Source organism: Ruegeria sp. HKCCD7303 (assembly GCF_013111185.1).
GTDB lineage: Bacteria > Pseudomonadota > Alphaproteobacteria > Rhodobacterales > Rhodobacteraceae > Ruegeria.
This window is the reverse complement of the sequence record NZ_WVRE01000003.1, coordinates 56,407-114,077: the sequence shown is the minus strand read 5'-3', so window position 1 is coordinate 114,077 and position 57,671 is coordinate 56,407. Positions and strand designations below refer to the sequence as shown.

The 57,671-nt window shown below is 56.9% G+C and carries 55 protein-coding genes and 1 riboswitch (2 of these 56 only partly in view); of the genes, 20 read left to right on the top strand and 35 right to left on the bottom strand.

The window, feature by feature from the left end; all coding sequences use genetic code 11:
- Both GS630_RS10195 and GS630_RS10190 read right to left on the bottom strand, forming a co-directional pair.
- Positions 1–187 carry the 5' portion of a thioesterase family protein gene (locus tag GS630_RS10195; RefSeq protein ID WP_171619595.1) on the bottom strand. It extends 620 nt beyond the left edge of the window, so 187 of the gene's 807 nt are visible here — the first part of the coding sequence; its start codon is at positions 185–187; the stop codon falls past the left edge of the window.
- An 8-nt stretch (positions 188–195) separates the two neighbouring features.
- Positions 196–1,425 carry an acyl-CoA dehydrogenase family protein gene (locus tag GS630_RS10190; RefSeq protein ID WP_245223127.1) on the bottom strand — a complete coding sequence of 410 codons (1,230 nt, stop codon included), beginning with the start codon at positions 1,423–1,425 and terminating at the stop codon, positions 196–198.
- A 131-nt stretch (positions 1,426–1,556) separates the two neighbouring features.
- Here GS630_RS10190 and GS630_RS10185 point away from each other — a divergent pair, with 131 nt between their 5' ends.
- Positions 1,557–2,492, top strand: coding sequence for a glyoxylate/hydroxypyruvate reductase A (locus tag GS630_RS10185; RefSeq protein WP_171178023.1), 936 nt, complete (start codon positions 1,557–1,559; stop codon positions 2,490–2,492).
- 15 nt (positions 2,493–2,507) lie between these two features.
- On the opposite strand, the gene GS630_RS10180 is transcribed toward GS630_RS10185, so the two are convergent.
- Positions 2,508–2,864, bottom strand: coding sequence for a hypothetical protein (locus GS630_RS10180; protein WP_171178025.1), 357 nt, complete (start codon positions 2,862–2,864; stop codon positions 2,508–2,510).
- A 174-nt stretch (positions 2,865–3,038) separates the two neighbouring features.
- On the opposite strand from GS630_RS10180, the gene GS630_RS10175 reads away from it, so the two are divergent.
- From GS630_RS10175 to GS630_RS10165, 3 genes are all read left to right on the top strand, one after another.
- Positions 3,039–3,866 (top strand): bifunctional allantoicase/(S)-ureidoglycine aminohydrolase, encoded by an 828-nt coding sequence (locus tag GS630_RS10175; protein WP_171178027.1) that lies wholly within the window; start codon positions 3,039–3,041, stop codon positions 3,864–3,866.
- 117 nt (positions 3,867–3,983) lie between these two features.
- Entirely contained in the window at positions 3,984–4,307 is a 324-nt protein-coding gene (locus GS630_RS10170; protein ID WP_171178029.1) for a hypothetical protein, read from the top strand.
- Between the two features lie 54 nt (positions 4,308–4,361).
- Complete coding sequence (locus GS630_RS10165; protein ID WP_171235336.1) at positions 4,362–5,348, top strand: type I glyceraldehyde-3-phosphate dehydrogenase; 987 nt, start codon at positions 4,362–4,364, stop codon at positions 5,346–5,348.
- A 46-nt stretch (positions 5,349–5,394) separates the two neighbouring features.
- Here the strand turns inward: GS630_RS10165 and GS630_RS10160 are convergent, their stop codons facing one another.
- From GS630_RS10160 to puuE, 3 genes are read right to left on the bottom strand one after another with little or no spacing between them, the layout of a single operon-like run.
- Complete coding sequence (locus GS630_RS10160) at positions 5,395–6,825, bottom strand: uracil-xanthine permease family protein (protein WP_171178033.1); 1,431 nt, start codon at positions 6,823–6,825, stop codon at positions 5,395–5,397.
- Positions 6,826–6,867: 42 nt separating this feature from the next.
- Positions 6,868–7,374: an ureidoglycolate lyase gene (locus GS630_RS10155; RefSeq protein ID WP_171619591.1), complete on the bottom strand. Its 507-nt coding sequence runs from the start codon at positions 7,372–7,374 to the stop codon at positions 6,868–6,870.
- Positions 7,371–8,789 (bottom strand): allantoinase PuuE, encoded by a 1,419-nt coding sequence (gene puuE, locus GS630_RS10150; RefSeq protein WP_171620128.1) that lies wholly within the window; start codon positions 8,787–8,789, stop codon positions 7,371–7,373. Before puuE ends, GS630_RS10155 begins: the two co-directional genes overlap by 4 nt.
- A gap of 164 nt (positions 8,790–8,953) precedes the next feature.
- Between puuE and uraH the strand changes: the two genes are divergently transcribed.
- A complete protein-coding gene (gene uraH / locus GS630_RS10145; protein WP_171238108.1) occupies positions 8,954–9,310 on the top strand; it encodes a hydroxyisourate hydrolase in 357 nt (118 codons plus the stop codon).
- A gap of 15 nt (positions 9,311–9,325) precedes the next feature.
- Here the strand turns inward: uraH and GS630_RS10140 are convergent, their stop codons facing one another.
- A complete protein-coding gene (locus GS630_RS10140) occupies positions 9,326–10,246 on the bottom strand; it encodes a LysR family transcriptional regulator (protein WP_171238107.1) in 921 nt (306 codons plus the stop codon).
- A gap of 96 nt (positions 10,247–10,342) precedes the next feature.
- Here GS630_RS10140 and GS630_RS10135 point away from each other — a divergent pair, with 96 nt between their 5' ends.
- The 3 genes from GS630_RS10135 to GS630_RS10125 all read left to right on the top strand — a co-directional run bounded on the left by GS630_RS10135 (position 10,343) and on the right by GS630_RS10125 (position 17,598).
- Complete coding sequence (locus GS630_RS10135; RefSeq protein WP_171619589.1) at positions 10,343–11,566, top strand: urate hydroxylase PuuD; 1,224 nt, start codon at positions 10,343–10,345, stop codon at positions 11,564–11,566.
- A gap of 141 nt (positions 11,567–11,707) precedes the next feature.
- Positions 11,708–13,513 (top strand): autotransporter assembly complex family protein, encoded by a 1,806-nt coding sequence (locus GS630_RS10130; protein ID WP_171619587.1) that lies wholly within the window; start codon positions 11,708–11,710, stop codon positions 13,511–13,513.
- Positions 13,510–17,598 (top strand): translocation/assembly module TamB domain-containing protein, encoded by a 4,089-nt coding sequence (locus GS630_RS10125; RefSeq protein WP_253285867.1) that lies wholly within the window; start codon positions 13,510–13,512, stop codon positions 17,596–17,598. Before GS630_RS10130 ends, GS630_RS10125 begins: the two co-directional genes overlap by 4 nt.
- A gap of 4 nt (positions 17,599–17,602) precedes the next feature.
- On the opposite strand, the gene GS630_RS10120 is transcribed toward GS630_RS10125, so the two are convergent.
- The 5 genes from GS630_RS10120 to GS630_RS10100 all read right to left on the bottom strand — a co-directional run bounded on the left by GS630_RS10120 (position 17,603) and on the right by GS630_RS10100 (position 24,505).
- Positions 17,603–18,124 carry a thioesterase family protein gene (locus GS630_RS10120; RefSeq protein WP_171235341.1) on the bottom strand — a complete coding sequence of 174 codons (522 nt, stop codon included), beginning with the start codon at positions 18,122–18,124 and terminating at the stop codon, positions 17,603–17,605.
- A gap of 13 nt (positions 18,125–18,137) precedes the next feature.
- The gene (locus GS630_RS10115; RefSeq protein WP_171235342.1) at positions 18,138–18,923 is read right to left on the bottom strand and encodes a cyclase family protein; all 786 of its coding nucleotides are present in this window, start codon (positions 18,921–18,923) and stop codon (positions 18,138–18,140) included.
- Between the two features lie 114 nt (positions 18,924–19,037).
- Complete coding sequence (gene fdhF, locus GS630_RS10110) at positions 19,038–21,821, bottom strand: formate dehydrogenase subunit alpha (protein WP_171619585.1); 2,784 nt, start codon at positions 21,819–21,821, stop codon at positions 19,038–19,040.
- A gap of 13 nt (positions 21,822–21,834) precedes the next feature.
- On the bottom strand, positions 21,835–23,538 hold the full coding sequence (locus GS630_RS10105) for an NAD(P)H-dependent oxidoreductase subunit E (protein ID WP_171619583.1): 1,704 nt from the start codon (positions 23,536–23,538) through the stop codon (positions 21,835–21,837).
- A gap of 85 nt (positions 23,539–23,623) precedes the next feature.
- Entirely contained in the window at positions 23,624–24,505 is an 882-nt protein-coding gene (locus tag GS630_RS10100; RefSeq protein WP_171619581.1) for a LysR family transcriptional regulator, read from the bottom strand.
- Between the two features lie 144 nt (positions 24,506–24,649).
- On the opposite strand from GS630_RS10100, the gene GS630_RS10095 reads away from it, so the two are divergent.
- Complete coding sequence (locus GS630_RS10095) at positions 24,650–25,144, top strand: MaoC family dehydratase (RefSeq protein WP_216599762.1); 495 nt, start codon at positions 24,650–24,652, stop codon at positions 25,142–25,144.
- Positions 25,141–25,497, top strand: a complete 357-nt coding sequence (locus GS630_RS10090; protein ID WP_171619579.1) for a hypothetical protein — start codon at positions 25,141–25,143, stop codon at positions 25,495–25,497. The genes GS630_RS10095 and GS630_RS10090 overlap by 4 nt, the downstream gene beginning before the upstream one ends.
- A 22-nt stretch (positions 25,498–25,519) precedes the next feature.
- Here GS630_RS10090 and ychF read toward each other — a convergent pair whose 3' ends face one another.
- Entirely contained in the window at positions 25,520–26,617 is a 1,098-nt protein-coding gene (gene ychF / locus GS630_RS10085) for a redox-regulated ATPase YchF (RefSeq protein ID WP_171619577.1), read from the bottom strand.
- A gap of 200 nt (positions 26,618–26,817) precedes the next feature.
- Between ychF and GS630_RS10080 the strand changes: the two genes are divergently transcribed.
- From GS630_RS10080 to GS630_RS10050, 7 genes are all read left to right on the top strand, one after another.
- A complete protein-coding gene (locus GS630_RS10080) occupies positions 26,818–27,306 on the top strand; it encodes an acyloxyacyl hydrolase (RefSeq protein ID WP_171619575.1) in 489 nt (162 codons plus the stop codon).
- Between the two features lie 78 nt (positions 27,307–27,384).
- A complete protein-coding gene (gene trpA, locus GS630_RS10075) occupies positions 27,385–28,176 on the top strand; it encodes a tryptophan synthase subunit alpha (RefSeq protein ID WP_171619573.1) in 792 nt (263 codons plus the stop codon).
- Positions 28,177–28,322: 146 nt separating this feature from the next.
- Positions 28,323–29,489, top strand: coding sequence for an alpha-hydroxy acid oxidase (locus GS630_RS10070; protein ID WP_171235350.1), 1,167 nt, complete (start codon positions 28,323–28,325; stop codon positions 29,487–29,489).
- A gap of 247 nt (positions 29,490–29,736) precedes the next feature.
- Positions 29,737–30,390, top strand: a complete 654-nt coding sequence (locus GS630_RS10065; RefSeq protein ID WP_171178062.1) for a 50S ribosomal protein L25/general stress protein Ctc — start codon at positions 29,737–29,739, stop codon at positions 30,388–30,390.
- Between the two features lie 126 nt (positions 30,391–30,516).
- Positions 30,517–31,197, top strand: coding sequence for an aminoacyl-tRNA hydrolase (gene pth / locus GS630_RS10060; protein WP_171619571.1), 681 nt, complete (start codon positions 30,517–30,519; stop codon positions 31,195–31,197).
- Between the two features lie 83 nt (positions 31,198–31,280).
- The gene (locus GS630_RS10055; protein WP_171712005.1) at positions 31,281–32,444 is read left to right on the top strand and encodes a serine hydrolase; all 1,164 of its coding nucleotides are present in this window, start codon (positions 31,281–31,283) and stop codon (positions 32,442–32,444) included.
- A gap of 9 nt (positions 32,445–32,453) precedes the next feature.
- Positions 32,454–32,828, top strand: coding sequence for a DUF2237 family protein (locus tag GS630_RS10050; RefSeq protein WP_171712003.1), 375 nt, complete (start codon positions 32,454–32,456; stop codon positions 32,826–32,828).
- A 28-nt stretch (positions 32,829–32,856) separates the two neighbouring features.
- Here GS630_RS10050 and GS630_RS10045 read toward each other — a convergent pair whose 3' ends face one another.
- From GS630_RS10045 to GS630_RS10000, 10 genes are all read right to left on the bottom strand, one after another.
- A complete protein-coding gene (locus tag GS630_RS10045; protein WP_171619565.1) occupies positions 32,857–34,512 on the bottom strand; it encodes an Ig-like domain-containing protein in 1,656 nt (551 codons plus the stop codon).
- Between the two features lie 522 nt (positions 34,513–35,034).
- Positions 35,035–36,282: a tryptophan synthase subunit beta gene (trpB, locus tag GS630_RS10040; RefSeq protein WP_171235355.1), complete on the bottom strand. Its 1,248-nt coding sequence runs from the start codon at positions 36,280–36,282 to the stop codon at positions 35,035–35,037.
- 69 nt (positions 36,283–36,351) lie between these two features.
- Positions 36,352–36,687, bottom strand: a complete 336-nt coding sequence (locus GS630_RS10035) for a hypothetical protein (protein ID WP_171235356.1) — start codon at positions 36,685–36,687, stop codon at positions 36,352–36,354.
- A gap of 47 nt (positions 36,688–36,734) precedes the next feature.
- Positions 36,735–37,376, bottom strand: a complete 642-nt coding sequence (locus GS630_RS10030; RefSeq protein ID WP_171619563.1) for a phosphoribosylanthranilate isomerase — start codon at positions 37,374–37,376, stop codon at positions 36,735–36,737.
- A gap of 11 nt (positions 37,377–37,387) precedes the next feature.
- Entirely contained in the window at positions 37,388–37,738 is a 351-nt protein-coding gene (locus GS630_RS10025) for a lipopolysaccharide assembly protein LapA domain-containing protein (protein WP_171235358.1), read from the bottom strand.
- A gap of 7 nt (positions 37,739–37,745) precedes the next feature.
- Positions 37,746–38,030, bottom strand: coding sequence for an integration host factor subunit beta (gene ihfB, locus GS630_RS10020; protein WP_050603110.1), 285 nt, complete (start codon positions 38,028–38,030; stop codon positions 37,746–37,748).
- Positions 38,031–38,300: 270 nt separating this feature from the next.
- A complete protein-coding gene (gene rpsA / locus GS630_RS10015) occupies positions 38,301–39,977 on the bottom strand; it encodes a 30S ribosomal protein S1 (RefSeq protein ID WP_068337749.1) in 1,677 nt (558 codons plus the stop codon).
- Between the two features lie 263 nt (positions 39,978–40,240).
- Positions 40,241–40,543, bottom strand: a complete 303-nt coding sequence (locus GS630_RS10010) for a DUF6525 family protein (RefSeq protein ID WP_256368693.1) — start codon at positions 40,541–40,543, stop codon at positions 40,241–40,243.
- Between the two features lie 146 nt (positions 40,544–40,689).
- Entirely contained in the window at positions 40,690–42,375 is a 1,686-nt protein-coding gene (locus GS630_RS10005) for a tryptophan halogenase family protein (protein ID WP_171181428.1), read from the bottom strand.
- A gap of 310 nt (positions 42,376–42,685) precedes the next feature.
- Entirely contained in the window at positions 42,686–43,234 is a 549-nt protein-coding gene (locus tag GS630_RS10000; protein ID WP_171181430.1) for a hypothetical protein, read from the bottom strand.
- A 218-nt stretch (positions 43,235–43,452) separates the two neighbouring features.
- Here GS630_RS10000 and GS630_RS09995 point away from each other — a divergent pair, with 218 nt between their 5' ends.
- The gene (locus GS630_RS09995; protein ID WP_171181432.1) at positions 43,453–43,929 is read left to right on the top strand and encodes a YHS domain-containing (seleno)protein; all 477 of its coding nucleotides are present in this window, start codon (positions 43,453–43,455) and stop codon (positions 43,927–43,929) included.
- A gap of 24 nt (positions 43,930–43,953) precedes the next feature.
- On the opposite strand, the gene cmk is transcribed toward GS630_RS09995, so the two are convergent.
- The 11 genes from cmk to miaB all read right to left on the bottom strand — a co-directional run bounded on the left by cmk (position 43,954) and on the right by miaB (position 55,606).
- Positions 43,954–44,571: a (d)CMP kinase gene (gene cmk, locus GS630_RS09990; RefSeq protein ID WP_171181433.1), complete on the bottom strand. Its 618-nt coding sequence runs from the start codon at positions 44,569–44,571 to the stop codon at positions 43,954–43,956.
- A complete protein-coding gene (aroA, locus tag GS630_RS09985; protein WP_171181435.1) occupies positions 44,568–45,914 on the bottom strand; it encodes a 3-phosphoshikimate 1-carboxyvinyltransferase in 1,347 nt (448 codons plus the stop codon). Before aroA ends, cmk begins: the two co-directional genes overlap by 4 nt.
- Before the next feature lie 85 nt (positions 45,915–45,999).
- The gene (locus GS630_RS09980; RefSeq protein ID WP_171619561.1) at positions 46,000–47,073 is read right to left on the bottom strand and encodes an amidohydrolase family protein; all 1,074 of its coding nucleotides are present in this window, start codon (positions 47,071–47,073) and stop codon (positions 46,000–46,002) included.
- Positions 47,074–47,158: 85 nt separating this feature from the next.
- Entirely contained in the window at positions 47,159–47,872 is a 714-nt protein-coding gene (gene trmB / locus GS630_RS09975) for a tRNA (guanosine(46)-N7)-methyltransferase TrmB (RefSeq protein ID WP_171619559.1), read from the bottom strand.
- Between the two features lie 97 nt (positions 47,873–47,969).
- The gene (gene metK, locus GS630_RS09970; RefSeq protein ID WP_171181442.1) at positions 47,970–49,151 is read right to left on the bottom strand and encodes a methionine adenosyltransferase; all 1,182 of its coding nucleotides are present in this window, start codon (positions 49,149–49,151) and stop codon (positions 47,970–47,972) included.
- A 5-nt stretch (positions 49,152–49,156) separates the two neighbouring features.
- A riboswitch (SAM-SAH riboswitch) is annotated at positions 49,157–49,205 on the bottom strand.
- A gap of 37 nt (positions 49,206–49,242) precedes the next feature.
- Positions 49,243–50,751, bottom strand: coding sequence for an apolipoprotein N-acyltransferase (gene lnt, locus GS630_RS09965; RefSeq protein ID WP_171181445.1), 1,509 nt, complete (start codon positions 50,749–50,751; stop codon positions 49,243–49,245).
- Positions 50,748–51,635, bottom strand: coding sequence for a hemolysin family protein (locus tag GS630_RS09960; protein WP_171181446.1), 888 nt, complete (start codon positions 51,633–51,635; stop codon positions 50,748–50,750). Before GS630_RS09960 ends, lnt begins: the two co-directional genes overlap by 4 nt.
- 35 nt (positions 51,636–51,670) lie before the next feature.
- Positions 51,671–52,165, bottom strand: a complete 495-nt coding sequence (gene ybeY, locus GS630_RS09955; protein WP_171181455.1) for an rRNA maturation RNase YbeY — start codon at positions 52,163–52,165, stop codon at positions 51,671–51,673.
- Positions 52,166–52,201: 36 nt separating this feature from the next.
- Positions 52,202–53,224, bottom strand: a complete 1,023-nt coding sequence (locus tag GS630_RS09950; protein WP_171181457.1) for a PhoH family protein — start codon at positions 53,222–53,224, stop codon at positions 52,202–52,204.
- A 124-nt stretch (positions 53,225–53,348) separates the two neighbouring features.
- Positions 53,349–54,113 carry an outer membrane protein gene (locus tag GS630_RS09945; protein ID WP_371809070.1) on the bottom strand — a complete coding sequence of 255 codons (765 nt, stop codon included), beginning with the start codon at positions 54,111–54,113 and terminating at the stop codon, positions 53,349–53,351.
- A gap of 173 nt (positions 54,114–54,286) precedes the next feature.
- Complete coding sequence (miaB, locus tag GS630_RS09940) at positions 54,287–55,606, bottom strand: tRNA (N6-isopentenyl adenosine(37)-C2)-methylthiotransferase MiaB (protein WP_171619555.1); 1,320 nt, start codon at positions 55,604–55,606, stop codon at positions 54,287–54,289.
- Positions 55,607–55,727: 121 nt separating this feature from the next.
- Between miaB and GS630_RS09935 the strand changes: the two genes are divergently transcribed.
- A complete protein-coding gene (locus GS630_RS09935) occupies positions 55,728–56,591 on the top strand; it encodes a glycosyltransferase family 2 protein (RefSeq protein WP_171181463.1) in 864 nt (287 codons plus the stop codon).
- A 6-nt stretch (positions 56,592–56,597) separates the two neighbouring features.
- Here GS630_RS09935 and GS630_RS09930 read toward each other — a convergent pair whose 3' ends face one another.
- Positions 56,598–57,395 (bottom strand): phytanoyl-CoA dioxygenase family protein, encoded by a 798-nt coding sequence (locus tag GS630_RS09930; protein ID WP_171181465.1) that lies wholly within the window; start codon positions 57,393–57,395, stop codon positions 56,598–56,600.
- 84 nt (positions 57,396–57,479) lie between these two features.
- On the opposite strand from GS630_RS09930, the gene GS630_RS09925 reads away from it, so the two are divergent.
- Positions 57,480–57,671, top strand: the beginning of a protein-coding gene (locus GS630_RS09925) for a LysR family transcriptional regulator (protein WP_171619553.1). 705 nt of this gene lie beyond the right edge of the window; the window shows 192 of its 897 coding nt (coding positions 1–192); its start codon is at positions 57,480–57,482; its stop codon lies off the right edge, out of view.

Below are 57,671 nucleotides of genomic sequence, written 5' to 3'. Positions count from 1 at the left end.
TCAGACGGGTCAGCATCTTTTCCGGACCGACTTCGGTTTCCGCCGCACGCACGATCAAACCACTCACTGGCCCTGCATGGCAGTGATCGGCAGACCATGGACCACGTGCGGGATCGTTGCCGACAAACGCCCCGTCTTCTCGTTGATGAAAATAGGTCTTGTCGGCGAAATCGAGCGCTGCTGCCATAGGCCCCCTCAGATCTTTTCCTGCGTGTATTTCTTTAGCTCGGCCCGCGCCACCTGACGGCGATGCACCGCATCTGGCCCATCGGCCAATCGCAGGGTCCGCACATGGGTCCAGGCCATCGCAAGCGGTGTGTCTTGGCTGATGCCCTGCGCACCGAACATCTGTACCGCTTCGTCAATCACCTTTAGAGCAACCCGAGGTGCGATGACCTTGATCTGGCTGATCCACGGCGCAGCTGCCCGCGCGTCGCCCTGATCCATGTACCAAGCGGCTTTCAGGCACAGCAGCCGGGCCATCTCGATCTCCATCCGGCATTCGGCAATGATGTCGTAATTGGCCCCAAGCTGCGCCAGTTTCTTGCCAAACGCCTCGCGTTGCAGCGACCGTTTGCACATCTGCTCCAGCGCGCTTTCGGCCTGTCCGATGGCGCGCATACAGTGGTGGATGCGGCCCGGCCCAAGGCGACCTTGCGCAATCTCGAACCCGCGCCCTTCGCCCAGCAGAATGTTTTCAGCCGGAACGCGTACGTTGGTGAAACGGATATGCATGTGGCCGTGTGGTGCATCATCGTGTCCGTAAACCTGCATGGGGCGCAAAACCTCGATCCCTGGAGCGTCTGCAGGCACCACGATCATCGACTGCCGCTTGTACTTGGGCTGTTCGTCGCCGCCGGTTTTGACCATCACGATATAGACCTTACACCGTGGATCGCCTGCGCCTGAGGACCACCATTTTTCACCATTGAGGACATAGTCATCCCCGTCCCGCACACAGGACATCGACACATTGGTCGCGTCAGACGAGGCCACGTCAGGCTCGGTCATTAAATAGGCAGACCGGATCTCACCTTCGAGCAAAGGCTTCAGCCATTGCTCCTTCATCTTCTCAGACCCGTAGCGTTCGAAAACTTCCATATTTCCAGTATCCGGGGCCGAGCAGTTGAACACTTCGGCCCCCAGGGGGGTCTTGCCCATCTCCTCGGCGAAATAGGCGTATTCGACGGTGGTCAGCCCAAATCCCTTGTCACTGTCGGTCAGCCAGAAATTCCACAGCCCCGCCGCCTTGGCCTTGGCCTTTAGCCCTTCAAGAATTTCGGCTTGGCGCTGTGTGTACTGCCAGCGGTCGCCCTTGTTGATTTCGGCGTGATACTCTTCTTCCAACGGCATGACCTCATCCCGAATCATATCGGCAACACGTTGCAGAAGAACGCGATTTTCCTCGCGCAGGGTAAATGACATGTTCACGGGCGCATCCTCCTGGGACATCGAGACAGGGCTATACTTTCGCGGCAAGGATGGCTTAACTGCCCCAAGCCTGTCCACCGCAGTGACGGGACGTCACCACTTCAAAATCAAAGCAGGAGCTGCGCATGGCGTTGTTGATCGAAACCGGGTTGTCCGATTGGATAGGCGACAGTGAAATTGCCGCCAAATTGCAGGCTGCTGCACCCGATGCGGATATCCGCACCCCTGAAACGCTTGGAAACCCCGAAGACATCACGATGTTGGCCTTGGTCAATATGCAAAGCGACCATCCCACACGCTTGCCGAACCTGAGGCTTGTTCAGAAGTTGGGGGCGGGCGTGGAAACCATTGTAAGCCATCCCGACCTTCCAGCCCATGTCCGCATCGCGCGTCTAAAGCCAGATGCACCGGCACAGGGTATCGCCGAGTGGTTTGTGGCTTACATCCTGCGCCGCCAACGGCATATGGCGTTCCATGAGGCCGCCCAAGCCCGGTCGGAATGGTCGCCGCGAGAGCCGATCTTTACACCCGACACAGTCGTAGGTGTTCTGGGTCTGGGCCATATCGGTGCCCGCACCGCCTTGATGCTGCGGGCCATCGGATTTCAGGTCATGGGTTGGAGCCGCACACCAAAATCCATAGAAGGTGTGACCTGTCTGCATGGACAAGACACCCTGCCCGAGCTTTTGGGTCAATGCGATCATGTGTGTGCTATTTTGCCTTCGACACCACAAACCGTTGGTTTGTTCGACGCAAAAACGCTGGAGTCGATGAAACCCAGTAGCCAGTTGCTGAACGCCGGGCGCGGGGATCTGATTGACGAAGCCGCCCTGATCGAAGCGCTGGACAAAGGCACACCGGCTCATGCCGTGCTGGACGTTACATCAGTGGAACCTCTGCCGCAGGGCAGCCCGTTATGGGCCCATCCCGGCGTGACGATCACACCGCATGTCTCGGGGTGGCATCTGGGCGACGCGCTTTCAGACGTCGCCGAGAACTTTCAACGGCTCAACTCTGGCGCGCCCTTGCTGCATGAGGTGGATCGAGCTCAGGGCTATTGAGGCCCGTACCGCAGATCAGGGCGTGAGAATCCAGTTGCCATTGCCGTCATTGCACCGGCGGGTTCTGATCTCGCGGCTCTGATCCCCACCTTCCGGCTGAATTATGTGTTGAAGGCTGACGCAGTTCCCCTGCACATTTTGCACCCGGATCGTGCCTTTTGATCCGGTGTCGTCATTTTTCCAGGCCCGTTCCTGACCCACGGATGGCGTACCACTGGTCAGCAATGTGTTCGCGGTTACGTTGACCACTTCGAAATCCGCAGGCGACAAGCCCATCTCTGCAATGATTCGCGATAGGGGCTTGGCGTCTGCCAAACTGGTCATCAAAAGAACACCACAAGCGACGATTGCGGGCAAAAACTGGGCTTTCATAGCGGCCTCACAGAACTGAAATCATTTGTGTCCAAGGATATACCGCTGCCGCTGCAGGGCCAAGCCCCTGACGTCGACCTTCAAATTATCCCGAACAAACCTATCGCGCCGGTGGACCTATCTGCGCCCGGTCTTTGCGCCCATAGTGCCGTACAAACGACCCAGAGGCTCATTATGACCAACCCAACCTATTTTGCCCCAACCGGGGGCCATCCCGGTCAGGACCAACTGTTGACCGACCGCGCCATGTTCACGGACGCTTATGCGGTCATTCCCAAAGGCACGATGCGCGACATCGTCACCAGCTCCCTGCCTTTCTGGGAAGGCACGCGCCTGTGGGTTCTGTCGCGTCCGCTCAGTGGTTTCGCCGAAACGTTCTCGCAATACATCATGGAGGTACAACCCGGCGGTGGCAGCGACCAGCCTGAAACCGAAGCACAGGCCCAGGCCGTTCTCTTTGTGGTCGAGGGGGCTGTCACCTTAACCCTGAATGCCGAAAAACATGTATTGGAAACAGGGGGGTATGCCTATATTCCACCGGGAAGCGACTGGGCATTGCACAACACGGGTGACGCAGTCGCCCGGTTCCATTGGGTCCGCAAAGCCTATCAGTCGGTGCCCGGGCTGCCTTTGCCCGATCCGATCATAACCAACGAGCGAGACGTGACACCGGTCGAAATGCCGGGAACACAGGGCCGCTGGTCGACCACGCGGTTTGCCGACCCTCAGGACCTGCGCCATGACATGCATGTGAACATCGTCAATTTCGAACCCGGCGGGGTCATCCCGTTTGCCGAGACCCATGTGATGGAGCACGGGCTCTATGTGCTGGAAGGCAAAGCCGTCTATCGCCTCAATCAGGACTGGGTCGAGGTTGAAGCGGGCGATTACATGTGGTTGCGCGCCTTCTGCCCGCAAGCCTGTTATGCAGGTGGTCCGGGGCGATTCCGGTATCTGCTGTATAAGGACGTCAATCGGCACATGCCGTTGTCTTTGCCCTAAGGTAAACAGGTGGCTCGCAAAGGTGTGCCGTGAATTTGTGGCTTCGGGGCTTCACACGCGCGCCGGAATTTGCTGAAATCCAAGCAAATTCTGATTTTAAGCATTGGAGATTGTTCCATGAAACTGCGCCCTGCCCTGCTGGCCATCGCCGCATTCGCCGCATCTGCGACCCTTTTCACCTCGCCCCTTTCCGCCAAGGAAGAGACCAAGTCCGTGTTCGTCATGAGCCGCACCTGGGCGGTGACACAGGTCTCTGACGCGCCGGTTGTGTACCGCGCCACGCGTGACAACAACAACCTCAACCCGTTTGGCCCCCCGCCACGTTTGCGCACGCTTCAGGCCATCGCCGCCATTCAGCAGGCAACCGGGTGCAAACCGATCGTGGCCAGCATGTATCAGAACATCTCGGGCCAGTTCTTTTCCCAGGTCAGCTGCAACTGACAGAACGTCAGTTAGGGCATTGAGGTCGTCCGACCACCCTGCCATAGCTTGCGCATGAAACTCGCGATTAACGGATTCGGCCGTATCGGCCGTACGATCCTGCGGCAGGTTCTGGCCCTGCCGGAGGGGTCAGATATCGAGTTGGTGCTGATCAATGACATCGCACCGCTGGAAACCTGCGCCTACCTGTTCAAATACGACAGCACGTTCGGCCCCTACCCGGGCGATGTGTCCCAAGGGGATGCCGCGCTGATTGTGGATAGGCGGACGATCCCAATGACGCACAGTGCCGATCTGACTCGCGTTGATCTATCGGGCGTGGATGTGATGCTGGATTGTACAGGCATTGCCCGCAGCTCTGACGTTGCGCGCCGTGGTCTGACCGCAGGGGCTGGCAAAGTCCTGATCTCGGGTCCTTCGCCCGCTGCCGATGTCACCATTGTTCTCGGAGCCAACGAGGAGCAATTGGGAAGCGCCCGGATCGTTTCAAACGCGTCCTGCACTACCAATGGGTTGGTGCCGCTGGTCAAGGTCATCGACGATATCGGCGGTGTTGCGGCAGGGCACATGACGACAATCCACTGCTACACCAATAGTCAGCCCATGGTAGACGCCCCGCGCGGCGACCTCGCCCGCTCACGTGCAGGTGCCCTATCGATGGTGCCCACCACATCGAGCGCCATGCACTTGATAGACGTCGTTCTGCCGCATCTGGCCGGGCGCATCTCTGGGGCGGCTGTCCGCGTTCCTACAGCAAGTGTGTCTGCCGTGGACCTAATAGTGACACTGGAACGGGGCCTGAGCGCGGATGCCTTTGAAGAGGCGCTGAAAGAGGCCGTTGCTGCATCCCCGGTCCTTGGCTGGACAGACATGCCGCTGGTCTCGTCCGACCTTCGCGCACGCTCGGAATCTCTAGTCATCGCCGGCACTGAAACCCGAATGGTCGGTGAAAACCAGGTGAGGGTCTTTGGCTGGTACGACAATGAATGGGGTTTCTCGGCGCGCATGCTGGACGTGGCCCGCCTTATGGCTGCCCAATAGCCGGACCGCGCCCCGCAATTGCGTGTGCGATCCGGCGTCGGCTTGGTTATTTGTGCCCCGACAAACTACCGGAACCGTGCCCGGACATCCCACCAGATACTTCTTCTGTGGCCTCGTCCGTAAGCTCTTCCGGCAGAACGAGATTGAGTACGATGGCAATAACCGCCGCAGGCAACAACCCACTTTTCATCAGGATACCCAGCGTGTCCGGCAAGTGCTGAACTGCATCGGGTTCAAGCTGCAACCCGAATCCGATGGAAAGCGAGATTGCAAAAATCACCATATTGCGACGGTTCCAGTCGACGTCAGACAGCATCGAAATACCCGCAGCCACAACCATCCCGAACATGACGATGACGCCCCCGCCCAACACCTCAATTGGAATGGTCCGGATGATTGCACCGACCTTGGGAACCAACCCGCACAGGATCAGGAACAAGGCACCAATGGTCACGACATGGCGGCTCATCACGCCGGTCATCGCGATCAGACCGACATTTTGGCTGAACGACGTGTTGGGCAATCCGCCGAATACACCGGCCAGCGCTGAACCGAAACCATCGGCGTAAGTAGCACCCGAGATTTCTTCATCTGTCGCTTCTCGACCTGCACCACCTTTGGTCACGCCCGAAACATCGCCAACAGTTTCGATGGCAGACACAAAAGCCATGAGGCAGAAACCGATCACAGCTGCAAATGAGAATTCAAACCCGTATTTAAACGGAACAGGCAGAGCAAACGCCGAAGCGCGACCCCAGCTTGCACCAATCGCTTCAAAGGTCACCATTCCGACCATCAATGCGTAAAGGTATCCAACCGCCAGACCAATCAGGACTGCTGAAACTGAAAGCATACCCCTGGCGAAGAATTTCAACGCAAGCGTTACAACAACAACGACCATCGCCGCTGACCAGTTCAGCATTGACCCGTATTCTGGTGTGCCGATCGCCGGAACCCCTCCAGCAGCGTACTGGATGCCAACCTTGACCAACGCCAGACCGATCATTGTGACCACAAGACCGGTCACCAGCGGCGGCAGAGCGAAGCGTATCTTCCCGATGACAGCCCCCAGACAGGCATGGAACACACCGCCGATGATCACGCCCCCGAACAAAGCTGCCAACCCGTCGACCCCTTTGCCCGCCACAAGAGGGATCATGATCGGCAGAAAGGCGAAACTTGTTCCCTGAACAATCGGCAACGCTGCCCCAACCGGACCCACAGTGACCGTCTGCAACAACGTTGCCACGCCGGCAAATAGCATCGACATCTGGATCAAGTACAAAAGCTCTGGGAAATCAGGCGAGTTCGAACCAAACCCAAACCCAGCTGCGCCAGCGACAATGATTGCAGGTGTCACGTTTGAGACGAACATCGCCAGAACGTGCTGAATACCCAGTGGAATCGCCTTGTGCAGCGCGGGTGTGAAATTCGGATCCCGAAGCTGTTCGGGTGTTCCAATTGAAGTTTCGGCCATGGGCACTGTCCTCTCAGTCAGAGTTCACGGGGGTATTGCCGCTTATCCCGCGGCTTCGTTGGGTTTCGGCACCACCTCATAGGGTGTGTCGAACCAGTGTTCTTCCAGATTTGATCCGGTGCCGATCCTGTCCAGCACCGCAAACAGACCCGGGCCATGTAGAGGTGTCAGAACGCCATGCCATGTACCGCGGTGGTAATTCACCATCTGGCCCGGCTTGGTTATGAACGCGCGCGGAACGCCCGGTTCCCCGGCATTGTCTGCCGCGACGACCACCAGAAAAGGCTGATGCGTCATGGGAATGAAAGCCTGACTGCCATCCGGATGGCGCTCGACCATCTCAAGCGTGTAGGGCAATGAACGGGGGTTGGCGTTGAACAGGCTCAGCCCAGCCCGACCATCAGAAAAATCCAACCGCGCGCGGTCGTGAAACCGCCCGCATTGCCCTTGGTTGATGATCTTGTCGGGCGGTCCAGACGCCTCGATCAAATCGCCAAAAGGGGCAAATGCGTCTGCCGAGATTATTTCTGTCACGATCTGCCGGGTCATGCGGGCAACACATCCCTCAGACGAAACTCGGCGATCCGTTCAACCTGACGGCAGGCTTCGGCAAATTCCGTTGTGCGATCCTGTTCAATGCGTCGCTGAAAGGCTTCGAGGATCGACGCTTTGTTATGGTCCCGTACCGCAATTATGAAAGGGAACCCGAATGCCTGCGTGTATCGCTGGTTCAGATCGGTAAACGCCTCACGCTCGGCATCGGTCAGTGCGTCCAAACCCGCTGACGCCTGTTCAGACGTGCTTTCCTGTGTCAGCCGCTTGGCCTGCGCCAGCTTGCCCGCCAGATCCGGATGCGCGGTCAGAACGCCCAAACGCTCGTCTTCTGAAGCCGAACGGAACATGCGCGTCAGCGCGTTGTGCAACCCGCCTGCGGTGTCATGTGCCGGGCCCAGCTCCAGATCAAAGGCGCGGTCAGCAATCCAGGCCGAATGCTCAAAAATACCGCCAAATGCCTCGACAAACGCGGTGCGGTCCATCTGTGACGGACGCACGCGATGCACCGGCGGATGGGAGGTTGCCCAATGTTGCGCGATTTGCAATCGCGTTGCGAACCAGACATCGGCAAATCCCCGTGCATAGTCCAAGAACCGTTTCAGCGCCATCACACGCCCCGGTCGGCCAATCAGGCGGCAATGCAAACCGATCGAGAGCATCTTGGGAACGCCCGCCTCACCCTCAGCGTACAGTGCATCAAAACTGTCTTTCAGGTACGCGAAGAACTGATCACCCGAATTGAACCCCTGCGGGGTGGCAAAACGCATGTCGTTGCAATCCAGTGTGTATGGCACGATCAACTGATCCCGCCCACCTGTCTGCAACCAATAAGGAAGATCGTCCGCATAGGTGTCGGCGACATAGGCAAACCCGCCCTCTTCCGCGACCAGACGCACCGTGTTTTCAGAACAGCGCCCCGTGTACCAGCCGCGCGGGCGTTCACCGACAACTTCTGTGTGCAGACGTATGGCCTCGGCTATTTGTGCACGTTCTTCTTTCGGGGCCATATCCTTGTGTTCGACCCATTTGAGGCCGTGGCTGGCAATTTCCCAACCAGCGGATTTCATCGCCGCCACCTGATCGGGCGACCGCGCCAGAGAAGTCGCCACGCCATACACCGTGATCGGAAGATCCTTCATCAGCCGATGCAAACGCCAGAACCCGGCGCGGGCGCCGTATTCATAGATCGACTCCATATTCCAGTGCCGCTGACCCGGCCACTGCGCGGCTCCCACGATCTCGGACAAAAACGCCTCGGACGCGTCATCGCCGTGCAGCACGCAGTTTTCGCCACCCTCTTCATAGTTCAGCACAATCTGAACGGCCAACTTGGCCCCGCCCGGCCACTTCGCCTGCGGAGGGTGTGCTCCGTATCCGATCATGTCCCGGGGGTAACGCGGCGGCTGCATGGTATGGTCCATTTCTATTTCTGTTTCCAACAGACTTACCCCAGAACACAGCCTTTGATTATCAAATCAATCCGAACGCTGTTTCCGGTTCTTTCGGCATTTCAACTGTTTCGAACTTTGCGCCAGACTGTCAAAAATCAAAAGGCACATGATAGGAGAGACCGGTGGCAGGCTATTTGACAACCCATGTTCTGGATACCGCACGTGGCTGCCCTGCCGTGGGGCTGAAAATCGCGCTTTACCGCGTGTCCGGCAACTCTCATCGCAAACTGGTCGAGATGGAAACCAACGCGGATGGCCGTACCGACAGCCCAATATTGCCGCAGGACGCATTTAAAACAGGCACTTACGAACTGATTTTCTTTGCAGGCGATTACCTGCGTGCAACAGGTCAGGACGGAGACGATCCCTTGTTTCTGGATCAGGTACCCATCCGGTTCGGCATGTCCGATGCAGAGGCGCATTACCATGTCCCGCTTCTGCTTTCGCCCTACGGCTATTCGACCTATCGCGGGAGCTGATCGAGAGCTGAGGTCTTAAGCTGGGAGCTCGGCGCTTCGAACGATTTTTCCGATCCGTTCGATCATGAAGTCCATGAACAAGCGAGCCTTCGGATCTTGATGTCGCCGGTGCGTGTAAAGACAGGCCATTTGCACAGAAACCGGCGGCGTTTCCGTTGCAACCGGGACCAGGCGTCCCGATCTGAGGTGTTCGGCGACTTCAAAAACGGGTTTCATTGCAATCCCTTGCCCTGACAAAGCCCAATCTGTCAGCACGTCTCCATCATCGCATTCAAACCGACCCGACACCGCAAAACGTTTCGGTCCCTCGGGGGTTTCAAGCATCCATTGAAACTCGGCCGCTCCCGGAAAGCGCAGGTTCAGGCATTCGTGTTTGTCGGCGACCAGATCAGCACCGGTTGATGGCATTCCGCGTCGCGATACATAGTCGGGGGCGGCACAAAGCACGCGCTGACAATCTGCGATCTTACGGATGCGTAGGGTGCTGTCTTCGGGTTGGCCGATAAAGAACGCCAGATCCAGCCCTTCGGTTGTCAGGTCGACAGACCGGTCCGTCAGGCGCAAGCGCACGTCTACTTCTGGGTACGCAGCCAGAAAATCAGGAACATGCGGTGCCAGCAGACGGCGACCCACCCCCAGCGGCGCCGCCGCAAACAATGATCCACGTGGGGCTTCGGTCAGATGGGTCACCTTAGCCTCGGCATCATCCACCGCGTCCAGAACCGCGACAGCTCCGGGATAAAACGCTTTGCCTTGCTCGGTCGGAGACAGATTGCGGGTCGTACGCTGAAAAAGGCGTACGCCTAAGTGATCCTCAAGCTGAGAAATCCGCGCTGAAGTCACAGCCGGAGAAATTCGCAGGTCTCGCCCCGCGGCGGACATGCTGCCCAGATCGTAGACCCTGACAAAGGTGCGGATGTTATCGAGATAGGACATCTTTTCGTTTTTTTTGATACAGTTTGACAATATACGGGAATACCGAAGAAAAGCCTGTTTGCCTAGTGTGGTGGCAACCAATCGGAGACCTCTGAAATGTACGACTTTGCCGTGTTCTGGGACTGGATGGCGTTTGCCGTGCGCTGGTTGCACGTGATCACCGCCATGGCCTGGATCGGATCCTCATTTTATTTCATCGCGTTGGACCTGGGGCTGAACCGCAATATTCCGGGTCCGGCGGATGGCGAGGAATGGCAGGTGCATGGCGGCGGCTTCTACCATATCCAAAAGTACCTGGTTGCCCCTGAACGGATGCCCGATCACCTGACCTGGTTCAAATGGGAAAGCTATTCAACCTGGCTCAGCGGTGCAGCGCTGCTGATGATCGTCTACTGGGTCGGAGGAGAGCTGTATCTGATCGATGCGGAAAAGGCCGATCTGGCCCTTTGGCAAGGCATTCTGATCTCGGCAGCCTCGCTGACCGTTGGATGGCTGGTCTATGATTTTCTGTGCAAGTCCGGGCTTGGGGAACGCCCTACTTTGCTGATGGTTTTGCTGTTCGCGCTGCTGGTCGCGATGGGTTGGGGCTACAACCAGATCTTCACCGGGCGTGCGATGATGCTGCATCTGGGCGCGTTCACCGCCACGATCATGACGGCAAACGTGTTCTTCATCATCATGCCCAATCAACGCATTGTGGTGGATGATCTGAAAAACGGGCGCACACCGGATCCGAAATACGGCAAGATCGCCAAGCTGCGCTCGACGCACAACAACTACCTGACTTTGCCCGTCCTGTTCCTGATGCTGTCGAACCACTACCCGCTGGCGTTCGCGACGGAATACAACTGGATCATCGCCGCGCTTGTGTTCCTGATGGGCGTCACCATCCGGCACTATTTCAACACCCGCCATGCCCGGGCTGGCAATCCGACCTGGACGTGGTTGGCCACGGCGCTGCTGTTCATTGCGATCATGTGGCTGTCGACAGCCCCCATGTACCAACCATTGGAAGAGGCCGAAGCACAGCCTCTAACGCCATATGAACAGAAATTTGCAGATGCAGACGGGTTCGAAAACGCCCATGACATTGTTCTTGGGCGTTGTTCAATGTGCCACGCGCGCGAGCCGGTCTGGGAGGGCATTCTTTGGGCCCCCAAGGGTGTGCTTTTGGAAACCGAGGCCGACATCGCCAGAAATGCAAATCAAATCTATTTGCAGGCGGGCGTGACCCACGCGATGCCTCCGGCAAACGTAACCTATATGGAACCCGCTGACCGCCAGGCCATCATCCGATGGGTGCGTAACGCAGGACTGTAGCAGAAACGCAATTTGCCCCAAAATTTCGCATCTGGCTGATAATCTCTTTCCCAGATCGCATTCAGATGCTCTAACCTGAATGCAAAGGACCGTGGCAAACGCGGTGTATGATATTTGGAACTGGGACATTTGGGGCAATTCATGCAAGGGAGCAAGCCGCAAGGCCGTCTGAGGCGCTGGCTGAGTGTCGCTGTTGTGGCGTTGGCTCCAAACGTGTCACTGGCATTGGAAACCTCTCTGACTGCACCGGGTGCGTCCAAGGAGCTGGTGGATCGCCTGAAAGAGACGTCATCCGTCACCACGGCAGAAGAGCGCGGCCTGGACACCCCGCTTGAAATCCTTTCCGCCGCGCTGTCGGATTACCGCACAATTGTGCAGATTCTTTATGATGAGGGGTATTTCAGCCCTGTCGTCAGCATCAAATTAGACGGTCAGGAAGCCGCCGAGATAAGTTCGTTGACCGTGCCTGCCAAAATCGACCGAGCAGCAATTACGGTTGAGACTGGACCTAGCTTTAAATTTGGCACTGCCACAGTGCAGCCACTGGCCCCTGAAACCGTTCTGCCGGAAGAGTTTGCCACCGGCAAACTGGCCACAACCGGCGCCATTCAGCAGGCCACCTCGGCCGGTGTGCAAGGATGGCGGGATGCAGGCCATGCAAAGGCCGGGGTCGCTGGGCAAACCGTCATCGCGCGTCATTCACAGGCGCAGCTGGACGCTCAAGTCACGCTGGAACCTGGGCGCAGGCTGACATTTGGCAAGATGTTCATCAAGGGCGACACAGATGTGCGCCATAGATCCATCGAAAAGATCGCTGGTTTCCCCAGCGGCGAGGTTTATTCGCCTGAAAAGATCCAAAAGGTCGGAACGCGTCTGCGCCGCACCGGCACGTTCAACGTCGTCTCGCTGCAAGAGCGCGAGACACCAAACTCGGATGGAACGCTGGACTTCGATGCCACGTTCGAGGACCTGCCCAAGCGACGGTTGACCTTCGGGGTCGAACTGGCCTCGCGCGATGGCGTTGACGTCACCGCGACCTGGACCCATCGCAATATGTTCAAACGCGCCGAGCGTTTGCGCTTTGAAGCGGCGATACGCAATATCGGCGGTGCCGAGGATATCGATGGCCGGATCGGGTTACGCCTGGATCAACCGGATCGCCTCGGGCCGGACGACAACACGTTCTGGAGCGCATTGCTGGAACGGCGCAACACGGAAAACTACAACGTATCGGTTGCGTCCTTGGCCTATGGTGCACGCCGCACCTTTTCCGACAATTTGTATGCCGAGGCGTCCGCCGGATTTCAACTTTCAAACGCCGATGACGCCTATGGCAGCGGTCGCAAGTTCAGGTATTTCATCCTGCCCTTCCGATCTGAATGGGACCAACGCGACAGCAAAGTAAGCGCCACGCGGGGGTTTTATTTGGATTCGCAAGTCATGCCCTTTGTCGGAATTTCCGGAACGGACACCGGTATCCGCCTGTTCTTTGATGGCCGGGCTTATACAAGCCTGGGGACCGGCGGTCGGATCGTTCTGGCCGGGCGCGCGCAATTGGGCTCAGTCATCGGCCCGCCTGCAGATGGCGTAACGCCCGATTTTCTGTTCTTCTCGGGCGGCGCGGGCACTGTTCGCGGGCAACCCTTCGAAAGCCTTGGCATTCCAGTCGGAACCGGCATCGCAGGCGGCAAGTCGTTTATCGGTTTGTCTGGCGAAATCCGCGGCAAGATCACTGATAGCCTGTCACTGGTCGGGTTTTATGACTACGGTGTTGTCGATACGTCCTCGTTCATTGGCAGCGGTGCAGAGGATCACGCCGGCGCCGGTATCGGCGTAAGATATGATCTGGGCGGATTTGGACCTTTACGACTTGATCTCGCCTATCCGGTGAGTGGCCCCACCGGGGACGGCCTGCAGTTTTACATCGGGATCGGACAGGCATTTTGAAACGGCACCTTTCATATACTCTGCTGATCGGAACGCTGACGTTTGCACCTGTCGCCGGACTGGCGCAGGAGGATGAAGGCGGCAGCATGATCGAAAGGTTCCTGCAGGACACGCTGTCAGGAGACGATCAAAACGTGACGGTCTCGGGTCTGCAAGGCGCGCTGAGTTCGCGGGCTACAATCGACGAGATCACTGTTGCCGATGACGAGGGGGTCTGGCTGACCATTAAGGATGCCGTGCTGGACTGGAACCGACTGGCATTGATCCGTGGCCGGTTTTCCGTCAACGCCTTGACTGCACAGGAAATTGACATCGCCCGCACCCCGGGCACAACCACCAAAGATACGCCGCCCCCAGCAGCCGAAACGCAAGCCTTTCAACTGCCCGAACTTCCCGTCGCCATTGAAATCGGTGAAATCAGCATCAGCGAACTGTCTCTGGGCGAGCCGCTGATCGGCGTTGCGGCAGAGTTGGCAGTGAATGGTAACCTGTCGTTGGCGGATGGCACGCTGGACACCAATCTTGATATCACGCGCCTGGACCGCGCCGGGGACGAAATCAAGCTAAGCGCAGGATTTCAGAACGCCGACAGCCAGATCGACCTTGACCTACAAGTGACCGAGGCGGCGGGCGGCCTGATTTCGACGGCTCTCAATATCCCAGACAGCCCACCCATTGGGTTGACCGCAAAAGGGTCTGGGCCAGTAAGCGACTTCACCGCCGATATTGGTCTCAGCAGCGATGGCCAGCCGCGTGTGACCGGGCAGGTTCGACTACGTTCAGCCCCGAACGCTGCGGCAAGCGCAGATGAAGGCATTGCCTTTACTGCCGATCTGGGCGGTGATCTAACACCCTTTGTCGCCGACAACATGGATACGTTTTTCGGCACCAAAACACAGTTGTTCGTGGACGGTCGAACCGAGCCGGATGGCGCGCTGAACATCAGCGACCTTGAGCTGACATCGCAAGCGCTGAACCTCGAAGGTGAACTGCAACTCGCTGCTGGTGGCCAACTGCAATTGGCCGCTTTGCAGGGGCGGATCACGCCGCCGGAAGGGCAAAGCGTGGTTTTGCCGGTTTCGGGCGGCGAAACATCTATTGAGGCGGCACAGATTTCAGCGTTGTTTGATGAGAAAAACGGCAATCTTTGGGACCTGAGCCTTACGGCCAACGGAATAAAGACGCCACAGATCGATTTGCAACGTGCGCAAATCTCGGCACAGGGGACGCTGGAACAAGGGACGGCCCTGCAACTGGATGGCGATCTTCAGGCTGCTCTGGACGGGATCGACCTGGCTGACGATGCGCTGAACGCAGCCGTGGGCGAGCGCGTCACGCTGGATGGTTTGTTCGCCTATGGCAGTGATCAAACGGTAAACCTGTCTGGCGTGAAGCTGGTTGGTTCTGATTATGAACTGGGGCTGGACGCGGTGATCAGCGGCCTGTCTACCGGTTTGGCCGTAGATGGCACAGCCACGTTGCAGGCGACGGACTTGTCACGGTTTTCGGATCTCGCGCAGATGGAGCTTGGCGGTCGAGCCTCTGCCCGGCTTGTCGGGAAAGGCTCTCCTCTGGAGGGCAGCTTTGATGGCAAGCTCGAGGTAGAGGGTAATGACCTGTCCACAGGGCGTGATGACATCGATCCCGTCATTCGCGGCGACACCAAAATCACTGTCGACGCTAAGCGTAGTGCAGATGGGATTACGATCCGGGACTTCACCCTGATCGGCGACACACTGCGCGCGAAAGCTGATGGCGCAGTGACGACCCCCGGCGGCAACCTGACCATCGACGGGCAGGCCACGGTTAATGCCCAGGATCTTTCCATCTTCTCCGGCCTTGCAAATCGTGAGCTTGGCGGTGCCATACAGGCACAGCTGAGCGGTAAAGGCGCAGTTCAGACGCTGGAATTCGACGGCACCGCCAGCGTAACAAGCCGAGACATCAAATCTGGTATGTCCGAGATCGACCCCCTGCTTGTTGGTCGGACCGAAATTACCTTTGATGGCGCGCTTAGCCAGGATCAAATCGTGATCCGGGACGCCAAGGTGAACGGAACCGCCCTAACGGCCCAAGCGGCAGCTACGATCGACGATCCGACAAACGCGCTGGCTGTGGATGGACAAGCCAGCCTGAATGTCCCGAACCTGTCTTTGTTCTCGGGCCTTGCCAAACGCGATCTGGCCGGATCGATCAAAACCGACCTTTCGGGCAAAGGTGCTGTAGGCAGCAAGAGCTTTGACGTGAAAGGCAATCTTGATGCGAATGATATCAAAACCGGAATCGACACCGTTGACAAACTGATCCAAGGGCGCACGACCTTGACCGTGGATGCGCAGAATGGCGATGAAGGGCTTGATATCCGCAGCTTCCGATTGAAGGGAACCGCCCTGTCGGCTGAGGCATCCGGCAAACTGGACCGCGAAGCCGGAGGGTTAAGCTTTACAGCCGCCCTGGACGATCTGGGCCGACTGTCTGAAACCGTTACAGGCCCATTGAAACTGGATGGAAATGTCGCGCCCACAAGTACGGGTTTCGAGGGCACAGCCAATTTGCAGGGGCCTGACAGCTCTTACGCCAAAGTCGCGGGTTCGGTTGACACGAATGGCGCAGCGGACCTGGATTTCGACGCAAAGTTCAACCGTATCGAAAGGTTTGTGCCTGAATTCCCGGGCACCATCGCAGCTTCGGGCAACGCAACGCGGGACAATGGGCTTTGGACCATCGATGCCAAAGCCGAAGGGCCTGCTGACATCACCAGTACCGTCGCCGGAACCTTCGATGAAACCAACACCCAGGCGGATCTGACCGCGCAGGGCGGGGTCAATCTTGGGATTGCAAATATCTTTATAACGCCCAACAAGATCGAAGGGTCGGCACGTTTCGACCTGGCCTTGAATGGCGCACCGTCTTTGGCTTCTCTTAGCGGGTCGATCACCACATCTGGCACATCACTTGCCATTCCCGGTGCTGGCCAGACAATCACCGGTATCAGCGGTCAGATCAATCTTGCGCAAAGCCGTGCAACCATCAACCTCAGCGGTGGTGTGCGGGCTGGTGGTGGTTTTACCGTCAGCGGCCCTGTTGACCTCGCGCCACCGTTTAACGCTCAGATCACCACCGCGTTGAACAGTCTCGTGCTAACGGATCAGTTGCTTTACGAAACCACCTTGAACGGCCAGATCGCAATGACCGGGGCCTTGGCCGGAAACAGTTCACTGGCCGGGCAAATCACGTTCGACGAAACAAACATCAATCTTGCAGCCGCCTCAGGCGCGGTCGGCGCAGCCCCAATCCCCGAGATAAAGCATATCAACGAAAGCCGCTCTGCTTTTGTTACGCGTGAACGCGCGGGGCTGGTTGTCACAGAAGAAGCTAGCCAAAGCAATTCCAGAATTGCGCTGGACATCAGCCTGCTGGCCCCCAAAGCCGTGTTTGTTCGTGGGCGGGGCGTGAACGCAGAGCTGGGCGGACGGATTTTCATCGGTGGCACCACCGCTGCTGTCGTTCCATCGGGTCAGATCGAATTGATCCGAGGCAATTTCGACATTCTGGGCCGTAGGCTGGCCCTGACCAAAGGCATCGTCACGCTGCAGGGCGACTTGACGCCTTACATCGAGTTCGAATCCTCGGCCAGCACCTCTGATGGCACCGCAACAATTGAGATTGCGGGACCGTTGGATTCACCTGAAGTGGATGTGTTCTCTGATCCCGAACGCCCGGCTGAAGAGGCGTTGGCAATGCTGCTGTTTGGAAATCGGTTCTCAGAAATATCGCCATTCCTGATCGCACAGATGGCAGCGTCGCTGGCACAACTCAGCGGCGCGGGTGGCGACGCAACCAAGGGTCTGCGTGAATCCACCGGCGTGGATACAATTGATGTCGGCGCATCGGAAAGTGGTGCTGGCCGGTTGGGGGCTGGCGCCTATCTGGGTGAGAACCTGTATACCGACTTTACCGTCAACACCGAAGGTGACACCGAAGTGAACCTGAACTTGGATGTGACTGACAACTTTACCGTCAAAGGCACAGTTGATGGCCGCGGCGAAACCGGCATCGGGGTGTTTTTCGAACGCGATTACTAAGGCGTCATTTTCGGCGAATACCAATCGGCTGCCCAATCTGGGGCGCGGGTGGCAAAGACGCGTGATCCGACACCATCCGTGCCAACCGAGTGACCGCCCAATCCGGATAGGGTTCAGAGCGACCCGTTCTGTGGCTGACATTCATGAACAGCACTTCTTGCGTGGCACATACAGTCTGGTCGGGGGCCGAGATCATCTGACCGAAATAGTGCCCACGTTTGTGATCTGCATCCAACAATCGAAACTGGAAATAGATCGTCATGTCGTCGGTCACCTCACGCAGGAACTGCATGTGGGATTGCAGGACGTACGGCCCCTGCCCCAACGCCTGGACCTGGGGCTCGCCAAGACCCAATTGATCGACAAGCAGCCGTTCGAAGGCCATGTCGAACGCGACGCCATAGTAGCCGACATTCATATGCCCGTTGTAATCGATCCAGTCTGGTTGCAGCGCAAACTCGTGAATTTCAACAGGCGCATCGTACGGGCCATCATGACCACCTAACGGCTGTGTATCTTGTGACATGGCTGAACAGTCCTCACTCGTCCGGATCTTCAAAGATCGCAACGGCGCGGATGAACCCTGCCGAGGCACCTTTGATCTTGAAAGGGAAACAGGAAATTTCAAACCCTGTCGGCGGAAGCGTTTCCAAATTGGTCAGCTTTTCCATGTGGCAATACCCAATCTCCATCGAGGCGCGGTGCCCTTCCCAGATGATCGAGGGGTCTTTGGTATCTGCATATTCCTGCGCGGTCAGCGGGAAGGGTGCGTCCCAACTCCAGGCATCTGTTCCGGTCACCCGCACCCCGCGTTCTGTCAGGTACAAGGTCGCCTCACGTCCCATACCGCAGCCTTTCATCAGATAGTCAGGTTGGCCATACTGTGTCCCTGCAGACGTATTGACCACCACGATATCCAACGAGTTCAGCGTATGACCGATCCGCTTCAGTTCGGCCTCGACATCCGCTGCGGTAACCACATAGCCATCCTCGAAATGACGGAAATCCAGTTTGACACCGGGGTTCATGCACCATTCCAGCGGCACCTCATCAATGGTGATCGCCCTCTCGCCTTTGTTCATTGTGGAATGGTGGTGGTAGGGCGCGTCCAGATGGGTGCCGTTGTGCGTCGCGATTTGCAAACGTTCCAGCGCCCAACCCTCGCCACCTGGCAGGTCTTCTTTCGCAAGGCCGGGGAAAAAGGCCATGACCTGCTCGGCGGTCTGGTCATGGGTCAGGTATTCGATCTCGGGCAGCATGATCGGCGGGTCCGATACAATGCCGGTTTCCAGCGGAACGGACAAATCGACGAAACGGCGAGGCATATGCAACTCCATCAGAAGAACAGCCACAGGGTTGGCCGCGCGTAAGCTGCTGTCAAGACGCGAAAAAGGCGGCCCGCTAAGACCGCCTTTTCGAAAGAATGATTGGCGCAGAGGTTATTCCGCTGCGATGGCGTCTTCGATCTTTTCGACCTTGATCGCCGAGAACTTGAACTCGGGGATCTTGCCATAGGGGTCGATGGCCGAATTGGTCAGCATGTTCGCAGCCGCCTCGACATAGGCAAACGGGATGAACACCATATCCTCGGCGATCGCCCGGTCGGCACGCACCATGATCTCGATGGAACCGCGACGGGTCGTCAGACGGATCATTTCACCCGGTTCGATCCCCATCAGCTTGAGCGTACGCGGATTCATCGAACAGTTCGCTTCCGGCTCTACCGCATCCAGAACAGTGGCGCGGCGGGTCATAGAACCCGTATGCCAATGCTCCAACTGGCGACCCGTTGTGGCTATCATCGGATACTCTTCATCCGGAGCTTCATCCGGTGGGATGATACTGGCCGGGGTGAACCTGGCCTTGCCATCAGCCCGTGGGAAACCGTCGCCAAACACGATGGACTGGCCCGGATCGGTTTCGCTGAGCGACGGGTAGGTGATCGTCTCGGTTTCCAGACGCTCCCACGTGATGTTGTCCAGTGACTGCATGGTCAGCTTCATTTCGTTGAAGACCTGAGACACATCTGTGTAATCCCAGTTCAGACCGATACGCTGCGCCAACTCGACAGTGATCGCCCAATCCTCGCGCGCCTCACCCGGAGGTGCCACGGCCGGGCGTACACGCTGTACCTGGCGGTTGGTGTTCGACACCGTCCCGTTCTTTTCATAGAGCGCCGAGGCCGGCAGGATGATGTCGGCATAGTTCGCCGTCTCGGTCAGGAAGATGTCCTGCACGATCATCAGATCCAGCTTGGCCAACGCATCACGGGCGTGGTTTACATCCGGGTCGGACATGGCCGGGTTTTCGCCCAGAATATACATACCCTTGATGTTGCGCGCATAGATCTGATCAATGATCTCGGTAACGGTCAGGCCCTTCTCGTTCGAGAAATCATCCGAGCCCCAGACATCGGTGAACTGAGCCCGGATGTTGTCATCCGTGACGGTCTTGTAGTCCGGCAGGAACATCGGGATCAGACCCGCATCCGAGGCACCTTGAACGTTGTTCTGGCCACGCAGCGGGTGCAGACCCGCGCCGGGCTTGCCCACGTTGCCGGTCATAAGCGCCAAGCTGATCAGGCAGCGCGAGTTGTCGGTGCCGTGGATATGCTGGCTGACGCCCATGCCCCAGAAGATCAGACCGGCCTTGGCCTGCGCAAATGTGCGGGCCACGCGGCGCAACTGATCTGGTTCGATGCCACAGATCGGTGCCATCGCCTCGGGCGTGAACTGGCGCAGATGTTCTTTCTCGGCCTCCCAGTTCTCGGTCCAGCGGTGGATGTACTGGCTGTCGTAGAGTTCCTCTTCGACAATCACGTTCATGATCGCATTGAGCATCGAGACATCAGCACCCGGGCGGAATTGCAGCATTTCGTCAGCGAATTTGCGCATGCCGACACCGCGCGGATCCATCACAATCAGCTTGCCACCGCGCTTGGTGAATTGCTTGAAATAGGTCGCTGCAACAGGATGGTTTTCAATCGGGTTGGCCCCGATGATGATCGCCACATCCGCGTTTTCGATCTCGTTGAAGGTCGCGGTCACAGCACCCGAGCCGACGTTCTCGATCAGAGCCGCAACGGACGACGCGTGGCACAGACGGGTGCAGTGGTCGACGTTGTTGTGCTTGAATCCCTGACGGATGAACTTCTGGAACAGATAGGCTTCTTCGTTGGTGCACTTGGCCGAACCAAAGCCCGCAACGCTGCGCGGATCTTCGTCGCGCAAGGCTTTTAGCTTGATGGCGGCCAAATCCATCGCCTCTTCCCAGGTCGCTTCGCGGAAATGGGTCGACAGGTCCGATGGATCGACGTTCAGGCCCTTTTCAGGGGCGTCTTCGCGCCGGATCAACGGCTTGGTCAGGCGGTGCGGGTGGTGGATGTAGTCAAAGCCAAAGCGGCCTTTGACACACAAACGGCCTTCGTTAGCGGGGCCGTTAATGCCCTCGACATATTTCACCTTGCCGTCTTTGACCTTCAGCGAGACTTTACAGCCCACACCGCAGAACGGGCAGACGCTTTCGGTTTCGCTGTCGTAGTCTTTGCTATCGCCCAGTTGCTGATCGTCCAGCACGGTGGCGGGCATCAGCGCACCGGTCGGGCAAGCCTGAACACATTCACCACAGGCCACGCAAGTTGATGCGCCCATTGGGTCGTTCTGGTCAAACACCACCTGCGCGGTGTGGCCGCGACCGGCCATGCCGATCACGTCATTCACCTGCACGTCGCGGCAAGCGCGAACGCAGAGGTTGCAGTTGATGCAGGCGTCCAGATTGACACGCATCGCGACGTGGCTGTCATCCAGCAGCGGGATTTTCTCGGCCTCTTTCGCCGGGAAACGGCTGTCGCTGACATCGTTCAGCTTGGCCATATCCCAGAAATGGCTGGACGCATCGTGCGGCTGCTCGGGCTGATCGGCCACCAACAGTTCCATGACCATAGCGCGGGACTTCTCGGCGCGGTCAGTGTCGGTTTTGACAACCATCCCCTCGGCCGCCGGTCGGATGCACGAGGCGACCAGAGTGCGCTCGCCTTCCACTTCGACCATACAGGCGCGGCAGTTGCCATCGGGTTTGTAGCCCGGTGCCGGTTTGTGGCACAGGTGCGGGATCACCAGTCCACGGCCATTGGCCGCTTCCCAGATCGTGGTGCCCTCGGGCACAGTGACGTCATCGCCGTTCAGGTTGAAGGCGACGGTCTTTGTTGGGCTTGCGTCAAGCATGGCTCTGTCTCCCTCAGATTTCGTCAGCGAAATGTTTCATGACCAGGCGGATCGGATTCGGAGCCGCCTGCCCCAGACCGCAGATCGAGGCATCTCCCATGACCTGGCACAGGTCTTCCAACAGTTCGGTGTCCCATTTGTCGGCCTGCATCAGCTTAACCGCCTTTTCGCAACCCGCACGGCAGGGCGTGCACTGACCGCAACTTTCATCTTCGAAGAACCGCAGCATGTTCAGCGCAGCGTCGCGGGCGGTGTCCTGATCTGACAGAACCACAACCGCAGCGGAGCCGATGAAGGTGCCCAGCGGTTGCAGAGTATCAAAGTCGAGCGGGACGTCATCGATGCTGGAGGGGAGAAGACCTGACGACGGCCCGCCCGGTTGATACGCCTTGAACACATGGCCTTCGGCCATGCCGCCGGCGGCATCAATCACATCCAGAATGGTCGAACCTGCCGGCAGCAGGTACACACCGGGCTTTGCAACCCGGCCCGAGACCGAATAGCTGCGCAGGCCGGTGCGGCCATTCTTTTCGGTGCTGTTGAGGCATTCCGGCCCTTCACGGCACACTTTGGTGACCCAATACAGTGTTTCGACATTGTGCACCAAGGTCGGGCGATTAAAGACCCCAACCTGCGCCACGAACGGAGGACGGTGACGGGGCAGGCCCTTCTTACCTTCAATCGACTCGATCATCGCGGATTCTTCACCGCAGATATAGGCACCAGCACCCCGGCGCAGGTCGATGTAACCCTTGGCGACGATCTCGGCCTCTTCCAACGCGGCGATCTCACGGCGTAGGATTTCCAGCACCGCAGGGTATTCGTCACGCATATAGATAAAGCAGGTCTCGGCCTCGACCGCCCAGGCGGCGATCAACATGCCCTCAAGGAAGACATGCGGCGTGCGTTCCAGATAGTAACGGTCCTTGAACGTGCCGGGTTCGCCTTCATCCCCGTTCACGGCCAGATAGCGCGGACCTTCGTTCATACGAACAAAGCCCCATTTCTTACCCGACGGGAAACCGGCGCCACCCAGACCACGCAGGCCCGAGGACAGCACGTCTTCTTGCACCTTTTCCCAATCACCGCCGTCGCGCAGCTCCTTCAGCTTGGCGTAACCGCCATTGGCTTCATAGGCGGCGAAGGCTTCATAATCGGGCAGATGGGCATGGGTATCTTCCGCGGCAATCGCGGCCTGTACCTTTTCAGGGGTCGCATGATCGATATGGTTGTGACCGATCTCCAACACCGGAGCGGTATCACAACGGCCCATGCACGGCGCACGAACAACGCGGACCTCAGCCGGATCCAAGCCATCTTCCAGAGCTTTTTGCAGCTGCTGGGCACCGGCCATTTCGCAAGACAGGGAATCACAGACCCGGATCGTCAGCGCGGGCGGAGGCACCTCGTCTTCTTTGACCACATCGAAATGGGCATAGAAGGTGGCGGTCTCGTAGATTTCCGCCTGACCGATCCGCATCTCAACGGCCAAAGCTGCAATGTGGTCGGCACTGATATGTCCGTGCGCGTCCTGGATCAAATGCAGGAATTCAATCAGCAAATCGCGGCGGCGCGGGCGATCGCCCAACAGGCGGTGAATCTCGGCCTGCGCCTCATCCGTAAACTGACGGCCCTTGGGCGTATGCCGCCCTTTGCCTTTACCTGACTTCCAAACGCCCTTGGGTGCGCCTGATGGCTTGGTGTCTAATGGTGCCATGATGCCCTCCGATTGAGGCCCCGTGTCTCATCAGATCAGCATATCGTCAAATCGCATTTGGCAATCGCACGATAACGACAGTTTATCACCGTAAAGACGCCACCACGCTGCGCAACGCTCCGACCGTTGGCAGTTCTGGGTCGCGGCTGAGGGTGGCCAGGCAAATGGGCTTGCTGACAACGGGATCGACCAGAGGTAACACACGGGTCCCCTTCAAATCGCCCAGCGCGCGCACAAGGACCCGAGGCACGACGGTGGCCGCCAGCCCCTCTCTCGCCATGACCATTGAAGCGGTGAAGCCGCTGGTTTCGGCCACGACGTCAGGATGCAGGCCCTGCTCCGCAAAAATCCGGTCCAGGATACGGCGATTCTGCATCTGCGGCTCAAGCAGGCTCAACGGGAAATCGGCGACTTGAGCCCAGGGAATCGGGCCAGTTTCCTCGGTCATGTGGGATGGTACCAACAGGACATAGGTTTCCTCGTACAAGGGCTGCACCTGCCGCAGGTCCGTGCCGATACTGTCGCCATAAGTTATCCCTGCATCCAGGCTGCCTTCGTCCAGTCGGTGCTGAATCGCGGTAGCGGACATGGTTTCAATCCGGGTCACGATCCGGGGATGGGCCATACGCAGACGTTTAATCAGGCGGCCGGTGAACGCGATCGCTGTGGGGATCACGCCCAATATCAACGTCCCTGTGATCTCACCCTTGGCTGCCAGCACTTGCTGCTCCAGCGCCTTGGTGTCATCGAGGATACGTCGCGCCCGTTGGACAATCATCTCGCCCTCTTCCGTGAGACCCTGAAACCGGTTTGCGCGGCGGACTATGGATAGGCCAAGCCGATCCTCGAGATTGCGGATACGCATCGAGAACGCGGGCTGCGAAATCCCGCATTCCTCGGCCGCTTTGGCAAAATGGCGATGACGCGCCAAAGCGCTGAGCAATTGCAGGTCGCGGATTTCGATCATTTCTAGTCGGTCCAACTTGAGAGCAAACGGCAGACTAACGCGTTTTTACCTGCATAGAAATGCGCTTCATCCACGAACTTCGGAGAGTTTCTTTTTGAACCTGTCAGCGATACTATAAAAGACGCGGTTGATGCGAGTATTGGGATGATTAAGGGCAAATATCTCGATGATCTGATGCTTGGAGACTCCTTCGAGACCGGAGGCGTAACTCTTACAGAGGGCGCGATCGTGGATTTTGCCCTCGTGCACGATCCGCAACCATTCCACATAGACAAGATCGCTGCGACAGAGTCCATTTTTGGCGGCCTTATCGCAAGCGGCTTTCAAACCATCGCGCTTACCTTCCGGCTATTTCGCGACACTGGTGTGCTTAACGGTACAAATCTTGGCGGTCACGGCATGGACGAAGTGCGCTGGCTCGCACCGGTTTTCGCGGGGGATACTATCTGCGTGCGCGTAACGGTCGAGGCGATCACGCCTTCACATTCAAAACCTGACAGGGGTACGGTGCGTTTCCGGTATCGTACATACAACCAAAAAGACATCGAGGTACTCAGCTTCATCATTGACCATGTGATGGCACGGCGGGGACTAGCGGACTCAGCAAGACCGACGAGAGAAGCGAAGCGCACAAAATGACTGTGATCCTAGAATTTCAGAAACTGTTTGATGGCTATGTCGAATGTTATCGATCCAATGACCCAGCGGGATGCGCGACCTATTTCACAGACAATACAGAACTCTTCTCACCGTATGGGCCTGCGGCAAAGGGTCGGAAGGCGATCGAAGCGGCGCATGCCGCGTGGATAGAAGAAGATGCCAAGCCCAAAGCTATCGAGGTCGTACAAGCCGATATCAACGGCCATATTGGCTGGTGCCTTGCGCGTTTCAGCGAAGGCGAAGCCGATCATGGGACATCGCTCAACGTGTTATACAAACAGCCAGACGGCAGGTGGCTGATCACCCACTGCAGTCTGAACGAAACGCCCTGAAATACGCGTTTAACAAGCGACCTTAAGTATTAAACAAGAAATGCATCACATCGCCGTCCTTGACGATGTAGCCCTTACCCTCTGCCCGCATCTTGCCCGCCTCTTTCGCGCCCTGCTCGCCATTGGCGGCGATATAGTCGTCATAGGCAATTGTCTCGGCGCGGATGAAGCCTTTCTCGAAGTCACCGTGGATCACGCCAGCGGCCTGTGGCGCGGCGGTGCCGGTGCGGATCGTCCAGGCGCGGGCCTCTTTCGGGCCGACGGTGAAATAGGTTTCCAGCTTCAGCAGGTCGTAACCAGCGCGGATCAGACGGTCGAGGCCGGGTTCTTCCAGACCCATCTCTTCCAGGAACATCTGGGCTTCGTCTTCTTCCAGCAGGCTGATCTCTTCTTCGATCTTAGCGCTGATAATGACGTGGGCATTGCCCTGCGCCGCAGCCATCTCGGCCACTTTCGCTGAATACTCGTTGCCCTCAGCTGCTTCTTCTTCGGACACGTTGCAGACATAAAGCACCGGTTTAGTGGTCAGCAGTTGAAGCATCTTCCATGCCTTTGCGTCTTCGTCGCTCACTTCGACCAACCGCGCCGGCTTACCGTTTTCCAGCATAGCTTGCGCCTCGGCCAACAGGCGATCCTGCTGCTGCGCTTCTTTGTCGTTGCCCTTGAGCTTGCGCACCAGGTTCGCGCGGCGCTTTTCGATGCTTTCCAGATCGGCCAGCATAAGCTCGGTCTCAATCGTATCAGCATCGGCCACCGGATCGACACGGCCATCCACGTGGGTCACGTCGCCGTCTTCGAAACAACGCAGCACATGCGCAATGGCGTCAGTCTCGCGGATGTTGGCCAGAAACTGGTTACCCAGACCCTCACCCTTTGAGGCGCCTTTGACTAGGCCGGCAATATCCACGAACGTCATCCGCGTTGGGATGATCTGCTTGGACGACGCTATCGCGGCCAGCTTGTCCAGTCGATCATCTGGCACAGCCACGTCGCCCACGTTGGGCTCGATGGTGCAAAACGGGAAGTTCGCCGCCTGCGCGGCTGCGGTTTTGGTCAACGCGTTGAACAGGGTCGACTTGCCTACATTCGGCAGACCCACGATTCCCATTTTAAAGCCCATCACGGCCTCCTGCATAGAATACGAACGCAGCTTCTATGCAGGTCAGCCTCAATGCGCAAGCCATTGCTGGGCTTGCCACGGCTGAGTCCAAATCGCCACATCACAAAAACGTTCCAAAAACGTGTTCATGGCTGAATTGAAAAAATGCCCCTTCGATAACCAACTAGCACTGAACGACGAGAATTCACTGGCAGACTAAAATGAAACAGCTCTTACTTGCGACCGCGTTGACAGTATCCACATATGCGACAGCCCAAGCCCAACAAGTCATATTTGGCGCTGGATATGCAGACTTCTCTGACAATGCATCCGAGGACCAAGCGCTTTTCTCCCTTGAATACCACCATAAGCCGTTTCATCAGGCGACCCGGTTCAGCGTTGGTTGGGGAACAGCATTGTCTCTTCATGAGAATGGCGATTTTCACATCGGCTTGGGGGTGGTCGGACTGTATGCGCTGAACGAACGCTGGTTTGTGGAAGGCAGCGTCATGCCAGGGTATTTTAACCCAAGTATTGATCTGAACGACTTGGGGGGTGACTTTCAGATTCGCAGTCTCCTTGGCCTTGGCTATGCACTGGACAACGGAAACAGCGTGTCGCTCGCGATCACACATAAATCCAACGCCAGCACAAACGACGATAACCCTGGCGTAAACGCGGTGCTTCTGCGCTATCATCTGGGCTTCTGATCTATTCCTGCCCTGGCGGGATTGATTTTCGGTCAAAGTTTCTGCACACGGGTCGAAACCCGAGTGCAAGGACATCCGATGACCCGTATCGACGCCAAGTTCGCCACCCTGAAAGCTGAAGGAAAAAAGGCATTTGTCGCCTATATCATGGCCGGAGACCCGGACTATGACACTTCGTTAGAGGTAGTCAAAGGCCTGCCGGGTGCTGGAGTGGACATCATCGAACTGGGTTTGCCCTTCACCGACCCGATGGCAGATGGCCCCACGATTCAAGCCGCGGGGCAACGCGCTTTGGATGGCGGCATGACGTTGCAACGCACATTGGATTTGGCACGTGCGTTCCGGGAAACCGACGATACGACTCCGATTGTCCTGATGGGGTATTACAACCCGATTTACAGCCGGGGCGTTGACGCATTTCTGGCGGATGCCAAAGAAGCCGGAATCGACGGTCTGATCGTTGTCGACCTTCCCCCCGAGGAAGACGAAGAACTGTGCCTGCCCGCACAGGCAGCAGGTTTGAATTTCATCCGTCTGGCAACCCCCACCACAGATGACAAACGTCTGCCACGCGTTCTGCAAAATACATCGGGCTTCGTATATTACGTCTCGATCACCGGGATCACCGGCGCAGCCGAGGCTCAGGCGACAGACGTCGGCCCCGAGGTCGCCCGCATAAAGGCCGCAACAGATTTGCCCGTGATCGTAGGCTTTGGCATCAACACGCCCGAGAAGTCCCGCAATATCGCATCAGTGTCCGACGGTGCTGTAGTCGGATCCGCCATTGTCAGCCAAATCGCCGCGGGCAAGCCTGTCGCTGAAGTCTTGGATTTCGTAAAATCCCTGTCGGACGGGGCACACAGCGTCTGATCTCAGCGATACATCTCAAAGCTCAAAAAACCCGCCGCAGTGCCTTGTGCTGCGGGTTTTTGACACCCAGGCACAGGGTCAATCCGTTGCAGGCGGCGCGCTGGATTGGTAAGAAAAAATAACCAGACAGCCCGGAGGTCCGCCGCATGCCCGTAATAACCAATATCGAAGACCTCAGGCGCATATACGAACGCCGTGTACCCCGGATGTTCTATGATTACGCTGAAAGTGGCAGTTGGACAGAACAAACCTTCCGCGAAAACAGCAGCGATTTTGAACAGATCCGCCTGCGCCAGCGGGTTGCGGTCGATATGTCCGGGCGCTCGACGGCCTCACATATGATTGGCGAGGATGTCTCGATGCCGGTCGCGCTGGCTCCGGTCGGGTTGACAGGAATGCAACACGCGGACGGAGAGATGAAGGCCGCAAAAGCGGCCGAGGAATTTGGCGTACCCTTCACGCTTTCGACCATGTCAATCAACTCGATCGAAGACGTGGCTGAACACACCAACAAGCCATTCTGGTTTCAGCTTTATACGATGAAGGACACGGATTACGTCAGCCGACTGATCCAGCGCGCCAAAGACGCCAAATGTTCAGCGCTGGTGATCACTCTGGATCTGCAGATTCTGGGCCAACGTCATAAGGATCTGAAAAACGGCCTTTCCGCCCCGCCGAAGCTGACTGCCAAAACCATTGCAAACCTGATGACAAAATGGGCTTGGGGAATAGAAATGCTGGGTGCCCAAAGGCGTGAGTTCGGCAATATCGTCGGCCATGTCGACGGGATATCGGATGCGTCTTCCCTTGGTGCCTGGACCGCAGAACAGTTCGATCCCAGCCTGGATTGGGCCAAGGTCGAAAAACTGATGGAACAATGGGGCGGCAAAGTAATCCTGAAAGGTATCCTGGACGCAGAGGATGCAAAAATGGCGGCCAAGCTGGGCGCAGAAGCCATAGTCGTATCAAACCACGGCGGTCGTCAGCTTGACGGCGCACTCAGCTCGATCCGCGTCCTGCCCGAGATCATGGACGCCGTTGGCAGTGATATCGAGGTTCATCTCGACAGTGGTATCCGATCTGGTCAGGACGTGCTTAAGGCTTTGGCGCTTGGGGCCAAAGGTACCTATATCGGCCGTGCTTTTGTCTATGGCCTTGGCGCAATGGGTCAGAAAGGCGTGACCACCGCGCTTGAGGTGATCCAGAAGGAATTGGACACGACAATGGCGCTCTGCGGTGAAAAAACTATCGAAGGGCTGGGGCGTCACAACCTGCTTGTCCCCGAAGACTTCGGAGGCCGTTGGCAAGGCTGAACCGGCTGGACATTGGGGGCTCTGCCCCCGTCGCCCTAAGGGCGCCTCCCCCGAGGTATTTTCCGCCAGATGAAGTAGGGATCCTGTATTCATCTGGCTAAAAATACCTCGGAGCGCGAGGCAGAGCCTCGCAAAACAAAAAACGGACTAAAACCCCCTTTCCAAACCAATTGAATCAAGCTAAGGACGCGGCTTCACGCGGGCATACAGCCTTGGAGGATGCCCGCCCTAACATTGGAGAATTATCATGGCTGGAGAGATTCCTGATCTCGTAGCTCTGGAACGGACGGGGACAGGCAAGGGCGCCGCTCGTCAGGCACGCCGCGACGGCATGGTTCCGGGCATTGTTTTTGGTGGCGATAAAGAGCCGCTTCCGATTCAGATCCCGTTCAACGAGTTATTCAAGCGCCTGAAAGCGGGCCGCTTCAAGTCGACACTGTGGAACCTGAAGGTTGACGGTCACGAAGATGTCCGCGTCATCTGCCGCGATGTCCAGCGTGATATCGTCAAAGATCTGCCGACTCACCTGGACCTGATGCGTCTGCGCCGGACCACCAAAATCGCGCTGTTCATCCCCGTTGAGTTCATCAACGAAGACGAAGCGCCCGGCATCAAGAAGGGCGGCGTTCTGACTGTTGTCCGCCCTGAAGTCGAACTGGTCTGCACCGCGGGTGATATCCCTGAGAAGATCACCGTTGATGTGACCGGTCTGAACATCAACGACGTTGTCACCATTTCGTCGGTTGACCTGCCCGCAGGCACCAAGCCGACCATCGACCGTGACTTCGTGATTGCCAACATCTCGGCACCCACAGGTCTGTCCACAAGCGACGACGAAGAAGGTGAAGAAGTGGCAGCTGACGAGGTTGAAGTCGTCGGTCAGGACGCTGCAGAAGAATAAGCTCGAACTTCAAGAGTTCGGATTTGGAAACGGGGCCCTGTTGGGTCCCGTTTTCTTTTGCCGCTCGGGCTGGAAACAGGTGGCATTCCGTGCCATCAACCACCTGCATCGCACAAGGATGAGACTATGAAACTGTTTGTCGGATTGGGGAACCCAGGGTCGAAATACGCCCGCAACCGGCACAATATTGGCTTCATGGCCGTGGAGCGGATCGCCGAGGATCACGGCTTTGGCCCATGGAAATCCAAATTCCAGGCCGAAATCGCTGAGGGGCGTTTGGGCGATGAAAAAGTTCTGCTGATCAAACCACAGACCTTCATGAACCGGTCGGGTCAGTCGGTGGGAGAAGCGATGCGGTTCTACAAACTGGATTCGACCGATGTGACCATCTTTCACGACGAGCTGGACCTCGCCCCTGGCAAAGTCCGTGTGAAGGCGGGTGGCGGCCATGCCGGACATAATGGCCTGCGCTCGATCCACGATCATATCAGCCCGGCCTATGACCGCGTTCGGTTGGGGATCGGGCATCCAGGGCGGAAAGAGATGGTCTCACCCTATGTTCTGGGTGATTTCGCCAAGGCGGATGCCGACTGGCTGGATGATGTTCTACGCGGGGTTTCAGACGGCGCTGCATATTTGGCAAACGGAGATGGAGGCAAATTCATGAACGCAGTCGCGCTGCGCACTGCTCCGCCGCGATCTTCAAAGACCCCGACTCCGAAATCCCAAACAAAGCCTGATACACCAACCGAACCAGTGGTAGATGACCGCTCTGCCATGCAGAAGCTGTTGGACAAATTCAAATAGCAGATCCAAAACGTTCCGTTACGTAGCCATTGCAGAATGAAGGCGTCCGCGATTCAATACCCAAGAATAAGGGAGGCTATGCGATGAGATCCATCTTGAAATGGGTGCTGCGCATCGTTTTGGCGCTGGCTCTGGCTGGTGTTGTCGTTGGGCTGTGGAAACGTGAAGAATTGCAGCGTCTGATGGCTGTGAACTCTCTGTTTTCAGAAGAAAAGATCGTTCAAAATTTTTCACATATGGACGAGGCTTTTTTAACCGTTGACCTGCCTCGTGGCGACGCCCCTACTTGGGAGTTGCCTTATGGGGATGGGTTCGATCTGCCGGACGGTACTGACGCCTGGATCGAAGAGCGCTCTGTAACCTCGTTGTTGGTGATGCAGGGCGGAAGTATCCGATTCGAGGAGTACTATTTGGGAACAGGCCCGGATGATCGTCGAATTTCGTGGTCGGTGGCCAAAAGCTATTTGTCAGCGCTGTTTGGGATTCTGCTGGATGAGGGCGCAATCAAGTCGCTGGACGATCCGGTGGTGAAATACGCGCCAAAACTCAAGGGCAGCGCCTATGACGCCGCGACAATCCGCAATGTTCTGAACATGGCCAGCGGGGTCACGTTTGACGAGGATTACCTGGACCCAAACTCTGACATCAACCGCATGGGCCGCGTGATCGCCTTGGGCGGTGAACTGGACGATTTTGCGGCATCTTTGCAAGACAGCTTTGCGACACCGGGCGAAACCTGGCAATACGTCTCGATCGATACGCATGTGTTGGGCATGGTGATACGCGGCGCGACAGGACGAGGCGTGGCAGAGTTGTTGATTGAAAAAGTCATTCAGCCCTTGGGCCTGGAACGCGACGGATACTATGTTACCGACGGTGCCGGCGTTGCTTTTGTGTTGGGCGGCCTGAACTTCACCACGCGCGATTTCGCTCGGTTTGGGCAAATGATCCTACAGGACGGTAAAGTGAATGGGCTACAACTGGTCCCCGCCGAATGGATATTTGAGGCCACGCAACCCAGCGCCCCCACAGCACAGGGCAAGATCGGGTATGGCTATCAATGGTGGATACCCCGCGGCGCACATGAGGGTGAGTTTCTGGCACGTGGCGTTTACGGTCAGTATATCTATTTCAATCAACCTCGCGGCGTTTTGATTGTCTCAACCGGTGCAGACCGACTGTTCCGTGAACCTGGCGTGAATGATCAGAACATCGAAATGTTCCGCAAGATCGCAGAAAGCCTGTAAGGTAGCCTCATGCAAAAGCAAGACAGTATCAATGTGCTGGGTGGCGTCCTCGCCCCCTGCTCAAGAAACCCCTTAACCGGCTTTTTCCGCGACGGCGCGTGCAACACCTGCACCGAAGATCAGGGCAGCCACACCGTCTGTGCAGTGATGACGGCCGAGTTTCTGGCGTTTTCAAAATATGTCGGCAATGATCTGAGCACGGCTCGGCCCGAATTCGACTTTCCGGGTCTCAAACCCGGTGACAGCTGGTGCCTGTGTGCCAGCCGCTTTATGCAAGCGCATGACGAAGGATGTGCGCCGCAGGTCCATCTGGAGGCCACACATCAGCGCGCGTTAGAGATTGTGCCATTGGATGTTCTGCAACAGCACATAGCCGAAGAGTAGCGATTCTCTGCGGCGCACCTAAGTTGGTTCAGAAGGACATTTGCCAGATCAGGCTGAGGCTGTAGTTTTCGAACCCGCTTTCACCAATGCCGTCATAGAACACATTGGCCGCAAGCAAGCTGTTGTTTTCCAAGAGGTAGTCAAAGCCCAGATCCGCACGCGCACGCGCCGTGTCGCCAATCGGCGTTACGCCGGGGACAGTGCCTGTGCCCGAAGTCGTGCTCCATATGCCTGACAGGCCACCCGTCAGCATAAAGTCACCGCGCGAAACCTGAACGGGGTGTGTGAAATCCATACCCAACCGAGCCGTGGTTAGACTGAAGTCCTGCTGCGGTATCAGGTTCCCCAGACTGTCGGTGTAGCTTTCTTGATCATCGCTGGCATAGCTGACGTCCAGCAGTGGCATCAGCGTCAGTGCACCGCGTTTGATTTCGCCGGTCACACGTGATTGCACCAACCAACGCTCGCTGTCGAAACTGTCAGTATAGGTCCCAAGCGGAGAGATGTCGTTGTCAGCCTGTCCATACAGAGCGCGCCCTTCAAAAAACACCGGCTGGCTGGGCAACTTGGCGACCACGTAAGGGCCAATCAGCCACCCTGTACCGTCCACGCTGGCCGGTCCGTTATCCGTTTCGGCATAGTCGAGCTGCAGCATGGCCCCGACCAGAAGGTTCGCGCTGATCTGACGATGTGCGCCCAAAACAGCCAACGCATAGGAGCTGTCGAAATCGTCCTGAGAGCTCCAGTTGCCGGTCAAATTGAACCAGACCGGGTTGGATGGATCTGAGGCAAAATTCAGATACCCCGAACCTTGCGTCACCGACGTGTCCAACACGCCGGAACCCGACCGCTGCAAGAACCGGGTCAATCCCGGCTGGTTGGTTGCAAGGCTGGTGGCACGCGCATTCTGAAACGCCTGAATCAGACGCTGCGTATTTGTCACCGCCTGAACCGACGTCACTGTGTTAGATGCAAGGTTTAGGTTGCCAGCTGCGTCAGTGAATACACCGGCTGGAATGAACAGTTCGATGGTGCCGTTATTCTGCGGTGTCAGCGTTGCAACATAGTTGGTCCCTGACCCTGCTAGGGTGGCCGTTGCGTTCGTCACCGACAGGTCCCCCACCGTGAAATCGGTGCTGGGCTCGCTGAGTGTGATAGACGCTTGAAACGTACCGTTTCCGGTGGCTGTCAGTGCACCGATTGTGGCCGTCGGTTGGGTTGTGTCCACAAGCGTCCGTGTGTTGATAACCTGAGTGGTCGTGACACCCGAAAGCGCGATCTCATAGCGGTACAGCGGTCCACCAACGGTTTCCTGAGCTGTGAAAACCACGCCAAGATACCCATCAGTTGCGTAAGTCGAGTCCGCGCCGTTTTGGTTGATGTTGGTTGCGTTGAGGTACCCCAAAGTCGCCAAACCACCTGGTGTAATCGCGCTTGCCGGGATGGTACCGAAATTGAAATAGAAAGATCCTCCGGGAACTTCTGCCGAGCCACCCAAGGATATGAAGGCGGTTTCAGTAACTTGGAGATTGCTTAGGAAAATCTGCCCACCATTTGGGGTCGTAATGATCTGAGAAGGAAATGAAGGTCCGCCAAGTGCATGGCTTTCCTTGGCGTTTGTGAGGATAAGCATCGAAACCAGAAGCACGAGGCTCAAAAACCTCAACATAGCAGACCTTACCATTTTACCTCCTACAGCATTCCATGGGCGCCAAACAAAGAGTGGCTTGAGTCAAAACAGCAACCCAAGCGTGTCACCTCTTGTTCCAACAAGTAGAGACATCCCCAAATAACCGGCCCCCATAAGCCGATTATCAAAACGTTAAAACAATTCTTATAAGTTGTATAGAATTTGAAGTCGCTCGACTAAGCACTTAGTGCAGCGAATGTGTTTTGCTTGTTTTGCAGTACATAAGCGCCACGCAATACAAATGGCTATTATTGAGTGATCTGGGCTTAAAACCACTGCATAGCAACGTACACAGAAGCGGCTACAAAAGGACAATCGAACCCGGCAAAAACTAGCAAAATTGCACCAGTTGAAGGGATTTTGTCAGTCTTTGTCCGATCAGGAAACGCGCGTATTCATGCCAACTGCTAGCTGAGAACCACGCGCTTCCTGGCTTTAGACGACTCAATCAAAAGACGAGTTCCACAGTGCAGCTGCCCGGAAATGAAAAACCGTGGCAACATCTGCGGCTTTACTTTAGTCAGCCGTGCGGCCTTCGGTGTCAGACATGTCGAAATTCAGATATTTCGCCACTGTCTGAACGTCTTTGTCGCCTCGACCGCACATGTTCATGCAGATCAGGTGATCCTTGGGCAGATCCGGCGCAATCTTCATCACATGAGCCAGCGCGTGGCTGGGCTCCAGCGCGGGGATGATGCCTTCGGTCGCACAACACAACTGGAACGCCTCAAGCGCCTCTTTGTCGGTGATCGAGACATAATTGGCGCGACCAATGTCATTCAACCAGGAATGCTCGGGCCCGATTCCCGGATAATCCAGACCAGCCGAAATCGAATAGCCCTCAAGTATCTGACCATCATCATCCTGCAGCAGATAGGTGCGGTTACCGTGCAGCACGCCCGGACGGCCTCCGGTCAGCGAAGCGCAATGCTCCATCTTCTCGTTCACACCTTTGCCACCAGCTTCAACACCGATGATGTTCACCTCTTTGTCGTCGAGGAAGGGGTAGAACAGACCCATCGCATTCGACCCACCACCGATGGCAGCGATGATCGTATCGGGCAGACGGCCTTCGGCCTTCATCATCTGCTCTTTCGCTTCTTTTCCGATGATCGACTGAAAATCGCGGACCATCGCCGGATAGGGATGCGGACCGGCCACGGTACCAATGCAGTAGAACGTGTCGCGCACATTGGTCACCCAATCACGCAGAGCGTCGTTCATCGCATCTTTCAGCGTACCACGACCCGAGGTTACTGGAATCACCTCGGCCCCCAGCAGACGCATGCGGAATACGTTCGGGGCCTGACGCTGAACGTCATGCGCACCCATGTACACGATGCATTTCAGACCAAACTTGGCGCAAACGGTTGCAGTTGCCACGCCGTGCTGCCCTGCCCCAGTTTCAGCTATGATCCGGGTTTTGCCCATGCGCCGCGCCAGAATGATCTGGCCCAACACGTTGTTAATCTTGTGCGCGCCGGTATGGTTCAGCTCGTCACGCTTCAGGTAGATCTTTGCGCCACCCAGATGCTCAGTCAGGCGTTCCGCAAAATACAGCGGCGAAGGGCGACCAACGTAATTCGCCCAAAGATCATCCATCTCGGCCCAGAAGGTGGGGTCATCCTTGGCTTTGTTGTATTCCTCTTCCAGCGACAGGATCAGCGGCATCAGCGTTTCGCTGACAAATCGCCCGCCGAAGATGCCAAAGCGGCCTTGCTCGTCAGGGCCGGACATGAAGGAATTGAAAAGATCGTTGGCCATGGGTGTCTCCACTCGTCGTACCCGTTGTTCATAGGTTGTGGCGACAAGATTTGCCATGGGCAAAACGCATCATTCCGCAACCCGTATGTTTTGTCGCCAGACCTGAATTGCCTGTTCCGCAGAGGGCACGCCTATGCACGGAAAGTGGTAGAACCGGTTCACATCCGCCAGCCGATCGGCTGCCAGCATGACACGTCGATGAGGACCCGATTGTGCAAACGTCAGCATCGCCTCGATATCGTGCCAAACGCTCAGCGAAAAATAGAGCCCATCCTGCCGGAACACAGCTGCGTGCAGACACAACGGGTCGCCTTTTGCTTGCCTGTACGCCTGACCCGCGCGCCAGAAAAATTCGGGCGCGTTGTACCAGTGTCTCAGGGAAACACCACCTATTGCCGCCAACATACTGTCTTCCTCCCCAAACGGGGATACGCGGCAACTAAAGGATCAGATCACTGCAAAGCGGCTGCAAATTCGCCGATCAGGGTTGCGTCCTTTACACCCGGCGCGCTTTCCACGCCCGAAGAGACATCGACCTGCCGCGCGCCGGTCATCCTGGCAGCTTCAGCAACGTTCTGCGGCGTCAGACCACCGGCCAGCATCCAAGGACGCCGCCAGTATTTCCGACCGGCCAGCAAGCGCCAGTCAAACGCCAGCCCGTTGCCTCCTGGCAGTTCCGCGCCCCGAGGCGGCTTTGCGTCGATCAACAATTGATCGGCCACTTCGGAATACAGATCTATTGCGTCCAGATCCTCGGCCTCGGCAACACCTATCGCCTTCATCACAGGCAAACCGAACCGGTCCCGGACCTCAGAAACCCGTTCAGGACTCTCTTTACCGTGTAACTGCAGCATATCCAGCGGAACCGCAGACACGATGCTGACCAGCTCTTCGTCAGTGGCGTTTACCACCAATGCCACCTTGGCGACGCCGGGCGGAACCATTTTGGCCAGTTCCGCAGCCTGCGCAACGTCCAGATGGCGAGGTGACTTCGGAAAGAAAACAAAACCGACATAGCCTGCCCCGGCCTCAACGGCTGCACGCACGTGATCAGATGCGGTCAAGCCGCAGATTTTGAACCTAACATCGGGCATGGGAATTGGGCTCAGCTTGCCTCATCCAGAAGGGCCAGAACGTCATCTTTGCCCTCGTTTTGCTTTTTCTTGAGCTTATTGACCTCTCGCTCGAGCTTGCGCACTTCGCTTTTCTTCGCGGTCGCGTCACGGCGATGCTTGTGTTCACGCATCCATTCCCAAATGAAGCCAATGATCAGACCGGCCACAACACCACCCAGAACCACCAGGAACAACGGAAGCGAAGCGGTCAGATTGAATCCCAACAACTCAGCCAGCGGATCCGGCATCAGCTTGAGTTCAACCGACTCAACATTGGCCAGAGACACCGAAATCAGGATGATCCCAAGCGTCCCAAGAAAAGCATATCGAATGTAGCGCATCATACGGTCAGGCTTTACCGTTCAATCGGTCCCTAAGCAACTTACCAGTTTTGAAAAACGGTACACATTTTTCCTCGACCTGCACCGTCTCTCCTGTGCGTGGGTTACGCCCCACACGCGCATCGCGCTTTTTGACCGAAAACGCGCCGAAACCACGCAGTTCAACACGATCGCCGCGGGCCATGGCGTCGGTGACTTCTTCGAACACGGTATTCACAATCCGCTCAACATCACGCTGATAGAGATGTGGGTTTTCGTCAGCGATTTTCTGAATCAATTCTGAACGGATCATGCGTGATACCCTCCCAGGCAGCCGGTGTGTCAGGTCTACTGATTTGACAGTATAGGAAAAAATCCGGTTTGGGGGAACGCATACTCTGCGCGCTGAGGCTTTATTTTACCATATTCTCACGCGATTTTTTGCCGGACAGGGGTTTTTCCGCACTTAAAGCGCAAACATTACCGAAATTAACACGGCCGATTGGAACACCTTGATTCGCAACAAAAACGGCCCCGCGCTGAAGCGCGAGGCCGAAAAGCTTGTTTGGGATGTGTCCCGGAATTAGTCGCCCGACTTCAGCGCTGCACCCAGGATATCGCCCAGCGACGCGCCCGAATCGGAAGAACCGTACTGTTCCACGGCCTCTTTCTCTTCGGCGATCTCGCGTGCCTTGATCGACAGGCCCAGACGGCGGGTCTTGCTGTCAACGTTGGTGACGCGGACGTCGACCTTGTCACCGACCGAGAAACGCTCGGGGCGCTGTTCGGCACGGTCACGCGACAGGTCGGAACGACGGATGAACGACTTCATGCCTTCATACTCGACCTCGATGCCGCCATCTTCGATTGCGGTCACTTCGACAGTGATAACCGAGCCACGTTTCACGCCGCCCACGGCTTCGGCGAACTTGTCACCGCCCAGGGCTTTGATCGACAGCGAAATACGCTCTTTCTCGACATCCACTTCCGAGACAACCGCCTGAACGACGTCGCCTTTGCGGTAGTTCTGGATCGCATCCTCGCCACGCTCGTCCCAGGACAGATCCGACAGGTGAACCATGCCGTCGATGTCGCCTTCGAGGCCAATGAACAGACCGAATTCGGTGATGTTCTTGACTTCGCCTTCGACCTCGGTGCCCTCGGGGTGAGTTTCTGCAAACACTTCCCATGGGTTGCGCTGAGTCTGCTTCAGGCCCAGAGACACGCGACGCTTGGCGCCGTCGATTTCCAGAACCATGACGTCGACTTCCTGGCTGGTCGAAACGATCTTGCCGGGGTGGACGTTTTTCTTGGTCCAGGACATCTCGGAGACGTGCACCAGACCTTCGACACCGGCTTCCAGCTCGACGAACGCGCCGTAGTCGGTGATGTTGGTGACGCGACCCTGATGGACCGAGCCCAGCGGGTATTTCGCAGCAACCAGATCCCACGGATCTTCCTGCAGCTGCTTCATGCCTAGGCTGATGCGGTGGGTTTCTTTGTTAATCTTGATGACCTGAACCTTGATGGTTTCGCCGATCGTCAGGATCTCGGACGGGTGGTTCACACGGCGCCATGCCATGTCGGTGACGTGCAGCAGGCCGTCAACGCCGCCCAGGTCAACAAATGCACCGTATTCGGTGATGTTCTTGACAACACCCTCGACGGTCTGACCTTCGGACAGGTTGCCGATAACTTCGGCACGCTGTTCGGCACGCGATTCTTCCAAGATTGCGCGGCGCGAAACAACGATGTTGCCACGGCGGCGGTCCATTTTCAGAATCTGGAACGGCTGCTTCAGACCCATCAGAGGGCCAGCGTCGCGCACAGGGCGAACGTCAACCTGCGAGCCGGGCAGGAACGCAACTGCGCCACCCAGATCGACGGTGAAGCCACCTTTGACGCGGCCAAAGATTGCACCTTCGACGCGCTGGTCGTCGGCATATGCTTTTTCCAGACGGTCCCATGCCTCTTCACGGCGGGCCATCTCGCGTGAGATGACGGCTTCGCCACGGGCGTTTTCTGCGGCGCGCAGGTAGACTTCGACCTCGTCACCAACAGCGATTTCAGGGGCTTCGCCGGGATTTGCGAATTCTTTCAGATCAACGCGGCCTTCCATTTTGTAGCCTACGTCGATGATGGCCTGGCCGGCTTCGATCGCCAGAACCTTGCCTTTGACAACAGAACCCTCTTCGGGTGTGTCCATTTCGAAGCTTTCGTTAAGGAGGGCTTCGAATTCCTCCATGGATGCGTTAGCCATGTGGCGTTGTTTTCCTTTACAGTACGTTTTTGCTGGCCGAGCGGTTGTCTCCGCCGGTCTTGTTTCATGATGCCGTCTGGCGTGACCCGGTGCGCCCCTGAGCAAACAAACACAAAGGGCCGAGGTAACCCGGCCCTGCTCAGAAACGTCATCCGGACGTTGACCGCCCTTGTATCGACAGCGCGCGTATAGGCGGATTCCTCGACATGTGCAAGGGTAAAGCCCATGTTTTCAAGGTTCGGCAGGTCTTTGCAGAGGGCTGTTCAGCGTTTGGCGCTCCAAACCCCGGCATCGCGCTGCAACATCGCCTGTTCTATCTCATCCAAGCGCATCAACGCGGCAGACGGATCGCGTGCACCTCCGGCCCGGTTCCATATTTTCTGAGCGGACACCGGGCTCCACGGCAAACTGGCAGCAGCCAACCATTGCCGCAAGCCCGGCGGCAGCGAGTCATAAACCTGCATCGGTGCAGTTTCTCTTTGCCGACGTTTGAGGCCGCTCCGCAGATTTCGGCGGAATTTGCAGCCGTGATCTGACTGTCTTTGCAATGCACATATCCTTCGCATCCATTATGTAATTACATAACGATAATAGGCTGCGCAAGTGCCTACTAGGCTGCTTTTTCGCCCACCCAAGACGAGCCTGAGGCAGGGGCGTTCACCCCAACCTTCATTTTTGCCAAAGTGGGTTCTGCCCCGAGCTCACAGGGCCTCTAGAACAACTGCAGATCTTTTGCACCGCTTTGGATTTCTGCAAAGTTCGGCATGTTCTGAATCCTAACAGGCGCTGGCGTGGTGCCGGGCATCGCAACAGTCGGTTGCGCTACCTTCGCCTTGCCAAAGGCAGGGCGCTCCAGCTCGCCGCGGATATCGCGCAGCAGCGTTTTGTGGTCAGGCATTGATCTGATGATCTGAGCAAGATCTTCCTTCGCGCGCTGCATACCCTGATACCAGATCACCTTCTTCAATGGTCGCACTCGATCCCGGATGCCTGGCCCATACCCCGTATCATAGACCTGCTTGCCCAACAGAACCGTCTGATACACGCGGTGGTCAAAAAGCGTGGCGAATTCCACATCGTGATCCATTGGCAGGCGGTGCTGCCATAGCTCCAAATTCTCGGCCAACCGGTCCGGCACCTTCATCTGTGTCCGCGCATCGATCCAATAGGGATCGTCCGTGCGATTGCCCAAACGGTAGTGCAGGCAGATAAACTCCAGCACCTCGTTGTACATCTTGTCCATCTGCCGATTGTATCTTGCCCGCAGCGATGGCTCGATGGCGCGCGTTGGCAAATGCTCGGCGAACCAGCGCACCGCATGATCAATCATGTGGATCGCGGTACTTTCCAGCGGTTCGATGAAGCCGCCAGACAGACCAATAGCGACACAGTTCTTGACCCAGGCATTGCGCACACGTCCAACGCGCATCGGAATGACACGCGGCGTCAAACCCTTGCCGCTGTCCCCAAGCCATTCGAGGTACTCATCCGCCGCCTGATCATCGGTTCGATGCGCCGATGAGAACACATACCCCGTGCCCACACGGTTGTAGAGCGGCACCCGCCATGTCCAGCCCGCGCCAAGTGCGGTGGATCGTGTCAGGCTCTCGATCTTTTTCGGATTCGGATGCTCGATCTGCAACGCCATGGCGCGATCATTGGGCAGGTAATCCGAGTAATCCAAAAACGGCTCGCCCAGCGCCTTGTTGATGATCAATCCGCGGAAACCGGTGCAGTCAATAACCATCTCGATGTCATGGCGACCCCTACGCTCGAGCGTCAGATGGCTGACATTGCCCTGTTCATCCAGTTCAACTGATTGCACCTCATCCCGGATATGTTCAACACCTCGATCTGTGCAGACCTTGGTCAGCATCCCGGCAAATTTCACTGCATCCAGATGGTAAGCGTAACCAAACCGCTGCTCAAACTCGGGCTGGCCCAACTGTCGTGCGCCCTTGCACAGCCGACCCAGATCGTCGTGCGGCGAGATTGACTGGGTAAAGTCCCGATCCCCATTGCCGAACCGCAGGAAATACTCGGCAGCATCCAAACCTTCCAACATCTGGCCGTGTGCAAAGGGATTCACATAGTCGATACGATTACCCTTGCGGTCCTTGTTCCAATTGCAGAACTTCACGCCCAGCTTGAAGGATGCGTTGGTTTCGCGGAAAAAATCCCGCTCTGTAATGCCTGCCTGGCGCAGCGTCACAGGCATGCGGGGCACCGTGGCCTCGCCCACCCCGACGGTCGATATATTGGGGCTTTCAATCAGGCAGATCCGTGGGCGATCTTTTTGCGACGACGTTCGGGAAAACACCATGTCCAGGATCAGCGCGGTCATCCATCCCGCCGTGCCGCCGCCCACGATGGTGATTTGGTTCAGACGATTATTCATGTGGTTTTGTCCCTGTTGGCTCGGGGGATTTTGCAGCTGCTTCCCCCTTTTTTGGGGTTATTTGGCAGCTTTCCCTTTTTTGCTTGAGGGAAACTATAACAGCTTTCCAGCGTCCATCTAGGGCTTATCGCGGCATATTGCGCACGCATATGCGACCGGCTTGAACCGTATCTGCGGGTAAGCGACTTTTCTTGGCGGGCACGACGCGATCTGTGGCATGTGGAATCTTTCCTGGCCGCGCAAATAACGCAGCAGAGCGGTACGAATGAAGCGGATTAAGATAAGGACATGCGCTGGGTTCAGGCGCCGGTCAGATTTCTTCACCCTTCTTCAAAAGCTCTTCGATCAGGGCACGTTGCAGATCCGTACTGTCACCCCCACCAAATTCCGCAGCCCCGCCGGAATAAAGCGTGCCATACGTCTTCGCGATATTCACCGTCTGCGCCAACCCCGAGATTAGCTGATCCTTTTCCAGCAACGACAAAGGGTGGATAAACGCAGCCCACAATATGCCATTTGCAATCGCATAACGCGCGTCCAGAGTGCTGTCGAAATTGGCCTGCATCACCCGGATCAAGTCTTCTTCGGACAGATCTGCGGCATTGCCGACCGCAACCATGGCTCGCATCCGATCTGCATTGATGTCAGTGATGACCAAAACCTGAACACCGGCCACTGTCATCTGAAATCCAGGCCCATGGGGCTGTGCTTCGGGGTCCAGTGCAAAAAGGATATTACCCAGCCGCTCGTATGTCATTGGAGGCTCGGCATTTAGGCCATCAGGCGAGGCTTCGGGCGCGACCTCCTGCGCAGCAAGGCTTCCGGCGGCGAAAATCAGAAAGATGGCTATGCGAAACATGAGGTCACTCCTGCAGACATGCTTTGACAATAAGTAGTGAAGCTCAAACTGGCCAAACAAAGCTTAGTGATCTGCGAAGCCCAATAATTCTGTCAATTGTACGATCTGCAAAATAACGCGTTCTTTCTGAGATTACACGTTCAGAAGCTTAACCTTAACTGTTTTTCATCGGTCGACACACCGGTCGGTCCGAAACTGAAATCAAAAGGAAAACCACTATGAAATCGCTCATCCTGCCCGTTCTTGCGGCTGCTGTCGCCCTATCCACACCGGCCTTTGCCGCTGACGAGATCAACGTCTCCAACGGCATCTCGGCCGCAGGTGCGCCGCTGGCCGCGCACGGCGTTGATCTGGTTGCACTGGTCAATGACGGCAATCCCGTGGAAGGCTTCGCAACCCACTCAGCAACTTATGACGGTGCTTCTTACTACTTCACGACCGCAGCTAACCGGGAAGCGTTTGAGGCGAACCCGGCGGCTTTCTTGCCGCAGCATGGCGGCTTCTGCTCGTTCGGCGTATCAGTTGGTAAGAAATTTGACGGCGATCCGGATCAGTACCTGGTGGCAGACGGCAAACTGTACCTTTTCCTGAATGCTGAAACCCGCGCAGCCTTTCTGAAAGACGTTGTCAATACGGCAAAAACTGCTGACGATCAGTGGGCAAACATCAAAAGCGTTGCCGTGGGCGAGCTGTAAGCTCTGTCCCCTTTGCCTGCGGTGTTAACGCGCCGCAGGCAGTTTAGCGTTGATGACCTCAAGCGCTTTTGCCAATGCCGCGTCGATGCTCAGTTCGGTTGTGTCCAAGTGAACCGCATCTTCCGCAGGTTTCATCGGAGCAGTGCTGCGCTCAGCATCGCGCGCGTCGCGTTCTTTGACATCTGCCAGAACCCGTCCGCGCGTCACGTCAGCACCCTTGGCGCTGAGCTCAAGATACCGGCGTTCGGCACGCACTTCGGCGCTGGCCGTCACAAACAACTTCACCTCGGCATTAGGACAAATCACCGTCCCGATATCACGCCCATCCAAAACAGCCCCCCCAGCCCTACGGGCAAAGGCGCGTTGAAAATCCACCAACGCGGCGCGGACCTCGGGAATGACTGCCACTTTGGACGCGGCTTGTGCGATTTCGGCAGTGCGCAGATCGCCTTGCGACAATTCTTCGGCGGTCAAAGCCTTTGCCGCGTCGACAGGATCGACACCCTTCAAAACGCGTCGACCCACCGCACGATAGAGCAGCCCTGTGTCCAGATGGGCAAACCCAAAATGCGCTGCAACGGCCTTTGAGATTGTGCCCTTGCCCGCTGCCGCAGGCCCGTCAATCGCGACTGTGAAGCTCACGAGCGTTCGACCTTAGCACCCAGCGATGCCATCAACGGTTCAAAAATCGGGAAAGACGTTGCAATCGGGCCGCCATCGTCCACGCTAACTGGCTTCTGCGCGCCCATGCCCATCACCATGAAAGACATGGCAATGCGGTGATCCAGAAAGCTTTCGCAGGTGCCGGCCCCGGGAACGTTGCCGATACCCAGCCCTTCGACCGACCACCAATCGTCACCCTCATTGACCGTCACACCGTTTGCGCGCAGGCCACGCGCCATGGCGTCGATGCGGTCGCTTTCCTTGACGCGCAGCTCTTTTACACCGCCCATCATCGTGGTGCCGGTTGCGTTGGCCGCAACCACGGAAAGAACCGGGTATTCATCGATCATCGAAGCCGCGCGTTCCGGCGGCACGGTGATCCCCTTCATGTTCGGCGAATATTTTGCACGCAGATCGGCAACAGGCTCGCCACCCTCCTCGCGCTCATTCTCGTAAGTCAGGTCTGCACCCATCTCACGCAATGTGGTGAACAAACCAGCGCGGGTCGGGTTCAGGCCAATGCCGGGCACCAGCACATCCGAGCCGGGTGTGATCAGCGCAGCGCACACTGGGAAGGCCGCGCTGGACGGATCACGCGGCACGGCGATAACCTGCGGCTTCAATTCAGGACGTCCTGTCAGGGTAATGACACGACCTTCATCGGTATCTTCAACCGTGATCTCAGCGCCGAAGCCAGCCAGCATACGCTCAGAATGGTCGCGGGTCGCTTCTTTCTCGATCACAACGGTTTTGCCGGGGGCATTCAATCCCGCCAGCAACACAGCAGATTTGACCTGGGCCGAGGGTACGGGCACTTCGTAGCGAACCGGCACGGGGTCTGCCGCGCCCACGATGGTCATTGGCAGACGCCCCCCGGACCGACCAACCGATTGCGCACCAAACAGGGCCAGAGGGTCAGTCACCCGCGCCATTGGGCGTTTGTTCAGGCTGGCATCGCCCGTAAAGGTCGCCGTGATCGGAGAGGTTGCCATAGCGCCCATGATCAGTCGCACGCCGGTGCCTGAGTTGCCGCAATCGATCACCTGATCCGGTTCGGCAAATCCGCCAACGCCCACGCCATGCACGGTCCATTCCCCGCCACCGTGATCCGTAACCTCAGCCCCAAAGGCCCGCATCGCCTTGGCCGTGTCCAAAACGTCTTCGCCCTCCAGCAGGCCCGAGATCCTGGTCTCACCCACAGCCATCGCGCCAAGGATCAGCGACCGGTGCGAGATCGACTTGTCACCCGGCACCTCGGCCGTGCCGGTCAGCGGGCCGCAGGGATGCGAAGTCATCGGGATGGGCGTGCCGTGTCCGGACATGGGGGCTCCTTTTGCGCTATCAGTTCAAGGCGGATTAGCGAATTGGAGCGGCTTGGTCCAGCGGCAATGATTGCAAAGCGGTCTCTCAGGCTTCACCCAGCCATTTCGCTGGGTTTTCTTCGGCGATCTGCCGGAAAATCTCCTCGCCCAAGATGTTGCGCAGCCGGAAACAGACCGCCTTTTCTGACAGCGCTTCTTGCCGGGTCATGTAGTAATCTGATCCAAACAGGACACGCGACCTGAGGCGCTCACCTTCTTCATCCTCGCCGGTTAGAAAAATGCGCAAGAAGGGGGCGTAATCCTCGAACTGGAACAATGTGTAAGAGATATCCGTCCAGAGGCCCGGGTAATTTCCGCTGCCGATCATCTGCCGGATCGCCACTTGCCAGTTCCTGTTGAAGGCGTCGTCCAGCGGGTTCTTGCGATCCGGATTGACATAGGCATCCCAGTCCCGCTGACCGCCAAAATGCGCCAGGCAAATCCGTAGCTTGGGATGAGCACGCATTACGGGAATAAACGCCTCTGGCTCGGTATAGCGGTCGGCCCAATAGTTCGAAAGATAGCGCCCCTGAACACCGCCGCGTGAGCAATGCGACATGACCGGCAGGTTCAACTCTTCCAACCGTGGGTAAACATGCTGCATTAGAACCGGATCGTCCGGTGCGAATCCAAGACGCGGATAGAGTTTTAGGCCGCGAAACTTCAGACCATCTATGGCCCGCCAGAGTTCTGTGGCCTGTGGATCCGCCCGCGGGTCAATCGTTGCAAAGGGTATCACTGATCGGCCGACCTCGGGGTCGCCAGACAGCTTCGCCAACTCGTCATGTTGCGCGCTCAACGAAACCTCTGGCGTCCCAAAGCCAAAGGCTGACATCTCCATTGGCAGGACGACAAAGCGGGTATCGCTCGGATAGTGTCGCCTCAGGTTGTCCAGAATATCACGCTGGCTGCCCGCGTCTGTTTCCTGCTGAAAGCGATAGAGCCTGTCCAGTTTCTCGGCGGCTGTATGCTGACCAACCAGACGGGCACCAAATGCCAGGGCTTTGATCAGCCAAGGCATCTTCTTGAATGGCCTGAGCGCTGGATAAGGGTAATCCTCGGGCACATGGCGCGCGTGAAACAGGTGCGTGTGGCAGTTCGTGATCCGTATGTCAGACATGGCAATCCTGGAAAAAACAATGCTGAAATGCGTACTCCGCACACAGACTAACATAGTGTTCAGGATTACAGAAATTTGAAACTGATCAGGAATCAATCCGACGGAAAGTCAGGTAATGTGGCGCCCGCCCTTCCCGCAGGGCCTTTTGTTCGTATCGGGTTGAAATCCAGTCATTCCAGGGCTCACGCCAATCCGCTGGGCGTTCCGCCAGCCATTCGAATCCCGCGCGTGGAACTTCTTCCAGCGTTTGGCGCACATAGTCGGGAATGTCGGTGGCAACGCGAAAGATCGCACCCGGCTTCAACACCTTTGCCAATGGCTCCAGATGTTCAGGCGTCACAAAACGGCGGCGATGATGGCGGGTCTTTGGCCAAGGGTCCGGATAGAGCAGGAAGGCGCGCGAGATGCTGGCTTCGGGCAACACATCGAACAGATCGCGCGCATCGCCGGGATGTACAGCCAGGTTCTCGACCCCCGCTTGCCGGATTTTACCCAGCAGCATCGCAACACCGTTGATATAAGGTTCTGCCCCGATGATGCCGATATCCGGGTTGCTTTGCGCCTGATGCACCAGATGTTCACCGCCGCCAAAGCCAATTTCAAGCCAAACAGGCTTGCCTCCGAACAGCCCATCCAAGTCCAATGGGTTGCGTTCGGGATTAGTTTCCCAATCCACCGCTCCGGGCGACAGCGCGGCCAAGTCTTCATTCAGATAAGTCTTTTGGCTGGGCTTCAGGGTCTTACCCTTGAAGCGGCCATAGAAATTTCTGCGCGGGCGTTGTGGGGTCTCGGTGCTCATGGCGGTGGCCATACTGCGCGGGCCTTGGCGTTGCAAGTGCGCGACGTGCCCGCAACAAAAAAGCGCGCCCGACAGGCGCGCTTTCTTTCTGTTTGGATCAGACTGCGGCTTTCAGCGCGTCAACCAGATCAGTGCGTTCCCAGCTAAAGCCGCCATCTGCATCAGGTTCACGCCCAAAATGGCCGTAAGCTGCAGTGCGCTGATAGATCGGCTTGTTCATTTGCAGATGCTCACGAATGCCGCGCGGTGTCAGATCCATGACCTGCCCAACGGCCTTTTCGATAACTTCATCTGAAACGTGACCTGTTCCATACGTGTCAGCATAAATCGACAGCGGCTTGGAAACGCCAATCGCATAGCTCAGCTGGATCGTGCAACGCTCTGCCATGCCAGCAGCGACAACGTTCTTAGCCAGGTAACGTGCGGCATAAGCAGCGGAACGGTCCACCTTGGTCGGGTCTTTGCCCGAGAACGCGCCGCCGCCATGCGGGGCCGCGCCACCATATGTGTCAACAATGATCTTGCGACCGGTCAGACCTGCGTCGCCATCCGGGCCACCAATCACGAATTTGCCCGTTGGATTCACATGCCATTCAGTATCAGCAGACAACCAGCCTTCGGGCAGAGTTTCGCGAATATAGGGTTCAACGATTTCGCGGATGTCGTCGGATGTCAGCGCTTCATCCAGATGCTGCGTCGACAAAACGACCGAGCTTACGCCGACCGGCTTGCCATCATTATAGATGACGGACAATTGTGACTTGGCATCGGGGCCCAGCGCAGGTTCGGCACCGCTTTTGCGCACTTCGGCCAGACGACGCAGGATAGCGTGCGAGTACTGGATCGGTGCGGGCATAAGCGCGGGGGTTTCGGTTGTGGCGTAACCAAACATGATGCCCTGGTCGCCTGCACCTTCGTCTTTGTTATCCGCAGCATCAACACCTTGTGCAATGTGAGCGGATTGTTCGTGTAGCAGGTTTGTTACCTCGACGGTTTCGTGGTGAAACTTGTCCTGCTCATAGCCAATATCTTTGATACAATCGCGGGCAATCTCTTCAATACGACCCATGTAGTCGTGCAGCTTGTCTTTATCCGACAGGCCGACTTCGCCGCCAATAACGACACGGTTGGTCGTGGCAAAGGTCTCGCAGGCCACACGTGCTTCGGGTTCTTCATTCAGAAATGCGTCAAGGACGGCATCCGAAATGCGGTCACAGACCTTGTCAGGGTGCCCTTCGGAAACGGACTCCGAAGTAAAAGTATAGTTCTGTCGGGACATAAATGTGCTCCATTAGGGTTTCTCTGCCACGCCAGGAAGCCGTTGTGACAGGTCAAAGACGCATACGCCCACGTGCAGGTGCGGTCAATCTCTAATAGTTCTCGCGCAAGCGAGCACTGAATAGGATGATGGCGCCAAGAAACAAAAGGATCACAAGAACGGCACTGTCTCCTGTCCGCGAATAAATAGTCGACTGTTGCGGCAATGGAAGGACGGCATCGAGATATCCGGCCTCGCCCAAAGACAAAGAGGCCGTGACACGGCCCAGAGGGTCGATCATGGCCGATATACCAGTATTCGCTGAACGGATCATCGGCAGGCCCTGTTCGATCGCCCTCATCCGAGCTTGAACCATATGCTGATACGGGCCAGATCGGGTTCCGAACCAGGCATCATTGGTGATCTGCAAAAGGAAATCCGCCCGCCCCGATGCACCGTTTACATCTTGTGGAAAAACGGCTTCGTAGCAGATCAGCGGCAGAGCATTCCCCAGCTCTCCCATATCCATCAATTCGGGGCCAGGGCCCGCGCTGAATCCATGGCCTGTCGTTGCTGCCATTCCGTGAATGCCAAAACGCCCCAACAGGTCGCCGAAAGGAACATATTCTCCGAAAGGGGCCAGATGGTGTTTGTCATAAAGCCCTGCCTGCTGCCCGTTGGCATCAAGTTGGATCATCGAGTTGAAAATCCTCGGCCCGTCTCCGCGCTGTATGCCCAGTACAACCGGGGTTCCCTGCGCGGCATCTGCAATCGCGGCTAAAAACGGTTGTGCACTGCCAAGCCAAGCGGGCACAGCAGTTTCAGGCCAAACGATCAGATCAGGCTCTGGTCGGGCGGCGGTGTACTCAATCTGCCTTGAAAAGAACAAAGGGGCGTATGCCGGATCCCATTTTTGATGCTGAGGCGCATTTGGTTGCACCACCCGAACGACGTGCGGTCCGTCGTGAACCGTTGGCCGTATCGCGGCATAGCTTAACGCGACGACGGCCAATCCGGCTGTAAATACCAGTGACTGCACCAGCCCTCGAAAAGGTCTGGGGTGCATCATTGCCGAACCGATTGGGAAGGTCGCGGCGAACGTCAGGGCGTTTAACCCAAACGGCCCGAACAAAGACAACAATTGCGCTACTGGTGTATCGATCCAGACCTGCGAAACCCCTGCCCAAGGGAAACCGGTTAGCACGTAGCCTCGGGCCAGTTCAGCCAAGGACAGGGTAACGATCAAGAGCAAGCTTTGGTGAAAAGGTGACGCGCCCGGGCGGCGAGACATCCAAAAAGAAACGGCCCAGAACAGGGCGAGGCCCCCTGCCATAAACAACAGCGCAAACGGTGCCATCCAGGCGTGGCGTTCCGCGTCCACCTGAAACGGCTCGATGATCCAACTAAGCGCATGCGCGAAATAGCCCGTCGCAAAGACCCAACCTATCCAGCCAGCCCGCGCGCGGGTTTCACTAGCCAGAAAAATCGGTACGATCAGGATCAGAGACAGGATAGTAAGTGCCCAATAGCCATAAGGCGCCAAACCAAACCCCGCCACTCCGCCCAGCATGGCGACGGCCAGTAACCTCAGCGGGAAAGGCCAGCCCCGCGTGGGGGTCATGCAGCGATATCCGGCAGCATGACGCGAAGCCTTTTTATACGTCGCGGATCGGCGTCGATGACTTCAAATTCCGGTCCTTCAGGGTGGATCACAACCTCTCCCCGTGCGGGCACACGGCCCGACAGCATGAACACCAAGCCGCCCAGAGTATCGATTTCTTCTTCATCCACGTCTTCATGGCTGGTCAACGAGCGGCCAATCTCGGCCTCGAAATCCTCAAGAGGGACACGGGCCTGAACGACATAACAACCGGGCTTCTCTTGCACCCAAAGCTGATCTTCATCTGCATCATGTTCGTCTGCGATTTCACCTACGACCTGCTCGATCAGGTCCTCGATGGTCAACAGGCCATCAACGCCACCGTACTCATCGATCACCAACGCCATATGGCGTCGCTCCGTCTGCATTTTGGTCAGCAGGACGCCGATCGGCATTGAAGGCGGCACGAAAAGCAGCGTGCGCAGCATCGAAACGAGATCAAAGTTGCTACCTCCGCCATTGAACCCATGAGTCAAGGCAAAGTCTTTGAGGTGGACGAACCCCAGCGGCGTATCCAGGGTACCTTCATAGACCGGGATTCTGGAAAGCCCGCTTTCGCGAAAGACATCCGCCAGCTCGTCCTTGGAGATCGTCGAAGGGACGGAAATGATTTCTGCCGTAGGAATGGCGACATCTTCCACGCGCATCCGACGCAGGTTAATCATCCCTCGGGATTGGGGTACCGTTGCATCCTGCCCGTTCAACACCGGTTGCGGTTGGGACTCATCACCCGAAAACGCATCTATGATCCTTGAAAAGAAACCGCTTTTCTCTTCGGTCGCATTGCTGCTGTCCTGTGGTTGCGCGCTGTGCGCCGCCCTAGAACTGCCGTCTGTCTCGCCCATTATCCTGTTCCAACTGATCGGGTCATCTGACCCCTTCATACCTTATATGGGTCATCGATACCTAATTTGCCAAGTATCTCGACCTCAATCCCTTCCATCAGGGTGGCATCAGGATCACGAATGTGATCATACCCCAGTAAATGCAACGTTCCGTGAACAAGCAAATGGATCACGTGATCGTCCATCGCCTTCCCAGCCTCCGCCGCCTCACGCGCGCAGGTGTCGAAAGAAATCGCGATATCACCTAAGGGGATTTCACCTGTAAAGTCCGGCTCCGGTGAAACCGGCTCCTGACCCGGCTCTTCCGGGGCCAGATCCTCGGCTGGCCAACTCAGAACATTGGTGGCACTTGGCTTGCCGCGAAACTCTGTATTCAGGTCTGCGATCCGCGCATCGTCGCAGCCCAGAACGCTAACTTCACAGACCTCAGAGTCCAGCTCGACAAACGTCAAAACAGCAGAAATCGCCTTATGCGACAAAGCCTCAAGACCTTGCCACCGATTGTCTTCGACAGTGAGTTCCAGCTTCATCTTACCGCACATCAGCCCTTGCAAAGGGCCTTGCACTCAACTGGTATCGCGGCCCGCATCGGCCTCATACGCTTCGATGATGGCGGCGACAAGCGGGTGACGAACGACGTCTTTTGAGGTGAAGTAGTTGAAGCTGATATTTGGTATCGTTTTCAACAACCTTTCAGCATCCGCCAAGCCTGACTGCACCCCGCGCGGCAGATCAACTTGCGACCTGTCGCCGGTAATCACCATACGACTACCCTCACCCAAACGGGTCAGGAACATCTTCATCTGCATGGTCGTCGCATTCTGCGCCTCGTCCAGAACCACAAAGGCGTTCGCCAGCGTTCGACCGCGCATGAATGCCAGCGGAGCGATTTCGATTCGTTTTTCCTCAATCAGCTTGGCCAGTTGCTTGCCCGGCAGGAAGTCGTTCAGCGCATCATAGAGCGGCTGCATATACGGATCGACCTTGTCCTTCATGTCACCGGGCAAGTAGCCCAGCTTTTCACCCGCTTCGACCGCTGGGCGGCTCAGGATGATTCGATCCACGTGGCCGCCGATGAACATCGAAACACCCACAGCCACCGCCAGATACGTTTTCCCCGTTCCCGCAGGACCAATGCCAAAGGCCAACTCGTTCTGGAAGAGCGACTGAACATAGGCCTTTTGGGCATCCGTGCGCGGTTCAACCAGTTTCTTGCGGGTCTTGATCTCGACCGATCCGCCCTTGAACATTTCAAGCTGATCGCCGTCGCGGGAGCCAGTGCCTTGTTCCGAGGCCCCCATGCGGAGCTCGCGATCTACATCCGCAGCCTCTACCTCGCGCCCACCTTCCAGGCGAGTATAGAGCGACTGCAGAACCTCCACGGCGTGTTTCTGAGCATCTTCATCCCCCATGACAACAAGCTGATTGCCACGACGTACAATCTGGACGGAAAGCTTGCTTTCAATATCCGTCAGATTGCGGTCATATTCACCACACAGGTCAATCAACAATCGGTTGTCGGGAAATTCTACAAACGCCTCGCGCTGGGGCATTTCATCTTGCGGTGGGGTCAGGGCACCGATGGCCAATCCGTTCTCCTGTCTTGGCTGTTCACCCTGAGCGTAGACAACAAAACTCGGTGGGCGCAAGCCACAGTTTCAAAAATTAGTGCTTGGATGACAAAACAGCCGAAATATGCCGTTCGGGTCTACATCAAAAGGTGTAGTTCAGCCCAAATCTCAGGCCGCCATATTTAGGTGTCGACTTAGTGGAAAACCCCGAGCTGAACGCAATGGTTTTCGAGTCGAATTGGACGTATTCGTATTCACCGGTAATCGACCAGCTGTCGCTCAGTTTATGTTCGGCCCCGATGCTGGCCGAGTATCCGTTCCGCCGATCAGTAACCGCGAAATTCTGCGTCGAACTGCCTGATGTGATGCTGTTGGTCGTGTCAACGTCACCCCACAAATAGCCGATGCTGACAAAGTACAGGATTCGTCCGCTGCGGTTGGTCAGACCATTTCTAAACCGGATCGCCAGCACATCTGACACCTCGGTCCCACCCTGAACATCGAAACCTCCAATCCGGGCACTGACACTGTCATCGAAGGATCCGAGCTGATACCCGATTTCAAAGCCATATACGTAATCACGGCCACCTCTGGCGGGCAGGATGCCGCGCCAGCCTCCACGAATCTCTCCGTAAGAGCCGGACAAATCCTGTTCGCCGATATCGAACAATCCGGCGGGTGTCCTGAGGCCGAAACGATCATCGCCACCCGCGCCATACCCACCGGCCAAACCCAGATAGAAAGCGCTGACGTCGCTGCCGAATCTGGACGGGCTGATCACTTCGGGTTCCGTCACAGTTTCCTTCAGATCACCTGCTATTGTCGCACTGGCAAGAAGAGTGGCAACCGATGCCGCAGGCAATGTTCTGCCAAGTTTTGAAATCCTGAAGTTCGTAAGGGTCGTCACTCGTGCCTCCATAACTCCGGCCGCAAGATTGGCCTAAAACCGTTTTTTGCACGCAATACTTCACGCCCGGAAAAACTTGGCCCTTCTCCGAACATAGTTCCCAGCGATAAATCAAGGGTAAATTTTGGAAACAAACACCAATTATGGTGGCTGGCTGGTGGATATTTGACGCTCTACAGCAACTCACCTGCCAGTGAATTTGCACCCGACTCGGTGATCCGAACTTCTTTCAAATCTCCAATCGCGATCTCGGGACCTTTTACGTGAACCGAATGAAGATACTCGGATTTTCCGACCATCTGTCCGGGCAGGCGGCCCGGCTTTTCGAACAGAACACGCACAGTACGGCCCACCATGGCATCCTGAATTTCCCGCTGATGCCGAGTGATCAGTGCTTGAAGCCTTTGCAACCGTTCATCCGCCGCCGCGGGGTCCACTTGCGACCGTTCGGCCGCTGGCGTTCCGGGGCGGGTCGAGTATTTGAACGAATATGCGTAGCCGTATTTGACCGCTTCGACCAAATCCATAGTCGCCTGGAAGTCCTCTTCCGTCTCTTCGGGGAAACCGACGATAAAGTCGCCGGACATCACAATATCCGGGCGCGCCGCGCGAATTCTTTCGATCAGACGCAGATAGCTTTCGGCTGTATGGCTGCGATTCATCCGCTTGAGAATGCGGTCCGAGCCCGACTGCACCGGCAAGTGCAGGTAAGGCATCAGCTTGTCGCAGGTGCCATGTGCCTCGATCAGATCATCGGCCATGTCGTTGGGGTGCGAGGTAGTAAAGCGAATCCTCTCTAACCCGTCGACCTTGTTCAACTCCCAGATCAGACCGGCCAAAGTCATGTCCCCGTTCGGGCCCGCGCCGTGATAGGCATTCACATTCTGCCCCAGCAGAGTGATCTCGCGCACGCCGCGCTCGACCAGATCATGCGCTTCGCGAATAATGCGATCAGCCGGGCGGCTGACCTCAGCACCACGTGTATAGGGCACGACGCAGAAGGCGCAGAACTTGTCACAGCCTTCCTGAACAGTCAGAAACGCCGTCGGGCCTCGCTTGGCCTTGGGGCGGTTCTTTAACTTCTCGAACTTGTCCTCTTCAGGAAAATCCGTATCCAGCGCCTTTTCTCCGGCGCGTGTCTTGGCCTCCATCTCTGGCAAGCGATGATAGCTTTGCGGGCCAACGACCAGATCGACCAGAGGCTGGCGGCGCATGATCTCTTCACCCTCGGCCTGCGCGACACATCCCGCAACGCCGATTTTCAGATCCGGCTTCTCGGCCTTCAGGCCCTTGAACCGGCCCAGTTCAGAATACACCTTTTCCGCGGCCTTTTCGCGAATGTGGCAGGTGTTCAGCAGGATCATGTCCGCATCATCGGGCGTTTTGGTTTCAACATAGCCCTGCCCGCCCAAAGCCTCGGACATGCGCTCACTGTCATAGACATTCATCTGACAGCCATAGGTCTTGATAAACAGCTTCTTCGGTTCAGACATGGATCGGCCTTTGCATTCGCGGGACCGGCGTCATCTATATGCTTCGAACGCCGCTTGCAATGCGGGCGCAATTACCCGAATTTGGCGGGACTTTCCAGCAAGGCAAAACCGAAAACACGCGATGAAGTACGAATCCCCGGACCATTTTCTGAAATCGGGTCAGACTGCATTGGCCATAGGGCCCATCGCATTGATTTTTGCCGAAGACGAAGTCGAGCTGGACAGCACCGTGCGGCATCACCTGAGGTTGGGGTTCAAGTCAGTGCTTGTGTTTATGCCTCAGAACCTCGCTCTCGACCCGGAACTGGCCGATCACGTGCATCGGATCACGCTGAAATGCACGCCCCGTACCGTGGTGTTTGACACCATAAACAGGATTATACAGGCCGCGCCCGGCCTTTGGATGTATTACTGTTACAACGCCGAATACTTATTCTTTCCCTTCTGCGAAACACGTAGCGTCGGCGAAATGCTGGTCTTTCACAGCGAAGAACGGCGCCATGCCATGCTCAGCTATGTCATCGACCTTTATGCTGATGATCTGAGCGCTTTTCCCAACGGAGTCGCTCCCGATCAGGCACTGTTCGACAGCACGGGCTATTATGCCCATACCCGCCACGACCCAAGCGGCCAACCGTTGGATCGCCAGGTGGATATCTCGGGCGGTTTGCGCTGGCGCTTTGAAGAGTACATTCCATACGAGCGCCGCCGTATCGATCGGATTGCCCTGTTCAAATCGAAAAAAGGTTTGGTGCTACAGCCTGACCACACGTTCAATGAACCGGAATACAACACCTATTCCTGCCCCTGGCATCACAACATGACTGCGGCCATATGCTCTTTTCGGGCGGCAAAAGCCTTGAAGAAAAATGCAGGCTCCACATTCGATATTCCCAGTTTTCGCTGGCGAAACTCGGTGCCGTTTAAATGGCAGTCCCGCCAGCTCCTGGATTTGGGTTTGATCGAATCAGGTCAGTGGTTCTGAGGCTCTTCAGCGTTGTAGCAGCATAGGGAACCAATCCTCGCGCAGGCGCTGACCCGGTGTCATGTCGTGACCGGGAAACGGGGGCGAGGTGCGGCCCGGGCGTTCAACGTAACGCGCGTCATCCCCGACTAGGCGCAGCGAGAATGCACGGCGACGGCTGTCCGACTGGTTGCCTCGCGCGCCGTGCAACGTGCGATAGTTGAACGCCACGGCATCACCAGGCTCCATTTCGAATTCAACAACCCTCATGCCTTCGGCATCTGGGTCCGGGACGGGAATGTACTGGCCTTCATCCGGGAAGAACCCCTCCTCTGACACCCAACGGGTCGGTAGAACTTCTTTCTCCCATTGATGCGATCCGGCGACACAGCGCAGCGTTGCCTGCCGCACCGTATCCAGTGGAGACCAGAAGCTGATGGTTTGTTGGCCTTCGACGAAGTAATACGGCCCGTCCTGATGCCAGGGGGTGGCCATCGATGTGCCTGGCTCTTTGACCAGCACGTGATCGTGGAACATCTGAACGCTTTGCGATTGCATCAGATCAGCTGCGACCTCGGCGGCGGGCGACTTTTCGATGACCTCACGGAACTGGGGAATCCGGGTCCAATTGCAATAATCATCAAAGAAACGCCCTGTTTCGCCGGACTTCTTGTTTTCAGACGCATAAGGGCCGGGCTCAGCCATATTTGCCGCCACGCCGTCGCGGAGTTGATCGACATAATCAGCGAACAATCCCTTGATCAGGACAACGCCATCTTGCTGATAGGTATCGATCATCGCTTGAGAAACAAGTGGGTGAGGCATCCGGGTCTCCTTTGGCTATGTCCCGGTTTTGATCCGAACATGCATTCTGTTCAAATCATATCTTTCGAAGTTATAAATAACTTCATGTTATATATTTCACTTCGCCAATACGAATACGTCTGCGCTATCGGGCGCCATGGCAGCCTCTCGGCGGCGGCGCAGCACCTGAATGTGTCGCAACCCGCCCTGTCTACTGCGCTGACACGTGTTGAAGAACATATTGGCCATCCGCTGTTCTCCCGCCGCCGGGGTGCAGCCATGGCTCTGACCCCACAG

Bases quoted from the DNA above. Each gene is read 5' to 3' on its own strand.
- GS630_RS09980 (WP_171619561.1), bottom strand. From the start codon at position 47,073: ATGTCTGACATACGGATCACGAACTGCCACACGCACCTGTTTCACGCG.
- GS630_RS10030 (WP_171619563.1), bottom strand. From the start codon at position 37,376: ATGCCCGATGTTAGGTTCAAAATCTGCGGCTTGACCGCATCTGATCAC.
- GS630_RS10120 (WP_171235341.1), bottom strand. From the start codon at position 18,124: ATGTCACAAGATACACAGCCGTTAGGTGGTCATGATGGCCCGTACGAT.
- trpB (WP_171235355.1), bottom strand. From the start codon at position 36,282: ATGGCCAACGATCTTTTCAATTCCTTCATGTCCGGCCCTGACGAGCAA.
- GS630_RS10055 (WP_171712005.1), top strand. From the start codon at position 31,281: ATGAGATCCATCTTGAAATGGGTGCTGCGCATCGTTTTGGCGCTGGCT.
- rpsA (WP_068337749.1), bottom strand. From the start codon at position 39,977: ATGGCTAACGCATCCATGGAGGAATTCGAAGCCCTCCTTAACGAAAGC.
- miaB (WP_171619555.1), bottom strand. From the start codon at position 55,606: ATGTCTGAACCGAAGAAGCTGTTTATCAAGACCTATGGCTGTCAGATG.
- GS630_RS10065 (WP_171178062.1), top strand. From the start codon at position 29,737: ATGGCTGGAGAGATTCCTGATCTCGTAGCTCTGGAACGGACGGGGACA.
- GS630_RS10175 (WP_171178027.1), top strand. From the start codon at position 3,039: ATGACCAACCCAACCTATTTTGCCCCAACCGGGGGCCATCCCGGTCAG.
- puuE (WP_171620128.1), bottom strand. From the start codon at position 8,789: ATGCAGCCGCCGCGTTACCCCCGGGACATGATCGGATACGGAGCACAC.
- GS630_RS10025 (WP_171235358.1), bottom strand. From the start codon at position 37,738: ATGCGCTACATTCGATATGCTTTTCTTGGGACGCTTGGGATCATCCTG.
- GS630_RS10010 (WP_256368693.1), bottom strand. From the start codon at position 40,543: ATGCGAAGGATATGTGCATTGCAAAGACAGTCAGATCACGGCTGCAAA.
- GS630_RS10160 (WP_171178033.1), bottom strand. From the start codon at position 6,825: ATGGCCGAAACTTCAATTGGAACACCCGAACAGCTTCGGGATCCGAAT.
- fdhF (WP_171619585.1), bottom strand. From the start codon at position 21,821: ATGCTTGACGCAAGCCCAACAAAGACCGTCGCCTTCAACCTGAACGGC.
- trpA (WP_171619573.1), top strand. From the start codon at position 27,385: ATGACCCGTATCGACGCCAAGTTCGCCACCCTGAAAGCTGAAGGAAAA.
- metK (WP_171181442.1), bottom strand. From the start codon at position 49,151: ATGTCCCGACAGAACTATACTTTTACTTCGGAGTCCGTTTCCGAAGGG.
- GS630_RS09960 (WP_171181446.1), bottom strand. From the start codon at position 51,635: ATGGGCGAGACAGACGGCAGTTCTAGGGCGGCGCACAGCGCGCAACCA.
- GS630_RS10035 (WP_171235356.1), bottom strand. From the start codon at position 36,687: ATGTTGGCGGCAATAGGTGGTGTTTCCCTGAGACACTGGTACAACGCG.
- GS630_RS10045 (WP_171619565.1), bottom strand. From the start codon at position 34,512: ATGGTAAGGTCTGCTATGTTGAGGTTTTTGAGCCTCGTGCTTCTGGTT.
- GS630_RS10165 (WP_171235336.1), top strand. From the start codon at position 4,362: ATGAAACTCGCGATTAACGGATTCGGCCGTATCGGCCGTACGATCCTG.
- GS630_RS10050 (WP_171712003.1), top strand. From the start codon at position 32,454: ATGCAAAAGCAAGACAGTATCAATGTGCTGGGTGGCGTCCTCGCCCCC.
- ychF (WP_171619577.1), bottom strand. From the start codon at position 26,617: ATGGGCTTTAAAATGGGAATCGTGGGTCTGCCGAATGTAGGCAAGTCG.
- GS630_RS10190 (WP_245223127.1), bottom strand. From the start codon at position 1,425: ATGTCATTTACCCTGCGCGAGGAAAATCGCGTTCTTCTGCAACGTGTT.
- GS630_RS09935 (WP_171181463.1), top strand. From the start codon at position 55,728: ATGAAGTACGAATCCCCGGACCATTTTCTGAAATCGGGTCAGACTGCA.
- GS630_RS10170 (WP_171178029.1), top strand. From the start codon at position 3,984: ATGAAACTGCGCCCTGCCCTGCTGGCCATCGCCGCATTCGCCGCATCT.
- pth (WP_171619571.1), top strand. From the start codon at position 30,517: ATGAAACTGTTTGTCGGATTGGGGAACCCAGGGTCGAAATACGCCCGC.
- GS630_RS10180 (WP_171178025.1), bottom strand. From the start codon at position 2,864: ATGAAAGCCCAGTTTTTGCCCGCAATCGTCGCTTGTGGTGTTCTTTTG.
- lnt (WP_171181445.1), bottom strand. From the start codon at position 50,751: ATGACCCCCACGCGGGGCTGGCCTTTCCCGCTGAGGTTACTGGCCGTC.
- trmB (WP_171619559.1), bottom strand. From the start codon at position 47,872: ATGAGCACCGAGACCCCACAACGCCCGCGCAGAAATTTCTATGGCCGC.
- GS630_RS09930 (WP_171181465.1), bottom strand. From the start codon at position 57,395: ATGCCTCACCCACTTGTTTCTCAAGCGATGATCGATACCTATCAGCAA.
- GS630_RS10080 (WP_171619575.1), top strand. From the start codon at position 26,818: ATGAAACAGCTCTTACTTGCGACCGCGTTGACAGTATCCACATATGCG.
- ihfB (WP_050603110.1), bottom strand. From the start codon at position 38,030: ATGATCCGTTCAGAATTGATTCAGAAAATCGCTGACGAAAACCCACAT.
- ybeY (WP_171181455.1), bottom strand. From the start codon at position 52,165: ATGAAGCTGGAACTCACTGTCGAAGACAATCGGTGGCAAGGTCTTGAG.
- GS630_RS10095 (WP_216599762.1), top strand. From the start codon at position 24,650: ATGATTAAGGGCAAATATCTCGATGATCTGATGCTTGGAGACTCCTTC.
- GS630_RS10100 (WP_171619581.1), bottom strand. From the start codon at position 24,505: ATGATCGAAATCCGCGACCTGCAATTGCTCAGCGCTTTGGCGCGTCAT.
- GS630_RS10000 (WP_171181430.1), bottom strand. From the start codon at position 43,234: ATGTTTCGCATAGCCATCTTTCTGATTTTCGCCGCCGGAAGCCTTGCT.
- GS630_RS10115 (WP_171235342.1), bottom strand. From the start codon at position 18,923: ATGCCTCGCCGTTTCGTCGATTTGTCCGTTCCGCTGGAAACCGGCATT.
- GS630_RS10140 (WP_171238107.1), bottom strand. From the start codon at position 10,246: ATGTCCTATCTCGATAACATCCGCACCTTTGTCAGGGTCTACGATCTG.
- GS630_RS10090 (WP_171619579.1), top strand. From the start codon at position 25,141: ATGACTGTGATCCTAGAATTTCAGAAACTGTTTGATGGCTATGTCGAA.
- GS630_RS10070 (WP_171235350.1), top strand. From the start codon at position 28,323: ATGCCCGTAATAACCAATATCGAAGACCTCAGGCGCATATACGAACGC.
- GS630_RS10185 (WP_171178023.1), top strand. From the start codon at position 1,557: ATGGCGTTGTTGATCGAAACCGGGTTGTCCGATTGGATAGGCGACAGT.
- aroA (WP_171181435.1), bottom strand. From the start codon at position 45,914: ATGTCCGGACACGGCACGCCCATCCCGATGACTTCGCATCCCTGCGGC.
- GS630_RS10135 (WP_171619589.1), top strand. From the start codon at position 10,343: ATGTACGACTTTGCCGTGTTCTGGGACTGGATGGCGTTTGCCGTGCGC.
- GS630_RS10105 (WP_171619583.1), bottom strand. From the start codon at position 23,538: ATGGCACCATTAGACACCAAGCCATCAGGCGCACCCAAGGGCGTTTGG.
- GS630_RS09995 (WP_171181432.1), top strand. From the start codon at position 43,453: ATGAAATCGCTCATCCTGCCCGTTCTTGCGGCTGCTGTCGCCCTATCC.
- GS630_RS10155 (WP_171619591.1), bottom strand. From the start codon at position 7,374: ATGACCCGGCAGATCGTGACAGAAATAATCTCGGCAGACGCATTTGCC.
- GS630_RS10130 (WP_171619587.1), top strand. From the start codon at position 11,708: ATGCAAGGGAGCAAGCCGCAAGGCCGTCTGAGGCGCTGGCTGAGTGTC.
- GS630_RS10005 (WP_171181428.1), bottom strand. From the start codon at position 42,375: ATGAATAATCGTCTGAACCAAATCACCATCGTGGGCGGCGGCACGGCG.